This is a genomic window from Curtobacterium sp. PvP017 (genome assembly GCF_054060195.1).
Genome location: NZ_JBSSCY010000010.1, coordinates 1 through 57,671, shown reverse-complemented (window position 1 = coordinate 57,671; position 57,671 = coordinate 1). Strand labels below are relative to the sequence as shown.

Annotated in this window: 48 protein-coding genes and 1 tRNA gene; 22 read left to right on the top strand and 27 right to left on the bottom strand. The window is 71.0% G+C overall.

Annotated features, from left to right (window positions below; translation table 11 throughout):
- Positions 1–61: 61 nt before the first annotated feature.
- The 3 genes from ACVKXF_RS16365 to ACVKXF_RS16355 form a co-directional block, all read right to left on the bottom strand.
- Positions 62–138, bottom strand: a tRNA-Met gene (locus tag ACVKXF_RS16365).
- A 63-nt stretch (positions 139–201) separates the two neighbouring features.
- Entirely contained in the window at positions 202–3,183 is a 2,982-nt protein-coding gene (locus tag ACVKXF_RS16360; protein WP_456796361.1) for a UPF0182 family membrane protein, read from the bottom strand.
- Positions 3,184–3,348: 165 nt separating this feature from the next.
- On the bottom strand, positions 3,349–4,458 hold the full coding sequence (locus ACVKXF_RS16355; RefSeq protein WP_340197376.1) for a YlbL family protein: 1,110 nt from the start codon (positions 4,456–4,458) through the stop codon (positions 3,349–3,351).
- A 152-nt stretch (positions 4,459–4,610) separates the two neighbouring features.
- Here ACVKXF_RS16355 and ACVKXF_RS16350 point away from each other — a divergent pair, with 152 nt between their 5' ends.
- Both ACVKXF_RS16350 and ACVKXF_RS16345 read left to right on the top strand, forming a co-directional pair.
- Positions 4,611–6,068: a zinc-dependent metalloprotease gene (locus ACVKXF_RS16350; protein ID WP_456796360.1), complete on the top strand. Its 1,458-nt coding sequence runs from the start codon at positions 4,611–4,613 to the stop codon at positions 6,066–6,068.
- 75 nt (positions 6,069–6,143) lie between these two features.
- Positions 6,144–7,001 carry a hypothetical protein gene (locus ACVKXF_RS16345; protein ID WP_456796359.1) on the top strand — a complete coding sequence of 286 codons (858 nt, stop codon included), beginning with the start codon at positions 6,144–6,146 and terminating at the stop codon, positions 6,999–7,001.
- On the opposite strand, the gene ACVKXF_RS16340 is transcribed toward ACVKXF_RS16345, so the two are convergent.
- A complete protein-coding gene (locus ACVKXF_RS16340; protein ID WP_456796358.1) occupies positions 6,892–8,706 on the bottom strand; it encodes an ATP-dependent helicase in 1,815 nt (604 codons plus the stop codon). The two genes, ACVKXF_RS16345 and ACVKXF_RS16340, sit on opposite strands and share 110 nt — an antisense overlap.
- Positions 8,703–9,638 carry an NAD(+) diphosphatase gene (gene nudC / locus ACVKXF_RS16335; protein ID WP_123313352.1) on the bottom strand — a complete coding sequence of 312 codons (936 nt, stop codon included), beginning with the start codon at positions 9,636–9,638 and terminating at the stop codon, positions 8,703–8,705. The genes ACVKXF_RS16340 and nudC overlap by 4 nt, the downstream gene beginning before the upstream one ends.
- A 117-nt stretch (positions 9,639–9,755) precedes the next feature.
- Between nudC and ACVKXF_RS16330 the strand changes: the two genes are divergently transcribed.
- Positions 9,756–10,754 (top strand): phosphotransferase, encoded by a 999-nt coding sequence (locus ACVKXF_RS16330; protein WP_123313351.1) that lies wholly within the window; start codon positions 9,756–9,758, stop codon positions 10,752–10,754.
- Between the two features lie 155 nt (positions 10,755–10,909).
- On the opposite strand, the gene ACVKXF_RS16325 is transcribed toward ACVKXF_RS16330, so the two are convergent.
- Together ACVKXF_RS16325 and ACVKXF_RS16320 are read right to left on the bottom strand one after the other, a co-directional pair.
- Positions 10,910–14,173, bottom strand: a complete 3,264-nt coding sequence (locus tag ACVKXF_RS16325; protein WP_456796357.1) for a UvrD-helicase domain-containing protein — start codon at positions 14,171–14,173, stop codon at positions 10,910–10,912.
- On the bottom strand, positions 14,170–17,325 hold the full coding sequence (locus ACVKXF_RS16320) for a PD-(D/E)XK nuclease family protein (protein WP_456796356.1): 3,156 nt from the start codon (positions 17,323–17,325) through the stop codon (positions 14,170–14,172). The genes ACVKXF_RS16325 and ACVKXF_RS16320 overlap by 4 nt, the downstream gene beginning before the upstream one ends.
- A 127-nt stretch (positions 17,326–17,452) precedes the next feature.
- On the opposite strand from ACVKXF_RS16320, the gene ACVKXF_RS16315 reads away from it, so the two are divergent.
- Positions 17,453–17,677: a DUF3107 domain-containing protein gene (locus ACVKXF_RS16315; RefSeq protein ID WP_111084998.1), complete on the top strand. Its 225-nt coding sequence runs from the start codon at positions 17,453–17,455 to the stop codon at positions 17,675–17,677.
- Between the two features lie 4 nt (positions 17,678–17,681).
- Complete coding sequence (locus tag ACVKXF_RS16310; protein WP_123313349.1) at positions 17,682–17,978, top strand: hypothetical protein; 297 nt, start codon at positions 17,682–17,684, stop codon at positions 17,976–17,978.
- Here the strand turns inward: ACVKXF_RS16310 and ACVKXF_RS16305 are convergent.
- Complete coding sequence (locus ACVKXF_RS16305) at positions 17,975–18,688, bottom strand: ferritin-like domain-containing protein (protein WP_260233092.1); 714 nt, start codon at positions 18,686–18,688, stop codon at positions 17,975–17,977. The genes ACVKXF_RS16310 and ACVKXF_RS16305 overlap by 4 nt on opposite strands.
- Before the next feature lie 93 nt (positions 18,689–18,781).
- Between ACVKXF_RS16305 and ACVKXF_RS16300 the strand changes: the two genes are divergently transcribed.
- Positions 18,782–20,284, top strand: a complete 1,503-nt coding sequence (locus ACVKXF_RS16300; RefSeq protein ID WP_456796355.1) for a DEAD/DEAH box helicase — start codon at positions 18,782–18,784, stop codon at positions 20,282–20,284.
- Positions 20,285–20,473: 189 nt separating this feature from the next.
- Here the strand turns inward: ACVKXF_RS16300 and ACVKXF_RS16295 are convergent, their stop codons facing one another.
- On the bottom strand, positions 20,474–21,346 hold the full coding sequence (locus tag ACVKXF_RS16295) for a PHP domain-containing protein (RefSeq protein WP_456796354.1): 873 nt from the start codon (positions 21,344–21,346) through the stop codon (positions 20,474–20,476).
- Positions 21,347–21,415: 69 nt separating this feature from the next.
- Here ACVKXF_RS16295 and ACVKXF_RS16290 point away from each other — a divergent pair, with 69 nt between their 5' ends.
- Together ACVKXF_RS16290 and ACVKXF_RS16285 are read left to right on the top strand one after the other, a co-directional pair.
- Positions 21,416–22,900, top strand: coding sequence for an aminopeptidase P family protein (locus ACVKXF_RS16290; protein ID WP_456796353.1), 1,485 nt, complete (start codon positions 21,416–21,418; stop codon positions 22,898–22,900).
- 9 nt (positions 22,901–22,909) lie between these two features.
- A complete protein-coding gene (locus ACVKXF_RS16285) occupies positions 22,910–23,398 on the top strand; it encodes a GNAT family N-acetyltransferase (protein ID WP_123313345.1) in 489 nt (162 codons plus the stop codon).
- 32 nt (positions 23,399–23,430) lie between these two features.
- On the opposite strand, the gene ACVKXF_RS16280 is transcribed toward ACVKXF_RS16285, so the two are convergent.
- Positions 23,431–24,321 (bottom strand): general stress protein, encoded by an 891-nt coding sequence (locus ACVKXF_RS16280; RefSeq protein WP_456796352.1) that lies wholly within the window; start codon positions 24,319–24,321, stop codon positions 23,431–23,433.
- Positions 24,322–24,405: 84 nt separating this feature from the next.
- Between ACVKXF_RS16280 and ACVKXF_RS16275 the strand changes: the two genes are divergently transcribed.
- The 5 genes from ACVKXF_RS16275 (at position 24,406) to ACVKXF_RS16255 (ending at position 29,733) form a co-directional block, all read left to right on the top strand.
- A complete protein-coding gene (locus tag ACVKXF_RS16275; RefSeq protein WP_123313343.1) occupies positions 24,406–25,725 on the top strand; it encodes a magnesium transporter MgtE N-terminal domain-containing protein in 1,320 nt (439 codons plus the stop codon).
- Positions 25,726–25,777: 52 nt separating this feature from the next.
- A complete protein-coding gene (locus ACVKXF_RS16270; protein WP_111085044.1) occupies positions 25,778–26,278 on the top strand; it encodes a DUF1003 domain-containing protein in 501 nt (166 codons plus the stop codon).
- Positions 26,271–27,431: an Mrp/NBP35 family ATP-binding protein gene (locus ACVKXF_RS16265; protein WP_456796351.1), complete on the top strand. Its 1,161-nt coding sequence runs from the start codon at positions 26,271–26,273 to the stop codon at positions 27,429–27,431. The genes ACVKXF_RS16270 and ACVKXF_RS16265 overlap by 8 nt, the downstream gene beginning before the upstream one ends.
- 10 nt (positions 27,432–27,441) lie before the next feature.
- Positions 27,442–28,290 (top strand): class I SAM-dependent methyltransferase, encoded by an 849-nt coding sequence (locus tag ACVKXF_RS16260; RefSeq protein ID WP_456796350.1) that lies wholly within the window; start codon positions 27,442–27,444, stop codon positions 28,288–28,290.
- Positions 28,291–28,446: 156 nt separating this feature from the next.
- On the top strand, positions 28,447–29,733 hold the full coding sequence (locus tag ACVKXF_RS16255) for a carbohydrate-binding protein (RefSeq protein WP_456796349.1): 1,287 nt from the start codon (positions 28,447–28,449) through the stop codon (positions 29,731–29,733).
- A 94-nt stretch (positions 29,734–29,827) separates the two neighbouring features.
- Here the strand turns inward: ACVKXF_RS16255 and ACVKXF_RS16250 are convergent, their stop codons facing one another.
- Complete coding sequence (locus tag ACVKXF_RS16250) at positions 29,828–30,202, bottom strand: Sec-independent protein translocase family protein (RefSeq protein ID WP_123313339.1); 375 nt, start codon at positions 30,200–30,202, stop codon at positions 29,828–29,830.
- A 64-nt stretch (positions 30,203–30,266) separates the two neighbouring features.
- Between ACVKXF_RS16250 and ACVKXF_RS16245 the strand changes: the two genes are divergently transcribed.
- Complete coding sequence (locus ACVKXF_RS16245; RefSeq protein ID WP_123294100.1) at positions 30,267–30,899, top strand: O-methyltransferase; 633 nt, start codon at positions 30,267–30,269, stop codon at positions 30,897–30,899.
- A gap of 27 nt (positions 30,900–30,926) precedes the next feature.
- Here the strand turns inward: ACVKXF_RS16245 and ACVKXF_RS16240 are convergent, their stop codons facing one another.
- Positions 30,927–31,655, bottom strand: coding sequence for an AAA family ATPase (locus tag ACVKXF_RS16240; protein ID WP_340197364.1), 729 nt, complete (start codon positions 31,653–31,655; stop codon positions 30,927–30,929).
- A gap of 77 nt (positions 31,656–31,732) precedes the next feature.
- Positions 31,733–31,903 (bottom strand): DUF3117 domain-containing protein, encoded by a 171-nt coding sequence (locus tag ACVKXF_RS16235; protein WP_017887054.1) that lies wholly within the window; start codon positions 31,901–31,903, stop codon positions 31,733–31,735.
- Between the two features lie 127 nt (positions 31,904–32,030).
- On the opposite strand from ACVKXF_RS16235, the gene ACVKXF_RS16230 reads away from it, so the two are divergent.
- Positions 32,031–33,257 (top strand): AI-2E family transporter, encoded by a 1,227-nt coding sequence (locus tag ACVKXF_RS16230; protein ID WP_396290426.1) that lies wholly within the window; start codon positions 32,031–32,033, stop codon positions 33,255–33,257.
- On the opposite strand, the gene ACVKXF_RS16225 is transcribed toward ACVKXF_RS16230, so the two are convergent.
- Positions 33,236–34,480 (bottom strand): hypothetical protein, encoded by a 1,245-nt coding sequence (locus tag ACVKXF_RS16225; protein ID WP_456796348.1) that lies wholly within the window; start codon positions 34,478–34,480, stop codon positions 33,236–33,238. The two genes, ACVKXF_RS16230 and ACVKXF_RS16225, sit on opposite strands and share 22 nt — an antisense overlap.
- Entirely contained in the window at positions 34,465–35,547 is a 1,083-nt protein-coding gene (dapE, locus tag ACVKXF_RS16220; protein ID WP_123313337.1) for a succinyl-diaminopimelate desuccinylase, read from the bottom strand. The genes ACVKXF_RS16225 and dapE overlap by 16 nt, the downstream gene beginning before the upstream one ends.
- A 132-nt stretch (positions 35,548–35,679) precedes the next feature.
- On the opposite strand from dapE, the gene dapD reads away from it, so the two are divergent.
- A complete protein-coding gene (gene dapD, locus ACVKXF_RS16215) occupies positions 35,680–36,663 on the top strand; it encodes a 2,3,4,5-tetrahydropyridine-2,6-dicarboxylate N-succinyltransferase (RefSeq protein ID WP_456796347.1) in 984 nt (327 codons plus the stop codon).
- Between the two features lie 75 nt (positions 36,664–36,738).
- Here the strand turns inward: dapD and ACVKXF_RS16210 are convergent, their stop codons facing one another.
- The 7 genes from ACVKXF_RS16210 to typA all read right to left on the bottom strand — a co-directional run bounded on the left by ACVKXF_RS16210 (position 36,739) and on the right by typA (position 44,819).
- Positions 36,739–38,037 carry a citrate synthase gene (locus ACVKXF_RS16210; protein ID WP_123313623.1) on the bottom strand — a complete coding sequence of 433 codons (1,299 nt, stop codon included), beginning with the start codon at positions 38,035–38,037 and terminating at the stop codon, positions 36,739–36,741.
- A 107-nt stretch (positions 38,038–38,144) separates the two neighbouring features.
- Entirely contained in the window at positions 38,145–39,299 is a 1,155-nt protein-coding gene (gene dapC, locus ACVKXF_RS16205; protein WP_456796346.1) for a succinyldiaminopimelate transaminase, read from the bottom strand.
- 13 nt (positions 39,300–39,312) lie between these two features.
- Complete coding sequence (gene fdxA, locus ACVKXF_RS16200; RefSeq protein WP_123313334.1) at positions 39,313–39,630, bottom strand: ferredoxin; 318 nt, start codon at positions 39,628–39,630, stop codon at positions 39,313–39,315.
- A 35-nt stretch (positions 39,631–39,665) separates the two neighbouring features.
- Positions 39,666–40,856: a PIG-L family deacetylase gene (locus tag ACVKXF_RS16195; protein ID WP_456796345.1), complete on the bottom strand. Its 1,191-nt coding sequence runs from the start codon at positions 40,854–40,856 to the stop codon at positions 39,666–39,668.
- A gap of 19 nt (positions 40,857–40,875) precedes the next feature.
- A complete protein-coding gene (locus ACVKXF_RS16190; protein ID WP_456796344.1) occupies positions 40,876–41,418 on the bottom strand; it encodes a hypothetical protein in 543 nt (180 codons plus the stop codon).
- Positions 41,419–41,636: 218 nt separating this feature from the next.
- Positions 41,637–42,830 (bottom strand): amidohydrolase, encoded by a 1,194-nt coding sequence (locus tag ACVKXF_RS16185; protein WP_456796343.1) that lies wholly within the window; start codon positions 42,828–42,830, stop codon positions 41,637–41,639.
- 66 nt (positions 42,831–42,896) lie between these two features.
- Positions 42,897–44,819 carry a translational GTPase TypA gene (typA, locus tag ACVKXF_RS16180; RefSeq protein WP_222659974.1) on the bottom strand — a complete coding sequence of 641 codons (1,923 nt, stop codon included), beginning with the start codon at positions 44,817–44,819 and terminating at the stop codon, positions 42,897–42,899.
- A 121-nt stretch (positions 44,820–44,940) separates the two neighbouring features.
- Here typA and ACVKXF_RS16175 point away from each other — a divergent pair, with 121 nt between their 5' ends.
- From ACVKXF_RS16175 to ACVKXF_RS16165, 3 genes are all read left to right on the top strand, one after another.
- A complete protein-coding gene (locus ACVKXF_RS16175) occupies positions 44,941–45,690 on the top strand; it encodes a CPBP family intramembrane glutamic endopeptidase (RefSeq protein ID WP_222659972.1) in 750 nt (249 codons plus the stop codon).
- A 21-nt stretch (positions 45,691–45,711) separates the two neighbouring features.
- On the top strand, positions 45,712–46,191 hold the full coding sequence (locus ACVKXF_RS16170) for a peroxiredoxin (RefSeq protein WP_456796342.1): 480 nt from the start codon (positions 45,712–45,714) through the stop codon (positions 46,189–46,191).
- A gap of 216 nt (positions 46,192–46,407) precedes the next feature.
- On the top strand, positions 46,408–46,959 hold the full coding sequence (locus ACVKXF_RS16165) for a hypothetical protein (protein WP_456796341.1): 552 nt from the start codon (positions 46,408–46,410) through the stop codon (positions 46,957–46,959).
- A gap of 91 nt (positions 46,960–47,050) precedes the next feature.
- Here the strand turns inward: ACVKXF_RS16165 and ACVKXF_RS16160 are convergent, their stop codons facing one another.
- Complete coding sequence (locus ACVKXF_RS16160; RefSeq protein ID WP_340197353.1) at positions 47,051–48,769, bottom strand: ABC transporter family substrate-binding protein; 1,719 nt, start codon at positions 48,767–48,769, stop codon at positions 47,051–47,053.
- Positions 48,770–49,025: 256 nt separating this feature from the next.
- On the opposite strand from ACVKXF_RS16160, the gene ACVKXF_RS16155 reads away from it, so the two are divergent.
- Genes ACVKXF_RS16155 through ACVKXF_RS16145 form a run of 3 tightly spaced genes read left to right on the top strand, consistent with a single transcriptional unit; the run spans position 49,026 to position 53,112 of the window.
- Positions 49,026–50,006, top strand: a complete 981-nt coding sequence (locus tag ACVKXF_RS16155) for an ABC transporter permease (protein ID WP_456796340.1) — start codon at positions 49,026–49,028, stop codon at positions 50,004–50,006.
- A gap of 3 nt (positions 50,007–50,009) precedes the next feature.
- On the top strand, positions 50,010–50,948 hold the full coding sequence (locus tag ACVKXF_RS16150; RefSeq protein ID WP_111084973.1) for an ABC transporter permease: 939 nt from the start codon (positions 50,010–50,012) through the stop codon (positions 50,946–50,948).
- Positions 50,941–53,112 (top strand): dipeptide ABC transporter ATP-binding protein, encoded by a 2,172-nt coding sequence (locus tag ACVKXF_RS16145; protein ID WP_340197352.1) that lies wholly within the window; start codon positions 50,941–50,943, stop codon positions 53,110–53,112. Before ACVKXF_RS16150 ends, ACVKXF_RS16145 begins: the two co-directional genes overlap by 8 nt.
- Positions 53,113–53,216: 104 nt before the next feature.
- Here the strand turns inward: ACVKXF_RS16145 and ACVKXF_RS16140 are convergent, their stop codons facing one another.
- The 4 genes from ACVKXF_RS16140 to ACVKXF_RS16125 all read right to left on the bottom strand — a co-directional run bounded on the left by ACVKXF_RS16140 (position 53,217) and on the right by ACVKXF_RS16125 (position 57,397).
- Positions 53,217–53,723 carry a PH domain-containing protein gene (locus ACVKXF_RS16140; RefSeq protein ID WP_456796339.1) on the bottom strand — a complete coding sequence of 169 codons (507 nt, stop codon included), beginning with the start codon at positions 53,721–53,723 and terminating at the stop codon, positions 53,217–53,219.
- Positions 53,724–53,788: 65 nt separating this feature from the next.
- On the bottom strand, positions 53,789–55,531 hold the full coding sequence (locus tag ACVKXF_RS16135) for a dipeptide ABC transporter ATP-binding protein (RefSeq protein ID WP_123313323.1): 1,743 nt from the start codon (positions 55,529–55,531) through the stop codon (positions 53,789–53,791).
- Positions 55,528–56,478 carry an ABC transporter permease gene (locus tag ACVKXF_RS16130; protein WP_111084969.1) on the bottom strand — a complete coding sequence of 317 codons (951 nt, stop codon included), beginning with the start codon at positions 56,476–56,478 and terminating at the stop codon, positions 55,528–55,530. Before ACVKXF_RS16130 ends, ACVKXF_RS16135 begins: the two co-directional genes overlap by 4 nt.
- Positions 56,468–57,397, bottom strand: coding sequence for an ABC transporter permease (locus ACVKXF_RS16125; protein ID WP_456796338.1), 930 nt, complete (start codon positions 57,395–57,397; stop codon positions 56,468–56,470). The genes ACVKXF_RS16130 and ACVKXF_RS16125 overlap by 11 nt, the downstream gene beginning before the upstream one ends.
- Positions 57,398–57,671: the final 274 nt, after the last annotated feature.

Below are 57,671 nucleotides of genomic sequence, written 5' to 3'. Positions count from 1 at the left end.
GCACGAGTCCGGGAACGAGGAAAGCCCCGGTCCTTTCGGACCGGGGCTTTCATGTGACGCTTGGTTGCGGGGGCAGGATTTGAACCTACGACCTCTGGGTTATGAGCCCAGCGAGCTACCGAACTGCTCCACCCCGCGGCACGTTGAATAGCCTACACACGGTCGTGGCGGGGCACAAATCGTGTGCCCCGCCACGGCGTGTCAGCTGCCGTCTTCGGCTGCGGTCGCGGCCTCGATCGCCTCTTGCAGGCGCTTGTCGGCCTCGGCCGCGGCGACCAGGTCGTTGTCGGCGTAGGCCTGCTGGCGGTCCTGCAGGGCGTCGTTCGCGTCGGACAGCGCCTGCTGCAGCGCGTCGTTGCCCGTGGCACCCGATCCGCTCGTACCGCCCGTCGAACCGGACCCCGTGTCGGAGTCGGAGCCGGAGCCGGACGAACCCGAATCCGAATCCGACGAACCGGAGCCACTCCCCGAGCCGCTGGCATCGGAATCGCCGGCAGCAGCACCGGAGTCACCGCCGAACAGCGAGTTGAGCGCCTCGTCGAGGGTGTCCTCGAACGCGATCTTGTCGCCGAACGCGACCAGCACCTTCTGCAGCAGCGGGTACGAGCCGCTCGACGTCGACTGGACGTACACGGGCTGCACGTACAGGAAGCCGCCGCCGACCGGCAGCGTGAGCAGGTTGCCCTGCTTCACCGTCGAGTTGCCGCGCTTCAGGATGTTCAGCTCCTGCGACACCGTGGTGTCCGAGTTGAACAGGTTCTGCACCTGCGCCGGGCCCGGGATGTTGTCGGTCTTCGGCATCGTCAACAACGTGAGCTTGCCGTAGCCCGACGCCTTCTTGCCCTTGCCCGCACCTCCCGCGTCGGAGTCGGCCGCCAGGTACCCCGTCAGGACGTTGCGGTTGTTCGCGCCGGCGGACTGCTGCGGGATGTAGGTCGTGTACAGGTTGTACGCGGTCTCCTGCCCCGGCACCTTCATCGTCAGGTAGTACGGGTCCTGCAGGTTCGCCTTGCTCGCTGTCGTCGTCGTCTGCGCGCCCAGGGCGTTCGTGGTCGTCGATGTGTCCGCCGCGCTCGCGTCGCTGTCCGTCCCGCCGGTCGTGGTGGGCTCCTGCGGCGTGTTCCACGCGTCGTCACCCGAGTAGAACGAGTTCGCGTTCGTCACGTGGTACGTGCCGAGGATCGACCGCTGCACCTTGAAGAGGTCCGTCGGGTACCGGACGTGGTCCAGCAGCTCGGCGCTCATGCTCGACACCGACTTGACCGACGTCGGGAAGATCTTCTCCCAGGTCTTCAGCACCGGGTCCTTGGTGTCCCACGCGTAGAGGGTCACCTTGCCCGTGTAGGCGTCGACCGTGGCCTTCACCGAGTTGCGGATGTAGTTCACCTGGTCGGTGCGGTACGCCGAGGACTCCGAACCGGCGATGCTGTCCGACAGGCTCTGGCTCTGCGAGTACGGGTAGGCGTCGCTCGTCGTGTAGCCGTCCACGACCCACTGGATGCGGTGGTCGACGATCGCCGGGTAGGCGTCGCTGTCGACCGTCAGGTACGGAGCCACCTTCTGCACACGCGTGATCGGATCGCGGTCGTAGAGGATCTGGGAGTCCTTGTTGACGGCGTCCGACAGCAGGACCTGCTCCGACTGGAACTTCGCCGCGTAGACGAGTCGGTTGAAGAAGTTGCCCACACTCGGTCCGCCGTCGCCGGAGTACGTCGTGGTGGCGTTCCCGCCGTTGTCGTCGTCGGACCCGGAGGGGTAGTCGAGCTCGACGTCCTTCGAGCCCTTCGGGGCGCCGACGATCGAGTACGCCGGCGAGGTCTCACCGAAGTACACGCGCTGCTGGAAGTCCCCCAGCGCACCGTTCGACGGGATGCCCGACTCGAGGAACACCGGCTTGCCGTCGCTCGCGCGCTGGTTGCCGAAGGCCGCGGTCACGCCGTAGCCGTGGGTGTACACGAACGCCCGGTTGTACTGGGTGTTCGCAGCAGAGCTCAGCCCGTCGAGGTCGATGTCGCGCACCGCGATGACGGTGTCCTCGGTCTCGCCCTTGACGTCGTAACGGTCGACGTCGAGCTCGTCCGGGAACTGGTAGTACTGCCGGTACTGCTGCAGCTGGCTGAAGGTGTCGGAGACGATCTTCGGGTCGATGAGGCGGATGTTCGCCGTCGTCTGGGCGTCCTGCGCGAGGGCGCCGGAGCTGGCCTCGGTCGTGGCGTCGTAGTTCTGTTCCTTGACGTCGGAGACACCGTAGGCGTCACGCGTCGCCTTGATGTTCCGCTCGATGTAGGCGGACTCGTACGTGCGCTCCGAGGGCTTGACCTGCAGGCGCTGGACGATCCAGGGGTAGATGCCCCCGATGACGATCGCGGCGACGAGCAGCAGCCCGGTCCCGACGATCGAGATGCGCCAGCGGCCGATGACCGCCGTGACGATGAACAGGATCGCGACGATCGCGGCGATGCCCGCCATGATCTCGCGGCCCGGGATGACCGCGTTCACCTCGGTGTACTGGGCACCGGTGATGAGCGAGTTCGACTTCGTGAGCGCCGCGTACTGGTCGAGCCAGAGGCTCACGGCCTGCAGCGCGATGTAGAGCGCTGCGGTGACGGCGAGCTGGATGCGCGCGGCACGCGAGATGCGGACTTCACGTCCCCCGAAGCGCAGCGCGCCGTACAGGTAGCAGGCAGCGAGGGCGGCGAGGCCGGCGATCAGCACCACGGCCGACGAGTACGCCACGATCGAGCGCCAGAACGGCAGCTCGAAGACGTAGAAGCCGATGTCGAGGCCGAACTGCGGGTCCGTCTTGCCGAACGGCGTCCGGTTGAAGTACTCGAGCACCATGCTCCAGCGCCCCGAGGTCGACAACCCGGCGAAGATGCCGAGCACCACCGGGATGCCGATCATGACGGCGCGACGCAGCGGCTCGATGACCTGCTGGTACCGGTCCAGCTGCGAGTTGAGCTTCGCGTAGACCGGGCGGTACCGGAAGGCCAGCCCGATGCTCAGGAAGACCGGCACCGCCATGCCCAGGAAGCCCGCCAGGAACATCAGGGTCCCTGCGATCCACCGCGTCGTGAGGACCTGCTGGAACCCGAGCTGCGCGAACCACGCGTAGTCCGTGTACAGGCTGGCGAAGATGAAGAAGCCGATCACCAGTGCGGCCAGCACGATGATCGTGACCACGATCGGGACCCGCGGCGAACGCCGCCCCGAGGTGGACGAGGTTGTCGTCACTTGATGTGCTCCAGACGTGTCGGACCGGCGGGCCCGGCTCGCGGCGGGCCGTCAGTGCACTGATCCTATTGGACCGGGCGGAGTGTGAAACTGTGCGAGGACTCAGGAACCCGGTCAGGAACCGCAGCGGGCGAGCTTCGCGGTGCTCTTCCCGTCGGCGATGGTCTGCAGATCGGTGACGGCCTGGTCGAGCGTCGACACCTTGTAGACGTCGAGCCCGTCCGGCACGTGCCCGACGACCTCGTCGCAGTTGTCAGCCGGGGCGAGGAACACCGTCGCGCCCGCCTCCCGTGCCCCGTAGAGCTTCTGCCGGATGCCGCCGATGGCCCCGACCTCGCCGTCTGCGGTGATCGTGCCCGTGCCCGCGACGTGCTTGCCGCCGTTGAGCTTGCCGGGCGTGATCTCGTCGATGATCCCGAGCGCGAACATCATGCCGGCCGAGGGGCCGCCGACGTCCTGCAGCGTGATCGAGACGTCGAACGGGAAGTCGTACTTCTCCGTGACGCCGACGCCCAGGAGCGCGGTGCCCTGCTCGTCGCGCGGCGTCACCCGGACGTCCTTCGTCGCACCGTCGCGCTCGATGGTGACGGTCGCCGGGGTCGACGTGCCGTGCTTCGCGACGAGTTCGCGCAGCGAGGTGGCGTCGGCGTTCGTCGTGAGCGAGGTGCCGTCGAAGGCCGTGATGACGTCGCCCTTCTCGATCGGACCGTCAGCAGCCGAGCCGGGCTGCACGGTGCCGACCTCGAGTTCGGTCGGCAGGTCGTTCCCCTGCTGGATCAGCGCCGCGGCCACGGCGGACTGCTGCGACGCCTGCATGTCGGCGGAGTCCTGCTGGTTGACCTGCTCGGTCGTGGTGCCGGTCGGGTAGATCGCCTCGACCGGGATCACGGCCTCGGACTTCGTGAAGATCGCTCGGACGACGCTGGTCCACGACGGACGGTTCGTCGCGTCGCCCTGGATGCCGACCGTCAGCATGTCGAGCGCCCCGGCGGTGGGGTAGGTCTCGTGCCCGGAGACCTGGATCAGCTTGACGTCCTTCGCGTCCTTGCCCGTCCCCTGCTTCTGCGTCCCGATGGTGTTGTAGACCGGTCCGGGGACCTCGATCAGGTACGGACTCGGCAGCACGCTCGCGAGGATGCCCAGCACCACTGCCCCGATCACGAACGCCCACCCGACGGTCCTGGCACGCGAACGACGACGGGGCGCGGGGGCGAAGAGGGTCACGCGGGGTCCTTCCAGGGGCGGTCGCCGGGCCTGGCGGCGGGGCGGTCGTCCTCGCCGTACGGCGGGACTGTTCGCCCTCGGCGCAGCGGTTCGGGCGTTCCCACGGGGGCATCCCAGGTGCGGCCCCGTGAGCAGCGATTAGCGTAGTCGGCATGCCTGATGAACCACAGCCGGGGCCGGACGACGACTTCCAGGAGATGCTGCGCAAGCTGCTCTCGGGCGAGGGCCAGATCGACCCGTCGCAGCTCGCCGGGGCGGCCGGCCTGCCGAACGACCCGGCCTTCGTCGCGAACCTCATGAGCCAGCTGCAGCGTGCCGCGCAGTCCGGCGGGGACGGCATCGACTTCTCCGCGACCGCCGAGCGCGCGACCGCGATCGCCCGCGAGGGCGGCCACGCCGTCGACCCGGTGGCCTCGCAGGCGGCCGACCAGGCGTTCCAGGTCGCGGCGCTCTGGCTGGACGAGGTCACGACGGTCGCCGAGCTCACCGCCACCCCGAGCCTCTACACGCGTGAGCAGTGGGCGAAGGCGACGGTGCCGGTGTGGACCCAGATCGCCGAGCCCGTGGCGTTCAGCATCGCCGACGCACTGACCGAGGCCATCGACCAGCGGGCTCCCGAAGAGCTCAAGGCGATGCTCGGCGACGTCTCGAAGGCGATGCGCGGCGTCGGCGGTGCGCTGTTCGCCATCCAGCTGGGCCAGGTCGTCGGCCAGCTGTCGAAGGAGGTCGTCTCCGGCGGCGACGTCGGCGTGCCCCTGCTGGACGAGCAGGTCGCCGCGCTCCTGCCGCAGAACGTGGCGGAGTTCGCCGAGGGACTCGACGTCTCCGAGGACGAGGTCCGCATCTACCTGGCGGTCCGGGAACTCGCCCACGCGCGGCTCTTCCGCTCCGCGCGGTGGCTGCGTCTGCACATCATCTCGTCGATCACGGACTACGCGCGGGGCATCCACATCCCGTTCGACCGCGTCGAGGAGCTCGCGGCGGACATCGACCCGACCAACCAGGAGCAGCTGCGGGACGCGCTCGCCTCCGGTGCGCTCATCCCGCCGAGGACGCCCGAGCAGGACGCCGCGCTGGCACGACTCGAGACCATGCTCGCCCTCGTCGAGGGCTGGGTCGACACGGTGACCGCCGCCGCCACCGTCCGGCTGCCGAAGAGCGGCGCCATCGCCGAGATGGTCCGCCGTCGCCGGGCGGCCGGCGGACCCGCCGAGTCGGCCTTCGCGACGCTCGTCGGCCTCGAACTGCGCCCCCGCCGTCTGCGCGAGGCCGCCGCGATGTGGCAGCGGGTCACGGACGAGCTCGGCGCCGAGCAGCGCGATGCCCTCTGGTCGCACTTCGACCTGGTGCCCACGTCCGACGACGTCGACGCACCGGACGCCCTGGTCGCCCGGTTGCGGAACCCCGCGCAGACGGAAGAGGACGACGCGTTCGACAAGGCGCTCGAGGACCTGCTCAACGACGCCACCGGTTCCCGCCCGCACGAGGACGAGTCCGGTCGGATCGACGACGGCGCCCCGGGCACCGACGACAGCGGGACGGGCACCGACGAGTCCGGTACCGACGAGACCGGCACCGACGGGGACCACCCCGGCGACCAGCCCCGCTGACGCCGCCACCGACGAGTTCTCCACAGATCCACCTCATGACCCCACGCCTGCCCCCGAGTCGGGCAGCGTGGGGTCATGGGCATCCGCATCGATCCGACACTCGAGTTCGTCTGGCGCGACCCAGCCACGGTGCAGCTCGGGGTCGATCCGCCCCGTGCCGTCGTCGCCGTCCCGACCACGGGCGAAGAGCGGTTCCTCAGCGCCCTCCGGCGTGAGACGGGGCGCGAGGCCCTGAGCGGCCTCGCCGTCACGTCGGGCTGCCCACCGGACGTCGCCGCGCGGGTGCTCGGTGCGGCGTCCCCAGCGGTGATCGACGTCCTGCCCGAACCGCTCGAACGGATCGAGGTGCACGGGTCCGGCAGGCTCGCGGACACGATCGCGGCCCACCTGTGCGGTGAGGGCGTGACCGTCGCCCGGACGTCGTCCCCGCGGGGCGGCCCGGTCGTCCTGCCGGAGCACGAGCCCCGGCTCGCCGTGGTGGTCGCCGACCACGTCGTCGACCCGGCGCTCCGCGCCGCCTGGACCCGCAGGGGCGTGCCGCACCTGGCGGTCGTGGTGGGCGACGGACGCATCCGCCTCGGGCCGTTCGTCGTGCCGGGGGCCGGCCCGTGCCTCCAGTGCGCGGAGTTCGCTCGCGTGGACGACGACCCGGCGTGGCCGGCGATCGCGTCGCAGCTGTGGGGACGACCGCCGTCGCCCCTGTCACCCTGGCGGACCGCCGCGGTGGCCGCTGCCACGACCCGACTGCTCGTGCAGCGCCTGCCCCTGCGGACGCAACGCGCCGACCCCGACCAGGTGGTCTTCGACCGCGACGACCTGGCCGTCAGCCGGTGGTCGGTGCCGCTCCATCCGCGGTGCGCGTGCCGAGCGCTGCCAGGAACCGACTCGGAGCACGGGCTCCCCCACGTGTGGAGCCCTGTCGCGACCACGTGATGGTCACGGTTCGCCGGGCACGGGTGAGTCCGACGTAGAACAGGCGTCGTTCCTCGTCGACCTCGGTGTCGGTGGTGGCGTGGGAGATCGGCAGGAGTCCCTCGGCGGCGCCGGCGATCACGACGTTGGGCCACTCCAGGCCCTTCGACGAGTGCAGGGTCGCCAGGGTGACGGCGTCGACCTCGGGCTCGTGGTGGGTCGCCGCACGGTCCACCAGGTCCTGGGTGAACTGCTGCATCGTCGTGCCGGCGGGGGCGTCCTCAGCCAGGCCCATGATCGCCTGCAGGGCTTCCCACTGGTCACGGACGGCGCCCGTGCCCTCGGGCGCGGTCGGCGTCCACCCGCTGACCTGCAGCACGAGACGGACACGGCGGGTCAGTTCGTCGTCGGTCTGCCGGATCGCTTCGCCGCGCATGTGGTGCACCGCGAGCTTCACCTCGGGGCGGTTGAAGAAGCGCGTGCCACCCTGCACGCGGTAGGGGATGCCGTTGCGGCCCAGCGCGGACTCGAGCGCCGCGGACTGCGCGCCGACGCGGAACAGCACCGCGCAGTCGCCGTACTTCGCCCCCGTGGCGACGAGTTCCGCGATCCGCCGGGCGATGGTCTGCGCCTCGTCGCCGTCGTGCACACACGGCACCACGACGGGGTCGGGTCCGGGTTCCTGGGTTTGGGCGACCAGGTCGAGGGCGCCCGGCTGTCCGCGCATCAGCGCGTTGGCGGCGTGCACGACCTCGCGGGTGGAGCGGTAGTTCCGTTCGAGTCGCAGGACCGAGCCGCGCGGGAACTCCGAGCCGAACCCGAGCAGGTAGTCGCTCGAGGCACCGGCGAACGAGTAGATCGTCTGGCTGGCGTCACCGACGACGCACAGGTCGTCGCGGCCGCCGAGCCAGGCGCGCAGCAGGTCGTGCTGCACGGGCGAGACGTCCTGGTACTCGTCGACGACGAAGAACCGGTACTGCTGCCGCACGTACGACGCCACCCGCGGCTCCGACTCCACCATGCCGAGGGTGGCGAGCAGGACGTCCTCGAAGTCGAGCTGTCGGCGGTCGTCCTTGAGGCGTTCGTACGCCTTCATCAGGTCGATCACCCGGCGCGGCGAGGTGTCACGCGGCATGACGCGTTCGGCGGCGGCGGCCTCGTACTCCTCGAGCGAGAGCATCTGCACCTTGCGCCACTCGACCTCGGCGGCCAGGTCGCGCAGCACCGGTGTGTCGACCGACATGCCGACGGTGTCGGCGGCGTGCGCGATCATCCGCCCCTTGGACTCGACGATCTTCGGAGCGTGCCCGCCGACGGTGTCCGGCCAGAAGTAGCTGAGCTGCGCCATCGCCGCGGCGTGGAAGGTGCGGGCCTGCACCGTCCCGGCGCCGAGCGAGCGGAGCCGCGACCGCAGTTCACCGGCGGCGCGGGTGGTGAACGTCAGCGCGAGGACGTGGTTCGGCGCGTAGGTGCCGGTCGCGACCCCGTAGGCGATGCGGTGGGTGATCGCCCGGGTCTTGCCGGTGCCGGCTCCCGCCAGCACCGCGACGGGGCCGAGCAGGGTCCGGGCGACGGTGCGCTGCTCCGCGTCGAGGGCGGCGAGCAGTTCATCGGGTGACGGCGGACGGACCTCGGCGGGAACACCCGGACCGGCCGAACCGGACGGACCGGCCGAACCGGCCGGACCGGCGCCAGCCGACACCGGCCCACGACCAGCGTTGCTCACGGCAGGTCCAGGGGCCCGCCGTACCACTCCTCGATGATGGCGCGGGCGATCGACGTCCGGCCGGGCAGCAGCAGGGTGTCCCCCGCGCGCTCCCGGATGTCCTCGCGCGAGAACCAGCGCACGTCGAGGATCTCGACGCCGTCGGGCCGCGCCGTTGACGGGTCGCCGTCCACCGCGCGGGCGCGGAAGCCGACCATCAGCGACGCGGGGAACGGCCACGGCTGCGAGCCGAGGTACTCGGGCTCCTCGACGTGCACGCCGGACTCCTCGAAGACCTCGCGGCGGACGGCGTCCTCGAGCGACTCGCCCGGTTCGACGAACCCGGCGAGCAGCGAGTAGCGGTTCGCGTCCCACGCCGCGTTCGAGCCGAGCAGGATGCGGTCGTCGGCGTCGACGACCCCGACGATGATGGCGGCGTCGGTGCGCGGGAAGTGCTCGTGCCCCTCGGGGTCGCGGCGGACCCAGCCGCCGGTCACGACGTCGGTCGCCGACCCGGTGCGGGGCGAGAAGCCGTGGACGGCGTGCCAGTTCGCCATCGCCACCGCCTCGACGGCCAGGCCCTGGTCGCGCGGGGAGAGCTCGGTGCCGAACATGCGCAGGCTCTCCCACGCGTCGTCGGACGGCTCGATGGCCGCCGCGGTGCCGTCGTCGACGAGGGCGGCGACGAAGCGGGTGCCGGCGGGAGCGTCGGCAGCATCGGCGACCGCGCGGCCGAGGTACAGGGTCACGGTTCCGGCCGGGACCTCGGACGCGGTGACGAAGCGCAGGGTGCCGTCGGCGTTCCGGAGCATCTCGGACCCGTGCACCGGCAGGTACCGGGTCGCGGGGTCCTCACGCAGGACCCGGTCGAGGTCCGGCGTCGAGCGGAACTCGGCGTCGCGGTCGAGTTCGTTGCGGGACAGCGGGAGCCGGGAGGCGAACTCGACGGTCACGGCAGAGGGCTCCTCGGTTCAGGTGCAGGGACGGCCTGCGGGCATGGCGTGCTGGGAAGGCTTCGGGAACAGCGTGGCGTGCACCGGTGCAGGCGCCGCGCACCTACCCTGAGGGGCATGGCGGGATCCCAGTTCACTCTAGCCGCGTTGGCGACGACGGCCGTGCCCGGTCTCCTCGTCACGGGCACGCGCACGCTCGGCTCGGCCGCGGCCGGCGACTACGAGTCGGCTCTCCTCCGCGACGCCGACGGCGTCGAGACGGTCATCCGACGTCCCCGGAACCAGCGGGCGGAAGCCCGGCAGTCGGCCGACCTCGTCGCGATCCGTGCGCTGAGCGCCGGGATCCGTACGCGCCTCCCGTTCGGGGTCGCCGAGTACCGCGGACAGGCGCCGATCGGATCGACCCGCGCCATCGTCACGACCCGCCTGCCGGGCGCGCACCCGACGCTCGCGTCGCTCGCCGAGCGGCCGGAGCTCGCCACCAGTGTCGGCCGCGCCGTCGCCGCGATCCACCAGCTGCCCACGAGCTTCGTCTCCGACGCCGGCCTGCCGTCGCTCACCCCGTTCGAGGTGCTGCGTTCCGCCGTGTCCGTGATGGACCGCGCCGTCGCCACCAAGCTCGTGCCCGCCGCGCTGGTCGAACGGTGGGAGGGCGCCGCGCGCGACCAGCAGCTGTGGCAGTTCACCCCCACCGTCGTGCACGGCTCGATCGGCACCGGCGTCCTGCTCGTCGACGGCGATGCCGTCAGCGGCATCCTCGACTGGGGCGAGCTCCGGCTGGGCGACCCGGCGAAGGACCTCGCCTGGGTGCTCGCCGGCCGACGCGACGCCTTCGACACCGTCCTGAGCGCCTACGAGGCGAACGGCGGTGGACGCGACCGCCAGCTCGCCCAGCGAGCTCGTGTGCACCACGAACTCGAGACGGCGCACTGGCTGCTGCACGGCGTGCAGGCGAAGAGCACCGAGGTCGTCGACGACGCGGTCGCGATGATGCACCGACTGGTGGACGCGGTGCACGCGCCGAGCGCGGAGCCGCTGCAGTCGGTGTCCCCCGAGACGATGGAGATCGGCGAGGTCGAGCAGCTGCTGTCGTCGACCGAACGCCGCCACGGCTGACGCCGCCCGCGCGCAGAGCGGTCCACGCCGGTCGCGTGGGTCGCGGTGCACGCAACCGTCTGGAGGCCCGGTGCCGATCCGGCGGACCCGCTCCGGGCCTCCGGTGCGTCGCCGGACGGGCGCGGGGCGCTCCGCCGAACGGTCACGTCCGCCGGTCAGCTGATCGCGGCCGTCCAGGCCCGCTCGAGTCCGGCGCGGTCCAGCAGCTCGGTCGGACGCACCTCGAGGTCGTCCGCGACGAAGTAGAACACCGCGTCGACCTGGTCGAGCGGCCGTCCGGTGAACTCGGCGTACGCCACCCGGTACAGGGCGAGCTGCAGGGTCCGGCGGGCCAGGTCGTCGGCACCGGACGGCGCCTTGCCCGTCTTCCAGTCCACGACCTCGGCCCGCCCGTCGATCTCGTAGACGGCGTCGAGCTTGCAGACGACGCTGTGCCCGAGGAACGGGATGTGGATCTCCCGCTCGACCTCCACCGGTGTGCGACCGGCCCACCGGGAGCGCGCGAAGGTCGCCTGGAAGTCGGCCAGCCGTCGGGCGTCGTCGTCCGTGACCACGGCGTCGGGCGAGGCATCCACCAGGTCGTCGGCGTCGAGGTCGAGCTCGTCGCCCCACACGTCGAGGGTCTCGAGCGACCCGCCCGTCCGGGCGCGCTGCTCGACCCACTGGTGGAACAGCGTGCCGAGCCGGGTCGCGCGGTACGGACGCTCCGGCATCGGCCGACGCAGGCGCTCGGCCACCTTGTCCGGCTCGGTCAGGTAGTCCTTGAAGCCGGAGGCCGGCACACGGTGCGGGACCACGACCGCGTGCTTCGCGTTCCGGGTCGCGCGTCGTTCGGCGAGCAGCAGGTCGATGTCGGCGGCGTACCGGCCGGAGGCGCCGGGGTTGGCGTTCCGCACCCGCTCGGCCGCCGCGAGCACCCGGGGCGCCCGCTGGCCGAACGGCACGTGCGGCCAGAGCTGCGTCGCACCGTCCTCGCCGAGGGGGTTCTCGTCGTGCACGGTGGTCTCCGGGATGGCGGTATCGTCGACGACCCCGGCCTCGACCAGGTCGTGCAGGTACCGGCTCGGCTCCGTGGGGCGCACGCCGCCGGCCCAGAACGAGCCGGACACGAGCAGGTCGTGGCGGGCACGCGTCAGCGCGACGTACGTGAGTCGGCGTTCCTCGTCCTCGTTGCGGGCCTTCACCTGCTCCTTGAAGGCGTCGATCGCGGTCGTGACGTCCTTCTGGGTCTCCTGCCCGCGCCACGCCAGGTTCGGCAGCTCGGCGCCGTCCCCCCGGAACTCGTACGGCAGACGGCCGAAGCCGAGCCACCCGGACGAGCCTTCCTGCGGCCGTGCGGGCAGCCCGCCCTCGACCATGCGCGGCACCGCGACGGCGTCCCACTCGAGGCCCTTCGATCCGTGGATCGTCAGGATCTGGACCGTGCCCGCTTCGGGTTCCTCGGAGCGCGGGCCCATGTCGTCACGACGGGCCGCGGCGTCGATCCACCCCAGGAAGGACCCGAGGTCGGCGCGGTCGTCGGTGGACACGAACCCGGCGAGTTCGTCGATGAAGGCGTCGAGGTACGCCCCGCTGCCCTGCTCGTGCGCCGCGACCTCGATGTCGAGCCGCATCTCCTGCACCACGAGCGTCACGAAGTCGACCAGGTCGCTGCCGGCCCGCGAGCGCAGCATCGCGAGCTGCGCGCCGAGCGACCGCATCCGGCTGCGACCGGCGGGCGTGATGCCCTCGAGCGCACCGTGGTCGTCCGGCGCCGTCGCCACGAAGTCCAGGGCGTCGACGATCGAGCCGTGCTCCCCCACAGCGACCGAGGCGCGGAAGGCCGCCGTCAGTTCGTCGTCGAGGCGCTGCTGGGTGTGGTCGCGCTGGAACAGCCAGCGCGCGAGGTGGTGCAGGGCGACGACGTCCGCCGCGCCCACCCGCCACCGGGCGCCCGCGAGCAACCGGATGAGGTCGTTGCCGGCGGCCGGGTCGTGCAGCACCCGCAGGCAAGCGACGAGGTCCACGATCTCGGGGCGCTGCAGCAGGCCGCCGGTCCCGAGCACGTGGAAGGGCACAGCGCGCGCACCGAGTGCAGCGGTGAACGACGCCAGGTCCTTGCGGGCACGGAGCAGCAGGGCCATCGACCCGGTCGGGTTCCGCTTCCGGTGGTCCTGGAACCACGCGGCGACCTCGTCGGCCTCTTCCGGCAGGGTCTCCGGGAACACCGCACGGACCGTCCCGGTGTCGGCGCCGGGTCGCGGTGACAGGCGCTCGACGTCGACCTCGGACGCTTCGGACAGCGGCGCCACGATCGCGTTCGCCCCCGCGAGGACGTCGACCGGGTTCCGCCAGCTCGTCGACAGCGCGAACGTGACGGGCCGCGCCGCGTCCGGCTCGGTCCCCCCGAAGTCGCGTGGGAAGCGGGCGAGGTTCGCGGCGCTCGCACCGCGGAACCCGTAGATCGACTGGTGCGGATCGCCCACTGCCATCACCGAGTGCCCGCGGAACAGCCGGGCGAGGAACCGGGTCTGCACCACCGAGGTGTCCTGGTACTCGTCGAGCAGCACGACGCCGAACCGCTGCCGCAGGTCCGTGACCACGCGCGGCGCGGACTCGGCCGCGGCGAGCGCCAGCGCGATCTGGTCGGAGAACTCGACGAAGCCCCGGTCGACCTTCTGCCGCCGGAACTCCGCGACCAGGTCGGCGAGGGGTTCGAGTGCACCGATCGCGGCGACGGCGTCGGTGATCGCCTTGTACGGCTTGCCCCGGTTGCCGGGCAGCTCGAGCAGGTCGGAGAACTCGACGGCGAAACGACGGAGGTCCTCGGGTTCGACGAGGTGCTCGGACGTCGCACCGGCGAGCGCCACCACGGCCGCGGTGAGGGTGTCGACGTCGCGGTCGAGTCCGGCCAGCCGGTCGTCACGCGCGGCCACCACGACGCGGCGGGCCAGCTGCCAGGCGGAGGGCTCGGTCAGGACCTGGGACTCGCCGTCGCGGCCGACGAGCAGGGCGTTCTCGCGGAAGACGGCGTTCGCGAACGCGTTGTAGGTCGACACCGTCGGCGCTTCGAAGGCGTCGCCCGGGGTGATCAGGCCGACGTCCTCGAGCGCACGGATGCGGTCGTTGATGCGGACCGAGAGCTCGCCGGCGGCCTTGCGGGTGAACGTCAGGCCGAGGACCTCGTCGGGGCGGACGAGGCCGTTCGCCAGGAGCCAGACCACGCGCGACGCCATCGTCTCGGTCTTGCCGCTGCCGGCGCCGGCGACGACCAGGGCGGGGGCGAGCGGGGACTCGATGACGGCGCGCTGCTGCGCGGTCGGGCGAGGACGGCCGAGGGCGTCGGCGATGGCGTCGGCGCCGTGCCGGATCGCGGGCGCGAGAGTCCCTGCCGTGTCGGTCACGTCGGTCGTGTCGGTCGTGTCGGTCGTGTCGGTCACCAGGTCACCTCCGCGACCACGTGGATGCGGCACTCGACGCCGGTCCGGGCCTTCTCGCAGTGGTCGTCCACGTTCGCCAGGAACGTGCGCCCGGCCATGCCGCGCGCGACCCCGTGCAGGCGCTCCCGGTAGGCGTCGCGCGCCTCGGCGTCGAATGCGTGCTGGGTCCGCTCCGAGTAGGCGTGCCCACCGCGCGGGTTCTGCACGAACACCAGTCGGGCGTCCGTCATCACCGAGCCGGCCGGCACCCCCTCGACCGCGCCGTCCTCGACCGCCAGTTGGTAGGCGCCGAGCTGCGGGTGCTCCGGCATGTCGCTCTTCTCGCTCGGCATCGACCGGCCGGTCTTCAGGTCCACCACGCTGACGCGGCCCTCGGGGTCGACCTCGATGCGGTCGATGCTGCCGCGCATCCGGGCGGGGCCGGTGACCAGGGCGAACGAGGTCTCGGCGCCGAGCAGTCGGCGGCCGGCCCCGGCGAAGGTCCGCAGGTAGTCGCTGAGTCCCTCGATCATCCGCCGGGTGCGCGCGCGTTCACGGTCGGCGACCCACGGCGACTCGAAGGTCAGTTCGTCCCACCGGGCCTCGACCCGCTCCCACAGCGACTCGACGTCGATCTCGGTCGCGTGCTCCATGGCCTCGTGCACGATCGTGCCGATCCCCATGGCCGGGCTCGGTGCGCCGCCGCCGAAGGTCTGCACGAACCAGTGCACGGGGCACTCCTCGAACGTGCCGATGCGCGACGGCGAGACGGACACGGTCGGCGCGACGGGTTCGCCGCCCTCGACCTCGGGGGCCGGATCGGCGTCGAGGTCGACCAGGGGCTCGTCGGTGGTCGGTTCGGCGAGGCCGTACCAGTCGTCCGGTGCGGCGCCGGGGACCTCGGCCTCGGCGAGGCGGGCCAGTGCCGAGGCGGCCTCGTGGTCGCCGGACAGCACCACCCGTCGGCGCAGTGAGCCGGCCAGCCCCCGCAGGGACAGTGGGTGCACGGTCGGCTGCCGGTCCGGCGGCACCGGCACCAGCCGGACGAACGGCGACGGGGACTCGTCGTCGTTGGCGACGGTGCCGATCATGACCTGTGTGGTGGCGCGGGAGACGGCACGGGCGAACAGGCGGAGTTCGTCGGCGACGACCGCAGCCCGATCGTCGATCGGCGAGCGCTCGACGCCCGATGCCGCGCGGACCAGCCCGTCGGGGTCGAGCAGGCTGCCGCGCACCCGGGTGTTCGGCCACACGCCGTCCTGCAGGCCGAGCACCACGACGACGTCGCACTCGAGGCCGATCGTCGCCGAGGGGGTGAGCACCCGGACGCGACCGGCCGTGCGGTCGGGGCCGATGGAGTCCTCGGGCAGGTCGGCGCCGAGCAGGTCGTCGACGAACACCCGGGCCGGGGCGTCCGGGGTGCGTTCGACGAACCGCTTGGCGGCGGTGAACAGGCCGACGACGGCGTCGAGGTGCCGGTCCGCCTCGCCCGCTCCGACCCCGCCGGCCGCGGACTGCCCACCCCACGACTTCGCGAGGCCGCTGCGCTCCCAGAGCCCCCAGAGGATCTCCTCGATGCTCGACCCGGCCTCGGCGTCGGCGTGCGCCTGCACCAGGCTGCGCGCGAGTCGGGTCGCCCGCCTGGCGAAGCCGGCGTCGAGGGTGGCCAGACGTTCCGGGGCGCCGAGCGCGTCGATCAGGAGCTCGTCGGCGGTGCGGGTGCCGTCCCCGGCGAGTTCCTCGCGCCGCAGGGCGAGTCGGAGCCGACGCATCGCCAGGGTGTCCAGGCCACCGAGCGGGCCGGTGGCGAACGCCGTGGCCAGGGCGGCGTCGAGCGGCAGCACCCCGAGGGCGACCGCCGCGGCGTCGAGCATCGCGCGCGCTGCCGAGTCGTCACGCGGACGGACGGGCGCGGCGCCGGCGGTCGCCGGGACCTCGGCCACCGAGAGGGCACGCACGAGCTCGGGGATGGCGGCGCCGCTGCGGGTGACGACCGCCATCCGGTGCCACGGCACACCGTCGAGCAGGCGGTGCTCGCGGAGCCGTCGGGCGATGGCGACGAGCAGCGCCGACCGGCTCGCGGCCTCGAGGTGCACGACGGCGTCGGCTCGGGCGTCCTCGTCGCTCGCCGTCGCCGCGCGCTGCCGACCGGCCGCCGCCGTGCCGATGCGCCCCGTGATCCCCGAGACCAGCGACCGGATCGGCGCGGGGTACCGGTGCACGGTGCCCAGGACGAGTTCGTCGACCCGGTCCACGCCGAGTCGGACCGCCAAGCGTCCGAGCACGTCCGGTTCGGCGCCGCGGAACGCCGAGGCGGCGATGTCCGGGTCACCGAACGCGACGACCTGCACGCCGGACCGGGCGAGCGCGCCGAGCAGCGCCACCTCGCCCTCGACGAGTTCCTGGGTGTCGTCGACCACGATCAGCCCGAGGGCCGCGATGCTCGCCGGCAGCTCCCCCCGCAGCACGGCGGCGGTGGCGAACGCGACGAGCTCACCGGAGTCGAGGCTGGTCGCACGGAACGCCGTGACCGACGCCCGGTACTCGTCGACGAAGTCGCCGACGGCCCGCCACTCGGGTCGACCGCCCTCGTCGGCGAGCTCGCGCATGTCCTCGGGTTCGACACCCGCCGCCACCGCACGCATCATGACGTCGCGCAGCGCGGTCCGGAACCCGGCGCGCTCGCGCACCACCGCGGTGATCGGCTCGGGCCAGTCCGGACCGGTACGGTCCAGCTCGTGGCCGGCGAGCAGGTCGGCGATGATGCGGTCCTGCTCACCACCGGTGAGCAGCGTCGGCGCCTCCTGCCCCTGGACGGCGGCGGCGTGCGCGACGATCTGGAAGGCCAGCGAGTTCACGGTCCGGGCGAGCGCACCCGGCACGACGCGGTCGACGACGGCCGCGAGTCGGTCACGCAGCGCGGTGGCAGCGGTCCGCGCCGAGGTCAGCGCGAGCACCGTGGCGTGCCCGTCGGGACTGATCGCGTCCGGTCGGTGCAACCGGTCGGCGACGAGCCGGGCGAGCGTCGTCGTCTTGCCCGTGCCGGGCGCCCCGATGACCGCCGCGTGTCGACCGTCCGTCAACGCGAGCACGGCCGCCTGGGACGGGTCGTCGACCAGGGCACGTGCGACGCCGGCGTCTGCGGGAGCTGGCGTCAGCGTGGTCTGCGGCACGCTCGTACGGTACCCACGACCGCCGACACCACCCGGTCGGACGCGGGCGCGGCGTGCACCCCGGCCGTCGAGTGCGCCCGCGGCGAACGTCCGATGTCCTCCGGGACGGCTCGGATACGCTGTGCTCGTGGACATCAAGATCGGCATCATCAACAGCCCGCGCGAGATCGCGTTCGAGACCGCCCAGACCGCCGACGAGATCGAGAAGGCCGTGTCGGAGGCCCTCGCGTCGAAGGCGACGCACCTGTCGCTCCAGGACGAGAAGGGCCGCCGCTTCATCGTGCCGGTCGCCGCCCTGGCGTACGTCGAGGTCGGCGCGGAAGAGGCACGCCGCATCGGCTTCGTCGCCTGACGACGTGGAACTGCTCTTCGCCGTCCTCGGCGGCCTGATCATCGGCGGGATCGCGCACGTGGTCCTGCCGTGGCGCGCCAGTCGTGGCGTCCTGATCGGGCCCGCCGTGGGCGGCATCGCCGCTGCCGTCCTGTGGGAGGCACTGACCTGGGCCGGCTGGCAGTACGACGCCACCTGGATCTGGGTGGTGGCCCTGGTCGGTGCGGGCGTCGTCGCCCTCGTCGTCGAGTGGCTGCTCGGGACGCGCCGCGACAAGAGCGACGTCGAGTACTACGAACGACTCAAGGCCCGCGGGGCCTAGGCCGTCAGGCCGAGCGCGTCCATCCGGCGTGTGTGCGCGGCGATGAGCTCCGTCCAGACCGGCTCCAGCCGCTCCTGGTCCTCACGCGCGTGCGACGCCAGGGCCGACCGCGCCACCAGCAGGGTGTCCCCGACGAGCCGTCGGCCCCACATCGCCAGGCGCGAACCGACCTCGGGGTCGTCCTCGATCCGGGCGGTCAGTTCCTCGACGACCGCGGGTTCCTCACGCGCGTCGAACACGGAGCGCAGCCGCTGCCGCACGTCGTTCGGCAGCGAGCGCAGCAGGTTGCCGAACAGGTCGTTCAGGATGCCGGCAGTGACGTAGCCGGTCAGCATGGACTCGTACCAGTCGGCACCGCTCGTGCGTTCGAGGAACCGGTCGATCGCCTCGCGGTGCGGCGCCATCAGTGCCGCCGGGTCCGAACCGTTGCGCTCGATCTCGGCGACGATGGTGCGGTGCCGGTCGAGGGCCGTCGTCGCGAGCACGCCGGTCACCAGGCGACCGGACAGCGTCGGCGCCGAGGCACCGGCGCGACCCATCGTCTCGTAGACGGAGAGCTGCAGGTACGCGGCCTGGCCGAGGTACACGTCCAGCTCCGGGGTGACGTCGTCGAGCGCCAGGCGCTTGACCTGGGCTGCGCCTCGCGGGTTCCGCGACGCGAGCCACGCTGCTGCGAGCTGCGCCGCGCGCTTCCGGTTCCACCACGACACCACCCGGAGAGCATAGCGGGAACCGCCTCGCGCCCCGCTCCACCCGCCCATCGGTAGACTGGCCGGGACTTCCACCAGAACTAAGGTGATTCTTTGACTTTCGCAGACCTCTCCATCGAGCAGGACATCGTCGACGCGCTCGCGGGCAAGGGCATCCTCGAGCCCTTCCCGATCCAGCAGCAGACGATCCCGCTCGCCCTCACCGGCCAGGACATCATCGGCCAGGCCAAGACCGGTACCGGCAAGACCTTCGGGTTCGGCCTCCCCCTCATCCAGCGTCTCGGGGCCGACCCGGCACCCGGCGTCAAGGCACTCGTCGTCGTCCCGACCCGCGAGCTCGCGGTCCAGGTGACCGAGGACCTCGAGGTCGCCACCTCGAACCGCCCGACCACCATCGCGGCGATCTACGGCGGCAAGGCGTACGAGGGCCAGATCGAGCAGCTCAAGGCCGGCGCCCAGATCGTCGTCGGCACGCCCGGGCGACTCATCGACCTGCAGCGCCAGCGACTCCTCGACCTGTCCCACGTGCAGGAAGTCGTCCTCGACGAGGCCGACCGCATGCTCGACCTGGGCTTCCTGTCGGACATCGAGCGCATCTTCCAGGCCATCCCCGAGGTGCGGCACACGATGCTGTTCTCGGCGACGATGCCCGCGCCGATCGTCGCGCTCGCCCGCCGGTTCATGAGCCGTCCGGTGCACATCCGGGCGACCGACCCGGACGAGGGCCTCATGCAGGCCAACATCAAGCACCTCATCTACCGCGCGCACTCCCTGGACAAGGACGAGGTCATCGCCCGCATCCTCCAGGCCGAGGGCCGCGGCAAGACCGTGATCTTCACCCGCACCAAGCGTGCGGCGGCGAAGCTCGTCGAGGAGCTCAAGGACCGCGGGTTCAACGCCGCGGCGGTGCACGGCGACCTCAACCAGGAGCAGCGCGAGCGTGCGATGGCCGCCTTCAAGGCCGGCAAGCGCGACGTGCTCATCGCCACCGACGTCGCCGCCCGCGGCATCGACGTGGACGACGTCACGCACGTCATCAACCACACGATCCCGGACGACCCGGACACGTACCTGCACCGCGCCGGCCGCACCGGCCGTGCGGGCAAGACCGGCATCGCGGTCACGTTCGTCGACTGGGACGACCTGCACAAGTGGACGCTGATCGACAAGGCCCTCGAGTTCGGCATCCCCGAGCCCGTCGAGACCTACTCGTCGTCGCCGCACCTGTTCGAGGAGCTCGACATCCCGAAGGGCACCAAGGGCCGTCTGGCCGGTGCCTCGTCGTACGCAGCGTCGGCGGGTGCCCCTGCCGAGAAGCGCAGCAGCGACCGTCCGGCCTCCGGTCCGCGTGACGCCTCGCGTTCGCGGTCGCGCAGCCGCACCCGCTCAGGAGGCGCGGAGCAGCCCGCCTCGCAGGCCTCTGCCTCCGAGTCCGCGGCTCCGACCTCCGCGCCCACCGACGACACGTCGGCCACCGAGGGTGGGACCACCGACGGCGCCGCGAAGCGTCGTCGCCGTCGCCGCCGTCGCGGTGCCGGCACCGGCGATGCCTCGGCGACCGCCTCGGCACCGCAGGGTTCGTCGGACGGCGAGTAGCGCCTCAAGACCGAAGGGTCCGTCGCTGACGCGACGGGCCCTTCGTCGTCTCCACCCGCCGACTGCGCCCGCGAAAGCGACAGATCGCCGCGAACCGTCGGCGGGAATCTGTCGCTTTCGCGGATCGGTCAGGCCGCGCCGTGCGAGATCTGTCGCTTTGGTGAGACGGCGCGACGGGTCAGGACTGCGTCAGGGCAGGCGTGAGCCGGGGCCGACCACGGGTGCGCTGCCGGTGGCCTCGGACAGGATGGTGTCGAACGCGGCCCGAGCGGTGCGGTGCTCGCCGAGCCGGTTCGGCTTGCCGGTGCCGTGGTAGTCGCTCGAGCCCGTGACGAACAGGCCGTAGCGCGACGCCCAGTCGAGCAGGGTGCGCTTGCCGTGCGCGAGGTTCTCGCGGTGGTCGACCTCGAGCCCGCCGAGCCCCGCGTCGACGAGGTCGCGGAGCATCGGCTCGTCGATGACGATCCCCCGCGACGACGCCGCCGGGTGCGCGATGACCGGCACGCCCCCGGCCTGTCGGATGAGTTCGACACCGCGCAGGGGCGACGGTGCCTCGTGCGGTTCGTAGTAGCCGGACGCCGGGTGCAGGATGCCGCGGAACGCCGCGCTCCGGTCGGACTCGAGGCCCCGGGCGACGAGCGCGTCGGCGATGTGCGGGCGGCCGATGGTGGCCCCGGGACTCGCCTGCGCCAGCACGTCGGCCCAGGTGATCGGGTGGTCCTCACCGATGCGGTCGACCATGCGGTGTGCACGCGAGAGGCGGCCGTCGCGGATGCGGTCGGTCTCCTCGACCAGGCCGGGGTCCTGCGGATCGACCAGGTAGCCGAGGACGTGCACGCTGCGGAAGCCGATGCGCGTGCTCAGCTCGAGACCCGGCAGGAGCGTCAGCGGCAGCGCACGTGCGGACTCCGACGCGTCGGCCCAGCCGGCGGTCGTGTCGTGGTCGGTCAGCGCGACGGCGTCCAGGCCGGCGGCCGCGGCCGCTCGGACGAGCTCCGCGGGTCGCTCGGTGCCGTCGGAGACACTCGAGTGCGCGTGCAGGTCGATGAACGGGTCGGGCACGTCGACAATGCTATCCACAGGTGCGGGGCCGCAGAGGACGCCGGGGCAGCGCGGTGCGATGATGGAGCCATGGCCGACACGACTCCCCGCGCGACGAGCAACCGTTCCACGACCCCCGGGTCCTCGACCTTCAAGGACTTCATCGGGTCCCAGTGGGCCGACCGCGAGCAGACGATCCCCGCGCCCCGCGAGCAGGCCGCCTTCGCCGCCGAGCGTCGTGCGCGCATCTCCGAGCTGCACCCGGGCCGCACGATCGTGGTCCCCGCCGGCCAGGCCAAGGTCCGCTCGAACGACTGCGACTACCCGTTCCGCCCGCACTCCACGTTCGCCCACCTGACCGGGTGGGGCACCGACACGGTCGTCAGTTCCGTCCTCGTGATGACGCCGAACGGTTCCGGGCACGACGCCACGCTCTACTTCCGCGCCACGGCCGGTCGTGACTCCGAGGAGTTCTACGCGAACCCGGAGATCGGCGAGTTCTGGGTCGGCCCGCGTCCCTCGCTCGACGCCGTCGCCGCCGACCTCGGGCTGGCCACGGCCGACCTCGGTGCCTTCCCGGCCGTCGCCGACGGGCTCGACGCCTCGGCGCTGCTGGTGCGCGAGGCCGACGACGACCTGACCCGCACCCTCGACGCACGACTCGGCAGCGCCGTCGGCGGCGCGCCGGAGACCGACAACGCACCGGCCACCGACGACGTCCTCGCCCGTGACCTGTCCGAGCAGCGCCTGGTGAAGGACGCGTACGAGATCAACGAGCTCCGCAAGGCCGTCGACGCCACGAAGCACGGCTTCGACGACGTCATCGCCGACTTCGACGCCGTCCTCGCGCATCCTCGCGGTGAACGCATCGTCGAGGGCACCTTCAACCGCCGGGCCCGCGCCGACGGCAACACGGTCGGCTACGACACCATCGCCGCCTCGGGCCACCACGCCTGCATCCTGCACTGGACCCGGAACGACGGCGCCGTCCAGCCGGGTGACCTGATCCTCATCGACGCCGGGGTCGAGGTCGACTCGTTCTACACGGCCGACATCACCCGCACCCTGCCGGTCAGCGGCACGTTCTCCCCCGTCCAGCGCATGGTCTACGACGCCGTGCTCGAGGCGGCGGACGCCGCGTTCGCCATCGTCAAGCCGGGCATCACGTTCCGCCAGGTGCACGCCACCGCGATGGAGGTCATCGCCCGCAAGACCGCCGAGTGGGGCTTCCTGCCCGTCTCGGCAGAAGCATCCCTCGAGCCGGACAACCAGTTCCACCGCCGCTACATGGTGCACGGCACGAGCCACCACCTCGGCCTCGACGTGCACGACTGCGCGAAGGCCCGTCGCGAGATGTACATCGACGGCGTCGTGCAGCCCGGCATGGTGTTCACGATCGAGCCCGGCCTGTACTTCCAGCAGGACGACCTGACCGTGCCCGAGGAGTTCCGCGGCATCGGCGTCCGGATCGAGGACGACATCCTGGTCACCGAGGACGGCGCCGAGAACCTGTCGGTCGGCATCCCCCGGACCCCCTCGGAAGTGGAGGGGTGGATCGCTCGCTCCGGCCGCTAGCCTGAGCGGGTGACGACGCCCGACGCCTCCACCGACGCCCGCACGCCGCAGTTCTCGATCGAGGTCGAGCACTTCGACTCCCCGGACGCGCAACGACTCCGTGCCGCGCAGCGTCTGGAGATCGACCGCGCCTACGGGGGCGACACCGAACCCGGCGAGAAGCCGACGGCCGACTCCATCGCGGTGTTCTTCGTGGCGCGCGACGAGGCGGGCACCCCTCTGGCGTGCGGCGGTCTCCGGGTCGTCGCCGACGGCATCACCGAGATCAAGCGGATGTACGTCCGGCCGGAGTCCCGCGGCTCCGGCGTGGCAGCCGCGCTGCTGCGCCGGCTCGAAGAGGCCGCGCTCGACCTCGGGTCACCCGCGCTCGTGCTCGAGACGGGGAACGAGCAGAAGCGCGCCGTCGGGTTCTACGAGCGCGAGGGCTTCACGCGCATCGCCAACTTCGGCCCGTACGTCGGTGCCCCGCTGTCGATCTGCTACTCGAAGGTCTTGTAGGACCCAGCCGGCAGACCCGGAGGTCGCAGGGGTCAGGCGCGCTCGTCGTCCTTCGGGGACGACGCGGACGACGGGGACGACGGCGTCGCACCGGGCACCCGCTCGCCGTACTGCGGCGGGTCCTGCGGACGACGCTCGGGGATCGCCGGACCGCCCGAGGTGGGTCGGTCGGCGGGGGCGGCAGCTGCCGGGTCCGCGTTCTCCCCGTACCGGGGCCCGTCGTTCGTGCCGTACCGCGGCGGGGCGGTGGGCGCATCCGGCTGCCCGCCAGGGGCCGACGTGCCGGACTGCTGCGGGCCTCCCGGCTGCTGGTGGGGTGTGGCGTGTCCGCCGTACGGCGACTGCTGCGGCGGGGCGGGACGCCACGGCTGCTGTCCCTGCACGGGCGCACCGGGAGCGCCCTGCTGGGGCTGCTCGTTCCAGTGCGTGGACGGCGTCGCGCCGTGCTCGCCGAGGATCCGCTGCGCCTGGCCGGTCAGCTGCGGGTTGACGACGATCTGGTAGTTCGTGGCGAGCACCTGGTGGACGCTCGTGAAGTCGCGCTGCCGCTTCGTGATCGCGAACGAGACGATGCCGTAGAGCATGCCGAACGCGGCGCCGATGATCGCTGCAGCGAGGATGAGGCCGCCGGCGCTCGGCGAGAACAGGGTGAGCACGATGCCGAAGAAGATGCCGAGCCAGAGCCCGGACAGCGCTCCGGCGATCGCCGCGCGGCCGTAGGTCATCTTGCCGGTGACACGCTCGACGGTCTTCAGGTCGTTGCCCACGATCGAGAGCTGGTTGACCGGGAAGTCGGCGTCGGCGAGCTTCGCCACGACGCGCTGAGCGTCGGGGTAGCTGTCGTACGTGCCGAGGACGTCGCCCTTGGGCAGCGTCGGGAAGGCCTGGGCGGTCCTGCCGGCGAAGGGACTCTGATTGCTCACACAGCCATCATTCACCGCACACCTTGCGATCGCACGTGCACCGCCGGGGAAGCGCCACCACGCACACCGACTACGCTGGGTCGGGTGAGCGCCACGAAGGTCTTCGTCGCCCGCCTCGCCGGGTGCTCCGTCTTCGACCCCGCGGGCGACCGCGTGGGCAAGGTCCGGGACGTCCTGGTGGTCTACCGCCGGGCCGATCCCCCGCACGTCGTGGGGTTGATCGTCGAGGTGCCGGGCAAGCGCCGCATCTTCGTCAGCGTCGGGCGCATCACCTCGATCGGTGCCGGCCAGGTGATCACCACCGGGCTCGTCAACATGCGCCGCTTCGAGCAGCGCGGCGGCGAGGTCCGGGTGATCGCCGAGATGCTCGGCCGCAAGGTGCTCATCAAGAACCAGCGGATCCGCGCCACCATCGAGGACGTCGCGATCGAGGACCGCGGGCAGGGCGACTGGGAGGTCGCGCAGCTCTTCCTCCGCAAGCCGAAGACCACGCCGTCGCCGTTCGGCAAGGGCCCGACGACGTTCGCGACGTGGAACGAGGTCACCGAGGACGAGCTCCCCGGCGAGGCCCAGTCCGCCGAGCACGTCATCGCCGCGTACTCCGACCTCGTGCCCGCCGACCTGGCGAGCACCCTGCTCGACCTGCCGGAGGAACGCCGGTTCGAGGTTGCCGAGGAACTCCCGGACGACCGGCTCGCCGACGTGCTCGAGGAGATGCCCGACCAGGAGCGCGTCGAGATCCTGTCGCGGCTCGAGGACGCCCGCGCGGCGGACGTGCTCGACCAGATGCAGCCCGACGACGCCGCCGACGTGCTCGCGCAGTTCTCCGACGAACGGAGCGAGGCGCTCCTGCAGCTCATGGAGCCGGAGGAGGCGCAGGACGTCCGCATGCTCCTGGAGTACGAGCCGGACACCGCCGGTGGTCTGATGACCACCGAGCCCGTCATCGTCTCCGCCGACGCGACCGTCGCCGAGGGACTCGCGCTCGTCCGCCGCCACGACCTCGCCCCGGTGCTCGGTGCCGCGGTGTGCGTCACGCTGCCGCCGTACGAGCCGCCGACCGGCCGGTTCCTCGGGCTGGTGCACTTCCAGCGCATGCTCCGCTACCCGCCGAACGAACGGCTCGGCACGCTCATCGACCAGCAGACCGAACCGGTCCGGGTCGACGCGAGCGCCGCCGAGGTCACCCGCGTGATGGCGACCTACAACCTGCTGTCCGTCCCCGTGGTCGACGACGCCCACCGCCTCGTCGGGGTGGTGACGATCGACGATGTCCTCGACCACGTCCTGCCGGACGACTGGCGAAGTCAGGGCGAGGGGGAACCCTCACCGCTTCCACGCCAACGCCCGCGCAAGACACCCGTGACGACGGGAAGGAGGACCACCCGTGGCCCGAACGGATGAGAACCGTCGCGATCGCGAGCGCTCCGACGTCCGCCTCGACTCCCCCAAGGGCATGCGCACGCGCGTGCTCCCGACCCGCCGTCGCGGCGGACGCGGCGACACGTTCGGTCGCGCGACCGAGGGCATCGCACGTGGCATGGGCACGCCGTGGTTCCTCATCGGCCTCACCCTGTTCTGCGTGGTCTGGATGGGCTACAACACCCTCGCGCCGAAGCCGTGGCAGTTCGACTCGGCAGCGATCGGCTTCACCGCGCTGACCCTGGTGCTGTCGCTCCAGGCCTCGTACGCCGCGCCGCTCATCCTGCTCGCGCAGAACCGGCAGGACGACCGCGACCGCGTGCAGTTCGAGCAGGACCGGCAGCGCGCCGAGCGGAACCTGGCGGACACCGAGTACCTGGCGCGCGAGGTCGTCGCGCTCCGGCTGGCGATGCGCGACATGGCGTCCAAGGACTTCATCCGCGCCGAACTCCGGTCGCTGCTCGAGGAACTCGACCGGCGCGACGCCGACGACGCCGGGTACGCGAACGAGCCCGGCAGCTCCACCCGTGGCTGACGCGGCTCCCGCGGACGAGCAGCTGGGCACGGCGGTCCTCGCTGCGCTCGGCCGCGTGATCGACCCCGAGATCCGTCGGCCGGTCACGGAGCTCGACATGATCCGCGGGGTGGACGTGCAGCCGGGAGGCGCGGTGCGCGTCGACCTGCAGCTCACGATCGTGGGGTGCCCCGCCGCCGACACCATCGAGCGCGACGTGCGCGTCGCCGCCGGCTCCGTGGACGGGGTGTCGTCGGTCGAGGTCGACGTCTCGGTGATGGCCCCCGCGACGCGTGCCGCGCTCACCGAGCGCCTGCGCGCCGGACGGCCGAACGGCATCCAGTTCACGGCGGACTCGCTCACCCGGGTCATCGCCGTGACGAGCGGCAAGGGCGGTGTCGGCAAGTCGACGGTCACCGCCAACCTCGCCGTCGCGCTCGCCCGACGCGGCCTGCGGGTCGGGATCGTCGACGTCGACGTGCACGGCTTCAGCATCCCCGGGCTGATGGGGCTCACCGACGAGCACGGTGTCGCGCCACGTCCGACCCGCGTGGACAGCATGATCCTGCCGCCCGTCGCCCACGACGTGAAGGTCGTGTCGATCGGCATGTTCGTCGACGACGTCTCCACCGCGGTGTCCTGGCGCGGCCCGATGCTGCACCGCACCGTGAACCAGTTCCTGACCGACGTGTTCTTCGGTGACCTGGACGTCCTCCTGCTCGACCTGCCGCCCGGCACCGGCGACGTCGCGATCTCGGTCGGCCAGCTGCTCCCGCACGCCGAGGTCCTCGTCGTCACGACTCCCCAGGCCGCCGCAGCCGACGTCGCCGAGCGCAGCGGGATCGTCGCACGCCAGACGGGCCAGCGGGTGATCGGGGTCATCGAGAACATGGCCGGGCTCGTGCAGCCCGACGGCTCGGTCCTGCACCTGTTCGGCGAGGGCGGCGGCGCCGAGACCGCGGCCCGGCTGTCCCGTGGCCAGGACGCCCCCGTCCCGGTGCTCGGCAGTGTGCCGCTGTCCGTGCCGCTGCGCGAGGGCGGAGACACCGGCCTGCCCGTGGTGCTCGGCGAGCCGGAGGACCCCGCGGCCGTCGCACTCGCCGCGATCGCCGACGGCATCACGACCATGGGGCGCGGCCTGGCCGGACGGAAGCTCGGCCTGTCGCTGTCCTAGGCTCGTCAGCATGAGCATGGATCACGTCAGCGTCGACTGGGACCGCGCCCGCGACACGAACCGGGCGAACTGGGACGACCGGGTCCCCATCCACGAGGGTGCCTACGCGATCGACGAGCTGTCCGACCCGACGCGCCGCTCCGACGTCGTGCGCGACGACCTGCCGGCGCTGACACCCTGGCTGCCGAACGGATCGCTCGCCGGCCTCGACGTCTGCCACCTGCAGTGCCACATCGGCACCGACACCGTCTCGCTCGCCCGAGAGGGCGCCCGACTCACCGGTGTCGACTTCTCCCCCGCGGCACTCGCGTCCGCCGCCGGCCTCGCGACGCGGCTCGGCCTCGACGTCACCTGGGTGGAGACCGACGTGCTCGACGCCCGTGCCGCGGTCACCGGCGACTTCGACGTCGTCTACACGAGCATCGGGACGATCACCTGGCTCCCCGACCTCGACCGCTGGGCCGCGCAGGTCGCCGGCCTGCTGCGCCCGGGCGGGGTGTTCTTCATCCGCGACGGCCACCCCGCGCTCTACGCCCTCGAGGAGACCGCCGACGAACTCGTCACCCGGTACCGGTACTTCCCGGACGGCACCGCGCAGCAGTGGGACGACGCCGGGACCTACGCCGGCGACGGCACCGTCGCGAACACCCGGACGTTCGAGTGGCCGCACCCGCTGTCCGAGATCGTGAACGCCCTGCTCGGCGCCGGTCTCCGACTCCGGCGCCTGGACGAAGGGCGCACCCTGCCCTGGCGCTTCAGTCCCCGCATGGAGGACACCGGCGACGGTTCGTGGGCGTGGCCGGACGTCGATCGCGACCGGATCCCGGCGACCTACACGATCGTCGCCACCCGCGACTGACGACTCGGGCATCAGCCCGTCCACCTGACGCACGCCTGTACGTTCGTTCATGGACAGGTCGTTCCACCCCGGAGCATTATGCAAGGGCATTGCACAATGCCCTTGCGGAATGTGACCGTCAGGGCTCCACCCGTCGGACGAGGACAGGAGAACCGTGTGAACCAGAACACCCGCGTGCGATCGGGCCTCGTGGCCACCATCGCCGCCGTCATCGTCGCCGGAGGCTCGCTCGCAGCAGCGCCAGCCCTCGCCGCGACGACCTGCGCCACCGCCTGGAGCGCCGGCACCGCCTACAACGGCGGAGCCACCGTCAGCGAGAACGGAACGAACTACACCGCGAACTGGTGGACGCAGGGCGACGACCCGGCGACCCACTCGGGGGCGACGGGCAGCGGCCAGCCGTGGGCCTCCGCCGGGGCCTGCACCGGTTCCGGCGGCGGCACCACGCCTCCCGGCGGGGGAACGACGACCCCGGGCACGGGCGGGAGCGGCGGCACCGCCAAGGGACTGGTGTTCAGCCCGTACAAGGACATCACCGTGAACCTCGACTGGAACACGAACGTCATGAACACCGCCGTCACCGGCACCCGCATCCCGGTCGTCGGCTCGAGCAACAGCCTCGTGTCCACCCGCGAGCCCGGTCTCAAGGCGATCACCCTCGCCTTCGCGACCGGCACGTGCGGCAGCGAGAACTGGGGCGGTGTCGCGGCGGATGCCTTCGCGAACGCCAACATCCCGAAGCTCGACGCCGCCGGCGTGGACTACATCGTGAGCACGGGTGGCGCAGCCGGCTCCTTCACGTGTTCGGGCGCGGCACTGCAGAGCTTCATCGCCCGGTACGCGACCCCGCACATGATCGGCGTCGACTTCGACATCGAGAGCGGCCAGTCCGCCTCGGACGTCCAGAACCTGGTGAGCGCCGCTGCCCTCGCCCAGGCGAAGTACCCGGGCATGCGCTTCTCGTTCACGCTCGCGACCCTGGCCGCCAGCGACGGCTCGTACGGCGGGCTGAACAGCACCGGCGACGCCACCGTGAAGGCGATCAAGGCGTCGACCCTGACGAACTACACGATCAACCTCATGACGATGGACTTCGGCCGCGCGACCGCCGCGAACTGCGTGCTCTCCGGCTCCACCTGCCAGATGGGCAAGTCGGCGATCCAGGCCGTCACGAACCTGCAGCACACGTACGGCATCGCGTCGTCGAAGATCGAGGTCACCCCGATGATCGGCGTCAACGACACCACCGACGAGGTCTTCACCCTCGCCGACGTCGACACCCTGTCCGCCTACGCGAAGGCGAACGGCCTCGCCGGGATCCACTCCTGGTCGCTCGACCGGGACACGCCCTGCGCCTCGACCACGGCGTCGCCGACCTGCAGCTCCGTCCCGAGCGCACCGGCGCTCGCCTGGACGGACCGGTTCCTCGCCGACCTGCGGTAGCGGACATGCAGTAGTCGTCACCACACGGACGACGGGAGGCCCGGTGCCAGCTGGCGCCGGGCCTCCCGTCCGCCGTGTGGTCACGTGACGGGCGTCAGGTCGCTTCCGCGTCGAAGGGTGGCGCTTCCCCCACGGCCAGTGGCACGACGGGAGCCGTCGCGCGCACCTTGGACGCGGTCACCTGCGCGGTCTGGACCGCTGCGGCGCTGCTGGCGCCGCCGGAGTCGAGGAGTGCATCGCGGATGATCCGGCGGGGGTCGTACTGTCGCGGGTCGAGCTTCTGCCACTCGATGTCGTCGAACTCGGGGCCCATCTCGTCGCGCATCCGCTCCTTCGCGGTGTCGGCGAACCGGCGGACGGCCTTCACGAACTCGGCCAGTTTCTGGGCGTACATCGGCAGGCGCTGGGGCCCGAGCAAGAGCACGGCAATGATCCCGATGATCAGGATCTTGTCGAGCGGGATGTTCACGTGAGCGAGCCTAACCCGTGCGGCTCGGATGCACCCCTAGAGTTGTCATCCGAACGGAGTGTGCGTGTCAGAGAAAGAGTCGAACTGGAAGTTCGCCGAGGACATCGTCTCGGAGTCCGAGGCGATCGCCCGTGCTCGTGAGCACTCCCTGGAGCTCGGTGTCGAGGCGATCTCGCCCGCGATCGGCGCACAGATCGGCGTCATCGCCGCAGCGTCCCGAGCCACGAGCATCATCGAGATCGGGACGGGCCTGGGAGTCTCCGGGCTGTACCTGCTCGGCGGCGCGCCGGACGCGACCCTGACCACGATCGACGTCGAGGTCGACCACCAGCAGTTCGCCCGTGACGCCTACATCAGCGCCGGCACCGCCCCCGCCCGGATCCGGCTCATCCCGGGCCGCGCGAACCAGGTGCTCCCCCGGATGAACGAGGCGTCGTACGACGTCGTCCTGGTCGACGCCGACCCCGAGCACGTCATCGAGTACGTCGAACACGGACTGCGGCTCGCGCGCCTCGGCGGGACCGTCCTGGTGCCGCACGCGCTGTGGCGCGGACGCGTGGCCGATCCCGTCAAGCGGGACCGGGCGACCACCGACTTCCGGCTGCTGCTCACCGAGGTGTCGACGTCGGGCGCGGTGCGGAGTGCGCTCTCGCCGGCGGGCGACGGTCTGCTGCAGCTGACGAAGGTCACCGCGTAGCGCACGCTGCGTCATCCTGACCGTCGGTCACTCGAGGTGCCGGAGGTACCGCTCGGGTGATTCGAGGAACGAGCGCTGGTTGCGCACCAGGTCGAGGTCTTCCCACTCGGTCCGCCGGAACCCCCACTCGCCGACCTCGTGGATCGTCGCGCCCGGGAACGCCGCCAGCACCGGCGAGTGCGTCGAGAGCACGACCTGTCCCACCCCGCTGTCGACGATCGACCGCAACAGCGCGATGAGCGTCAGGCACCCGGAGAAGGACAACGCCGACTCGGGCTCGTCGAGGATCCAGAGCCCCGGCCACTGCGCGCGGTCGATGACGAAGTCGAGGAACGCCTCCCCGTGGCTGCGTTCGTGGAACACCGGCTCCGGGCGGGAGTGGTTCGGGTGGTCCTCGAGGTAGGTGAAGAAGCCGTGCATGGTCTCGGCGCGCAGGAAGAAGCCACCGCGGGGCGCACCGAAGTCACGGCGGAGGACGATGTGCTCCCACAGGTCCGACTCGGACGGGCGCGTCGAGTGGTTCGCCAGGGTGGAGCCGCCCTCCGGGGACATCCCGAAACGGAGCGCGATGGCCTCGATCAGGGTCGACTTGCCGACACCGTTGTCGCCGACGAACACCGTCACGGGGTCGAGGTCGAGCCCCTCGTCGAGCAGCTGCCGCACCGGGGGCAGCGTCGCCGGCCAGACGTCGCGCGGCATCGGGTCCGGGTCGCGGTACTCCTCGACGCGGCGGATCGGCATGTGGGTCCTCGACACGAGGCCATCCTGCCGGACGCAGACGACGGGCCCGGCGCGTACACGCTCCGGGCCCGTCGTTCTGGTGCTTTCGACTACTAGGCCGAGACGACCTCAGCGAGTGCGTCATGGAGTTCCTTGGCCTCGGCATCGTTGACCGAGACGACCAGGCGGCCTCCTCCTTCGAGCGGAACCCGCACGATGATGAGTCGACCCTCCTTAACAGCCTCCATCGGCCCGTCACCGGTCCTCGGCTTCATGGCTGCCATCAGATGTCCCCTTTCGTGCAGTACATGCCCGCTCATTATCTCGTATTGATGGGGCAACTGCGAAACCGCCCAGGTTGGGGGTGTCGGATCGGCGGATCTTCGCGGGTTGCGTTCGTAACCTTGGCGGATGCCGAACATCCGCTCCACGCGCCGTCAGTCCCCCAGCGGACGACCCGAGCGGACCGCGCGGTCCGACGACGCCGTGCCCGCCGGCCTGCGGATCGGCGCGGCGTTCACCTGGCGCATCCTCGTCGTGGGTGCCGGGCTCGCGGTCCTCGTGGCCCTGGTCGTGCTGCTGCAGGACATCGTGGTGCCGTTCCTCATCGCGCTGCTGGTCTGCGCGCTGCTCATGCCGATGTCGTCGTTCCTGCAGCGGCACCGGTGGCCGAAGTGGACGGCGGTGCTGTCGAGCCTGGTGGCCCTGGTGCTGGCACTCGGCGGGCTCGCGCTGCTCGTCACCGAGCAGGTGCGGTCCGACCTGCCGTCCCTCGAACGCCGACTCCACCACAGCGTGCAGTCGCTTCGGACCCTGCTCGACAGTGAGCCGTTCGGGATCACGGCGAAGGACGTCGACGGATGGGTGTCGAACGGCTTCGACTACCTGCAGGCGCACGCCTCGACGATCCTGTCCGGGTTCCAGGCCGCCGGCACCGGCGCCGTGCACGTGCTCGAGGGGCTGTTCATCATCGTGTTCACGACGCTGTTCGTGCTCATCGACGGTCCGCGCATCTGGGGCTGGGTCGTCCGGCTCTTCCCGCGCCGTGCCCGCGCGCGCATCGACGTCGCCGGGCATGCCGGATGGAAGACCCTGACGAGCTTCATCCGTGTCCAGCTGGTGGTCGCCGTCACCGACGCCCTCGGCGTGACCATCGGCGCGCTCGCCCTGCAGATCCCCCTGGCGATCCCGATCGGCGTCGTCGTGTTCTTCGGTGCGTTCGTCCCCGTCGTCGGCGCGATCGTCGCCGGTGCGGTCGCGGTGCTCATCGCCCTGGTGTTCAACGGGTGGGTGCCGGCGCTCGTGATGCTCGGGATCGTGGTCGTGGTGCAGCAGCTCGAGAGCCACGTGCTGCACCCGTTCCTGACCGGTACCGCAGTGAAGGTGCACCCGCTCGGGGTCGTCCTCGGGGTGACCGCGGGCACGACGATCGCCGGGGTCGTCGGCGCGTTCTTCGCCGTGCCGTTCATCGCCACCGTCAACGCGATGGTCGTGGCGGCGGCGAACTGGCGGCCGGGTGACCCCGAACCGATGTCAGCGACGGTGCCGAAGCGCGAGCGGAGCGGCCCCGCTGCACGACTCCTGGCCCGCGCCCAGGCCCGGGAGCGCCGCGCCGATCACGGCGGGGTCCAGTCGTAGCCGTCGATCCACCAGCAGGAGTAGAGCCAGACCCACTGCAGCCCGACGAACGCCACCACGACGGCCACCCGGTACACGCGTGACCGCGGCAGCGCCACGATGCCGAGCAGCGGCGCGATCGGCACCAGGATGCGCCACGTGCTCGACTGCGGGAAGAACACGGCGAGCAGGTACACGACGTAGGCGATGCCCCAGAGCCGCAGCTCGATCCCGATCCGACATGCCGCGGGCATGCAGACGAACGCCGCGAAGCCGACGACCACGACGGCCAGCAGGATCCCGCCGGCCGGCTGGTGGAACCACCAGCCGAAGCCCTGGATCCACGGCGCGAACGGCACGAGTTCCTGCCACCCGACGTACGACGACCGCCAGGCGAGCTCGGTGTCGGTGTACGCCTTCGGGACCCCCGTGACGGCCCAGGCGATCGCCGGCCACGCCAGGCCCACCAACCCGGACACCACCGCGACCACGGCGGGCGGCACGAGCCGGCGCAGGGTGAGCGGCTCCGACGACCGCACCCACGCGGGCCGGATCGCCCATGCGCCGACGAACAGGACGACGAGCAACGAGAAGGCGAGCCCGGTCGGCCGGGTCATGCCGAGCAGCAGCACGACGGGCAGCATCGTCCACCACCGCCGGTCGACCATGAGCAGGAGCGCGACGAGCAACAGGAACAGCCCCATCGACTCGGCGTACGCCACCTGGAACATCGCCGACACGGGCGCGACGCAGAACAGCACGGTGGCGAAGGTCGCCCGTGCCGGGTCGAGGAAGCGCCCCATCAGGCGGCGGAACACGAGCGCAGCGCCGAGTCCGGCGAGCAACGACACCGACACCGCGACGAGTTCGAACGACGCTCCGGTCAGCAGCATGAGGCCGCGCACCAGGAACGGGTACGCCGGCATGAACGCCCACGCGTTTTCGGTCACGTGCCCCGCGGCGTCCACCGGCAGGGTCGACGGGTAGCCACCGGTCGCGATCACGCGGTACCAGGCGCCGTCCCAGACGGACGCGAACGACAGGTACGCCGGGTGCTGGACGGTGAACGAGTTCGCCGCCTGCACGCTCGCGAACGCCTGCATCATCAGTCCGGTGACGAACCGGGCGAGCACGTAGACGACGGTGATGCGGACCCACCACGGCACGACCCGGTACCGGGCGCGCCAGCGGGTGCGCGCAGGGGTCGGCCGGGAGACCCCGGCCGTCGTCAGGCCGTCAGCCACCGACGGAGGCCGGCCTCGACCGCAGTGATCTGCGCGACCGGGACCTGCTCGTCGTCGTGGTGGGCGAAGACGGGTTCACCCGGGCCGTAGTTGACCGCGGGCACCCCGAGCGCCGAGAAACGCGCGACGTCCGTCCAGCCGTACTTCGGACGGGGCTCCGGGCCACCGACCGCGGCCACGAAGTCCTGCGCGAGCGGGGCGTCGAGGCCCGGTCGGGCCCCGGCGGCCAGGTCGACGATCGTGACCTCGTACCCGTCGAAGAGTTCGCGGATGTGTGCGACGGCCTCGTCGGCGGAGCGCGAGGGCGCGAAGCGGTAGTTCACGTGCACCATCGCTTCGTCCGGGATGATGTTGCCCGCGATGCCGCCGCTGATGCCGACGGCGTTCAGGCCCTCGCGGTACTCGAGCCCGTCGACCGTGACGGTGCGGGGCTCGTAGGCGGCCAGGGTCGCCAGGATCGGCGCCGTCTTGTGGATCGCGTTGTCGCCGATCCAGCTGCGGGCGCTGTGCGAGCGCTTGCCGAACGTGCGGATCTCGGCGCGGAGGTTGCCGTTGCAGCCACCCTCGATCTGCGCGCCGGACGGCTCCCCCAGGATCGCGAAGTCGGCGGCCAGCAGCTCCGGACGGGTCCGGGCCAGACGACCGAGGCCGTTCAGCAGGTCGCTGACCTCCTCGTGGTCGTACCAGACCCACGTGACGTCGACGGAGGGCGCAACCAGGTCGTACGCGAGCTTGAGCTGGACCGCGCAGCCGGCCTTCATGTCCACGGTGCCGCGACCCCAGAGGATCTCGGTGCCGTCCTCGGCGGTGCGGAACTCGGTCGGCAGGTTGTCGTTGAGCGGCACGGTGTCGATGTGCCCGGCGATCACGACGCGGCGGTCGCGCCCGAGGTTCGTGCGTGCCACGATCGCGTCACCGTCGCGGATCACCTCGAGGTGCGACAGCGGCGTGAGCACCGCCTCGATCGCGTCGGCGAGGGCCTGCTCGTTCCCCGACACCGATTCGATGTCGCAGATGGCACGGGTGATGTCGATGGACGAGGCGGTGAGGTCGAGCTGCTCCGGCATGCGGTCACCTTATCGGCCGCCGCTTGCGTCGCGCTGGCCGACGGCACGGCGGTCCGGGAGGCACGGTGCCGGTCCGCAGCGTCCGTCCGGTCGGTCCGGTGCTCCCGTCCAGGGCGTCGGTACCCTGGTGCGGTGACCGACACGACCGCTGCCACCGACCCGACCGCCGCCGACCGCCCGACGCACGCCTGGGGCCACGGCCTCGCGACGATCGCCGCCGACGGCACGACGCTCGACACCTGGTACCCGGAGACGCACCTCGGCGCGCTGCCGACCGACGCGGAGTTCCCCGCCGAACTGCAGGTGCACGTGGGCGACGACCCCCGCCGCGAGGTCCGGATCGAGGCCGTCACCACCGAGGTCACCATCGACGCCGCACCGACCAGCACCGAGGACGCGTACCTGCGCCTGCACCTGCTCAGCCACCTGCACGTGCGTCCGAACACCATCAACCTCGACGGGGTCTTCGGGTACCTGCCGATCGTCGCGTGGACGAACGCCGGACCGGTGCACCCGGAGACCCTGACCCGCCTGCGCCCGTCGCTGCAGCGCGCGGGCATCGCCGTGCACGCCATCGACAAGTTCCCCCGCCTGCTGGACTACGTCGTGCCCGACCGCGTCCGCATCGGCGACGCCAACCGCGTCCGCCTCGGCGCGCACCTGGCACCGGGCACGACCGTCATGCACGAGGGCTTCGTGAACTTCAACGCCGGCACCCTCGGCGACGCCATGATCGAGGGCCGTGTCTCGCAGGGCGTCGTCGTCGGACACGGCACCGACATCGGCGGCGGGGCGTCCATCATGGGCACGCTCTCCGGCGGTGGCACGCACCGGGTCTCCCTCGGCGACCGCGCACTGCTCGGCGCGAACGCGGGCCTCGGCATCTCGCTCGGCGACGACTCCGTGATCGAGGCCGGCCTGTACGTCACGGCCGGCACGAAGGTCGTCCTGGTCGGCGCCGCCCCGAACCCGGACGGCACGCCGAAGACCGTCAAGGCGGCGGAGCTCTCCGGCGCCCCGAACGTCCTGTTCCGCCGCAACAGCATGTCCGGTGCGGTCGAGGCCCTGCAGCGCGCGGGCGAGGGCATCCAGCTCAACACCGCGCTGCACGCGTAGGACTCCACCGCGAAAGCGACAGGACCCCGCGAACCGTTCGCGGGGTCCTGTCGCTCTCGCGGAGTGGAGCGTGCGTCAGCGCGCGGGGAGGTCCCGCTTCGGGGCACCCACGTAGAGCTGCTGCGGGCGACCGATCTTGTTGAGCGGGTCGTTGTTCAGCTCGCGCCACTGCGCGATCCAGCCGGGCAGGCGGCCGATCGCGAACAGCACCGTGAACATGCGCGGCGGGAAGCCCATCGCCTTGTAGATGATGCCGGTGTAGAAGTCGACGTTCGGGTAGAGCTTGCGGTCGATGAAGTACTGGTCACTCAGCGCGATCTGCTCGAGCTCCTTCGCGATGTCGAGCAGGTCGTCCTGCACGCCGAGGGACTCGAGGACCTCGTCCGCCGACTCCTTGACGAGCTTCGCGCGGGGGTCGTAGTTCTTGTAGACGCGGTGTCCGAAGCCCATGAGCTTCACGCCGCGCTCCTTGTTCTTCACCCGCTCGACGAAGCGCTGCACGGGCTCGCCGGAGTCCTTGATCTGCTGCAGCATCTCGAGCACGGCCTCGTTCGCGCCGCCGTGCAGCGGGCCGTACAGGGCGTTGATGCCGGCGGAGATCGACGCGAACATGTTCGCCTTCGTCGAGCCGACCATGCGCACCGTCGCCGTGGAGGCGTTCTGCTCGTGGTCCTCGTGCAGTATGAGGAGCCGGTCGAGGGCCTTCGACAGCACCGGGTTCGGCTGGTACGTCTCGGCCATGGTGCCGAAGTTCAGGCGCAGGAAGTTGTCGACGAACGACAGGCCGTTGTCCGGGTACAGGAACGCCTGGCCGATGGACTTCTTGTGCGCGTAGGCGGCGATCACCGGCAGCTTCGCGAGCAGCCGCACGGTCTGCAGCTCGACCTTCTCCGGGTCGTCGACGTCCATGTCGTCCTCGTAGTACGTCGACAGGGCGCTGACGGCGCTGGACAGCACGGACATCGGGTGCGCCGAGTGCGGGAGGGCGTCGAACAGGCGACGGAGGTCCTCGTGCAGCAGGGTGTGACGACGGATGCGGGCGTCGAAGTCGGCGAGCTCGGACTCGCTGGGCAGCTCGCCGTAGATCAGGAGCCACGCGACCTCGAGGAACGTGCAGTTCGACGCGACCTGGTCGATCGGGTAGCCGCGGTACCGCAGGATCCCCTGGTCGCCGTCGATGTAGGTGATGGCGCTCTTGGTGGACCCGGTGTTCACGAACCCGTAGTCGAGCGTGTTCATGCCGGTCTGCTTCTTGAACGTCGAGATGTCCATCGTGGACGCGCCGTCGACGCTCGGCAGGATCGGGAACTCCGCGCTGCCGCCCGGGTACGTCAGCGTCGCGGTCTCGCCCGTCTGTTCGGCGGCGGGACTCACGGGCACGGGCGTCGTGGGCGGTGTGGCCGTCTTCTGAGCGTCGTTGGCAGTGTCAGTCACGATGACAGCCTAATCGCGGCGTCTGTCGCTCGTGCACACCTCGGAGGTCACGACTTGGTGGGAACCACCGATTGCGCTCCGGGCTGGGCGGTGCCGAGCCGTCGGCTGCTGGCGAGCCGCTGTGCCGCAGCTGCGATGCGCTCGTCGGTCGCCGTCAGGGCCACCCGGACGTGCTCTCCCCCGGCCACACCGTAGAACGTGCCCGGCGCGACGAGGATCCCGCGGTCGGCCAACCACGACACGGTGTCGAGCGCGGGTTCGCCGCGGGTCGCCCACAGGTACAGCCCGGCCTCGCTGTGGTCGATGCGGAAGCCGGCGCCCTCGAGTGCCCGTCGGAGCATGTTCCTGCGCGCACGGTAGCGGGCCTTCTGCTGCTGCACGTGGGTCTGGTCCGCGAGCGCCACGATCATGGCTTCCTGCACGGGCAGGGGCGGCATGAGCCCGGCGTGCTTCCGGACGGCGAGCACGTCGGCCAGGATCTCGGCGTCACCGGCGACGAAGGCCGCGCGGTACCCGGCCAGGTTCGACTGCTTCGACAGCGAGTACACGCTGAGCACGCCGTCGACCGAGTCGCCGACGACACGGGGATCGAGGATCGTCGGCGTCGGGGTGGTCGCGTACTCCGGGTCCCATCCGAGCTCGGCGTAGCACTCGTCGCCGACGATCACGGCGCCGAGCTCGCGGGCCCGGGCGACCGCGACGCGCAGGTCGTCGATCGAGAGCACGCGGCCGTCGGGGTTGCCGGGCGAGTTCAGCCACACCAGCTTCGTCGTCGACGGCCACGCCGCCGGGTCGTCCGAGGCGAGCGCGTCCGCGCCGACCAGGGCGGCCCCGAGTTCGTAGGTCGGGTAGGCGGCCGCCGGGAACACCACGGTGTCGCCGGTGCCGATGCCGAGCCAGAGCGCCAGACCGGCGATGAACTCCTTCGAGCCGATCGTCGGCAGCGTGTGCGCCTCGGTCAGGGTCACCCCGTGCCGGCGGCCGTACCAGTCGGCGATGGCCTGCCGCAGGGCCGGGGTGCCGGCGACCTGCGGGTAGGCGTGCGCGTCGGTGGCATCGGCGAGTGCCCGTCGGACGATCTCGGGCGTCGGGTCGACGGGCGAACCGACGCTCAGGTCGACGATGCCGCCCTCGTACTCCGCCGCTCGCTGCTTGAACGGGACGAGCTGGTCCCAGGGGAAGTCGGGCAGGTCGAGCGCCACGTGCGTGTCCGGCTCAGCCGCGGGGCGGTTCGGCCATGATGACCGGGTGGTCCTTGTGGATCACACCGACCTTCGCGGCACCACCGGGCGAGCCGACCTCTTGGAAGAACTCGACGTTGGCCTTGTAGTAGTCGGCCCACTCGTCGGGCAGGTCGTCCTCGTAGTAGATCGCCTCGACCGGGCAGACCGGCTCGCACGCACCACAGTCGACGCACTCGTCGGGGTGGATGTACAGCGACCGGTCGCCCTCGTAGATGCAGTCGACGGGGCATTCGTCGATGCAGGCGCGGTCCTTGACGTCGACACAGGGCTGGGCGATCACGTAGGTCACGGTTCGGGTGCTCCCTTCGACGAGCGGGTTCGAGTCTACTCGCGGCCCGGGGCCGTCCGGGACCGCAGCCCCGACAGGTCCGGCCACGCGAGCACCAGGGCGGCGATGACGGCGGGTGCGAACGTCCAGACGTACCCGGCGGCGTTCGCCAGCACGAGCGGCGAGCCCTGCCCACCGACCGAGACGAGCACCTGCGTGGCGACGAGGATGCCGATGCCGATCGCGGCGACCATGGCCCGCGACCGGTACAGCAGCCGGATGCCCACCGTGAGCCCGACCACGAGCAGCGTGGTGATCACCATGCCGATCGGGAACGCGGCGGCACCGATGGTCTGCTGGTGCGTCACCGTGCCGAGTCCACCGGTGACGAGCCCGAGCACGAGCGCGACGGCGACCGCCGCGACCTTGCCCTGGCCGGACATCTCGGCGTAGGTCTGCGGTGCCGGGGGCTGCGGGTCGGCGTCGTGCCGGAAGGCCTCGACCGCAGGGGCGTGCTGGCGGACGCCGTGCGGCATCACCCACGACAGCGCCGTCGGGTCGGCGGGGTCCACCGGGTCGACCGTCACCTGCGAGCGGTACTGCTCGACGGCGGCGCGCACCTTCGCCCGCACCGGCAGGACGTCGACGGTGACGTCGACGTCTCCGTCGTCCGGGGCGACGATCATCGAGAACGCGACCTCTTCCGCCCGGGCCGCGTACCGGGCCGCGTGGTGCACGCGCACGTGGTCGGGGTGGCCGTACCCGCCGTCGTCGGCGTAGCTCACGACCGCGTCCGCCCCGGTGGAGCGGATCGCGGCACGGACGTCGTCGACGACCTCGCCGAGGTCGGCGGCGGTCAGCGAGTCGGCGGGGGCGTCGTCGGCGGCGGTCGCCCGGCCGTCCGGTCCCCACTGCATGCCGGAGTCGACGTACCGGCGTTCCGGCAGGTCGGTCGGACGCGCCCCGCGACCGCCGAGCCACAGGTGCACGGGGCCGCCGAGGGCCGCGAGCGCCGCGTCGATCTCGGTCTCGCGGTGCGCGGCGACGCGCTGCGCGTCACCGGCGAGGGGCGCGAGCCGCTCGGTGAGCATCTCGCCGCGCTCACCACGGGTCGCCGTCAACACGGTGACCTCGGCGCCGAGCTCGAGCAGGGTGGCGATCGTCCCCCCGGACGACAGGGTCTCGTCGTCGGGGTGGGCGTGCACGAACAGGACGCGCTCGGGGCGCGTGACGGAGGCCTTCGACATCGCCCCCAAGGGTACGGGACTAGCGGGCCGTGACGATGTAGGTCGCGGTGACGCCGTCGTCGCCGTCCGAGAACGTGAGCACGACGCGGTACCCGTCGCTGCGGAACATCCCGAACGCACTCGACGAGTCGGCGCGCTTCGCCGACTCGGTGTACCCGGCGTCGGCGAGCTGCTGGGCAGCGGCGGTGAAGTCGTCGACCGACCCGGCACGCACCTGCACGACCCACCCGGAGCCGTTCGGACCCGCTCCCCCGCCGAGCACCGTGCCGTCGACGAGCGGCACGTCGGACGACGGGAAGCCCTCGGGCACCTTGCCGTCGGAGGTCACGTTCGCGCCCTTGAGCGCGGTGTCGAGCGCGCCGTCGATCCCGCCCGCGACCGAGGACATGCCGTCCTGGATCGCCTTGCCGTCGATGCCGGCGACGCCGTCCGCGACCGTCGAGGCGACCGAGGACCCGAGGTCCGTCGCCTGCTCGACGGCGTCGGACGAGCAACCGGTGAGTCCGGCCAGGGCGATGCCGGCGGCGACGGCGGCGATCAGCGGGGTACGGAGGGAACGCATGCGCCGACGGTAACGGGTGAGCCGGGAGGCACGGCGCGAGTTGGCTGTGAACGTCCTGTCCCCGGGACGGTCACCCGCGCGGCGGGGCCGCCCCGCGCCTCCCGTCCGCCCTTCGCGCCCGTCGCGCGTACTTGGCCGGAACGGGCGTACCTGGTCCTTCGTTTCGACCAGGTACGCCCGTTCCCGCTTCCTACTGCCCGCGCAATGGGAAGGAAGCGTCAGGCGACGTAGGCGCGCGTCGCGGCGACCAGTGCGTCGACGCCCACCGGGATCGCGGTCTCGGCCTGCGGGGCGTAGAACGGCGAGTGGTTGCTCGGGATGTCCTCGCCACGGCGGAACAGCTCCGGGTCGGTGATGCCCGTGAACCAGTACACGAGCGGGACGCCCGCCGCCGTCGCGAGCTGACCGACGTCCTCCGACGCCATCGCCAGGCCGATCTCGAGCTCGCGCGCTCCCGGCACGGCAGCGCTCACGGCCGCGAGCACCCGAGCGGCGGATTCGGCGTCGTTCACCGTCACCTCGGCACCCGGCGACCGCACGATCGTCGGCTCGGGGAGGCCACCAGCGTCGCTCTCCGCCCGGACGATCCGCTCGATCGACGCGATGATCCGAGCGCGGGTCTCCTCGTTGCGGGCACGCGTCGAGATCTCGATGACGGCCTGGTCGGGGATGATGTTGGCGCGGGTGCCGGCGTGGAAGCTGCCGACGGTGACGACCCCGGCGTCGCTCGGCGAGACCTCGCGCGACACGACGGTCTGCAGCCGGACGACGGCGGACGCGGCGGTGACGACCGGGTCGAGGGACGCCTGCGGTGCGGAACCGTGGGCCCCGCGGCCGTTGAACGTGACCGTCAGTCGGTCGCTCGACGCCATCACCGGACCGGAACCGATCGCGACGATGCTGACGGGCGCCGGAGCCGAGTGCTGACCGAGCACCACGTCGGGCTTCGGGAACCGGTCGACCAAGCCGTCCTCGACCATCGCGCGGGCGCCGGAGATGACCTCCTCCGCCGGCTGGAAGACCGCCACGACCGTGCCGTGCCAGTCGTCCGTGGTCGCCGCCAGGCGCTCGAGCGTGCCGAGCAGCCAGGTGACGTGGATGTCGTGGCCGCAGGCGTGCATCGTCGGGACGTCGTTGCCGTCCTCGTCGGTACCGCGGTGCTGGCTGGCGTAGGGCAGACCCGTGCGCTCCTGGACCGGCAGGCCGTCCATGTCGGCGCGGAGCCACACCACCGGGCCCTCGCCGTTCGCCAGCACGCCGACGACCCCGGTGCCGCCGACGCCGGTGGTCACCTCGATGCCACCGATCTCGGCGAGCCGGTCGGCCACGATGCCCGCGGTGCGGTGCTCCTGGAAACCGAGCTCGGGGTGGGCGTGCAGGTCCTGGTACAGCGAGAGGAGGTCGAGAGTCACGGCATCCACCGTAACCCCCGACCTCCTCAGGTCGTGCTCTTGCTGACGCGACGCGTCGCTTGCTGCTTACGCGTCCTGACGCTTCAGGCGGGCGTACGAGCGCTGGCGGGCCTGCGCGTCGAGCTCGACCTTGCGGATGCGGACGACGGCCGGGGTGACCTCGACGCACTCGTCCTCGCGTGCGAACTCCAGGCACTCCTCGAGGGAGAGCTGGCGCGACGGCGTCATCGACTCGAAGGAGTCGGCGTTCGCCGAACGCATGTTCGTGAGCTTCTTCTCCTTCGTGATGTTGACGTCCATGTCGTCGGCGCGCGAGTTCTCACCGATGACCATGCCCTCGTAGACCTCTTCGGTGGGGTTGACGAAGAACGTCATCCGCTCCTGCAGGTTCGTGATGGCGAACGGCGTGACGACACCCGAGCGGTCGGACACGATCGAGCCGTTGATGCGGGTCTGGATCGGGCCGGCCCACTCGTCGTAGCCGTGCGAGATCGCGTTGGCGATACCGGTGCCGCGGGTCTCGGTCAGGAACGACGTGCGGAAGCCGATCAGGCCACGCGACGGGACGATGAACTCCATGCGCACCCAGCCGGTGCCGTGGTTCGTCATGTTCTCCATGCGGCCCTTGCGCGCCGCCATGAGCTGCGTGATCGCGCCGAGGTACTCCTCCGGCGTGTCGATCGTCATGTGCTCGTACGGCTCCTGCAGCTTGCCGTTCTCGTCACGCTTCGTGACGACCTGCGGCTTGCCGACGGTGAGCTCGAAGCCCTCACGACGCATCTGCTCGACCAGGATGGCGAGCGCGAGCTCACCACGGCCCTGGACCTCCCAGGCATCGGGGCGACCGATGTCGAGGACCTTGAGCGAGACGTTGCCGATGAGCTCGCGGTCGAGGCGCTCCTTGACCATGCGGGCGGTCAGCTTGTGGCCCTTGACCTTGCCGACGAGCGGGCTGGTGTTCGTGCCGATCGTCATCGAGATCGCCGGGTCGTCGACCGTGATGGTCGGCAGCGGACGGACGTCCTCGGGGTCGGTCAGCGTCTCACCGATGGTGATCGTGTCGAAGCCGGCGACGGCGACGATGTCACCGGGGCCCGCCGACTCGGCGGGGTAGCGCTCGAGCGCCTTGGTGATGAGGAGCTCGGTGATGCGGGCGTTCGCGACGGTGCCGTCGTGCTTGACCCACGCGACCGTCTGGCCCTTCTTCATCGTGCCGTGGAAGATGCGCAGCAGCGCGAGGCGACCGAGGAACGGCGACGCGTCGAGGTTGGTGACGTGGGCCTGCAGCGGGTGCTGGTCGTCGTACTTCGGCGCGGGGACGTGCTGCAGGATCGCCTCGAACAGCGGCTCGAGGTCGTCGTTGTCGGGCAGCGAACCGTCGGCCGGCTTGTTGCGCGACGCGGCACCGGCACGGCCCGAGGCGTAGACCACGGGGACGTCGAGGATCGCGTCGAGGTCGAGGTCGTCGACCTCGTCCGACAGGTCGGACGCCAGGCCGAGGAGCAGGTCCTGCGACTCGGAGACGACCTCGTCGATGCGGGAGTCGGGGCGGTCCGTCTTGTTGACGAGCAGGATCACCGGGAGCTTGGCGGCGAGCGCCTTGCGGAGCACGAAGCGCGTCTGGGGCAGCGGGCCCTCGGACGCGTCGACCAGCAGCACGACGCCGTCGACCATGGACAGGCCGCGCTCGACCTCGCCACCGAAGTCGGCGTGACCCGGGGTGTCGATCACGTTGATGGTGATGGGGCCGTCCGCGCCGAACTCGGTCGCGTGCTTGCCGTTGTAGAGCACCGACGTGTTCTTCGCGAGGATCGTGATGCCCTTCTCGCGCTCGAGGTCGTTCGAGTCCATCATGCGGTCTTCGCCCTCGAAGTGGGCGTCGAACGAGTTGGTCTGCGTGAGCATCGCGTCGACGAGGGTGGTCTTGCCGTGGTCGACGTGTGCCACGATGGCGACGTTGCGCAGGTCGGACCGGGTGGCGAGCGCCATACAGGACATCCTTCAATTTCTGGGAGAGTGTCGGGCCAGTGATTTGACAGCACCGCACCCGTGGGCAGAACGCCCGACACGCCAGTCTACCGGTAGTTCGCAACCGACAGGAGTACTCCGCATGAGCCGACGGCGAACGTGGGTCGAGATCACGATCGTGCTGCTCCTGTCGCTCGGTGCCAGCGCGCTGTACTCGATCCTGCAGATCATCGACGACCTGTCGCAGACGACCCCGCTCGGTGAGCAGTCGACGGCGCTCAACACGTCGTCGACGACGGTGCAGTACGTCGACCTGGCCCGGCAGTTGCTCGGCATCGCGGTGGACCTGGCGCCGGTCGCGCTCGTCTGCTTCCTGCTGTGGAGCACCTCGCGGCCGCACCTGGCCCGGCTCGGCATCGACCGCTTCCGCGTGAAGCCCGACCTGGGCGGCCCGGCGCTCATCGCACTCTGCATCGGGATCCCGGGGCTCGCCCTCTACTTCGCCGGGCGCGCCCTCGGCATCACGGTGGACGTCGACCCGGCCGCCCTGAACTCCTACTGGTGGACGGTGCCGGTCCTGCTGCTGTCGGCGATCCGCTCCGGCCTGCAGGAAGAGGTGATCGTGATCGGGTACCTCTACGCCCGGCTCGGTGACCTCGGGTGGGGCCGGTGGCAGGTGATCCTGTCGACGGCACTGCTGCGCGGCAGCTACCACCTGTACCAGGGCTTCGGTGCGTTCGTCGGCAACGCCGTGATGGGCATCGTGTTCGGCTGGATCTACACGAAGTGGGGCCGGCTGATGCCCCTGATCGTCACGCACTGCCTGCTCGACGCCGCGGTGTTCATCGGCTACCCCTGGGTCGCGAACGCGTTCCCCCAGCTGTTCTCCTAGACGCACCCCTACCGTGAGCACATGAGCATCCCCGAGGTCGGCGAGTCCGCGCCGACGTTCACCCTGCCGGGCATGATCGTCCGCGACGGGGTACGGACCGACGACGAGTACGACCTGTCGTCGGAGATCGGCCGGACCGTGGTGCTCGCCTTCTACCCCGGCGACGCGACGGCCGTGTGCACCGCGCAGCTCTGCAGCTACCAGGCCGAGCTCGACGAGTTCGACGACCTCGGCGCCGTGGTGTGGGGCATCAGCCCGCAGGCCCTCGACTCGCACGAGACGTTCGCGCGCGGTTCCTCGCTCACGTTCCCCCTGCTGAGCGACACCGCCGGCTCGGTGATCCGCGACTACGGCGTGCGTGCGCTGGGGATCGGACTGCGCCGGTCGGTGTTCGTGATCGGCCCGGACGGGGTCGTGCGCTGGCGGCACGTCGGCCTGGTCGGCCTCCGGTTCCCGAAGGCCGAGACGATCCGCGAACAGATCGAACTGCTCGTCTCGTGACCGGATCCCGCGACTGACGCTGTTCCCGGCGTGGGGGTTTCCCGAATCCGTCGCCATGGGGTATTGACACCCGAACTGGGGGCGACGACCATTGTCCGCACGAGAGGTCCGAACAGGATCTGCCTCCCCGGGGAATCGGGTCGTCCGGAGATACGCGCTGGTGTGTCACACCCGCTCCCCGGGCGTTCCCGGGGAGGCATCTCGTAACCTCGTCCGGTGCACACCACCATCGTCGCCCCGGGTCTTCGCCGCCTCGCCCTCGTCCTCTGGGTCGTCGCGGTGGCGCTCGTCCCCCTGGCGCTGCTCGGTGGCAGCAACCCCTGGCTCGTGCCGGTCCCGAGCATCTGCATCGCGTTCGTGGCGTGGGCCGCGCTCTGGCGTCCGCGCATCGAGCTGACGCCCGATCACCTGCGGATCGTGGACGTCCGCCGCACCAGCACCTACACGTGGTCGCGCGTCACCGAGGTGCGCACCAAGTACGGCATCGAGGTCGTCTCGAGCGAGGGCGTCCGCCGCGTGTGGATCGCGACCCGCCCGACCGCGCGGCTCACCGCGCAGGTCCAGGGCCGACCGGGAGGCCCGGATCACCTCGACGTCGACGCTGCGGCCGCGCTGGTGCTGGCCCCCGTGCCCGCACCGGCACCGCAGGACGGCCCGCCTCCGGCGACCGTCGTCGCGGCGCCGATCACCCACCGGGTGCACGGTCGGACGATCCTGGCGTTCGTCGTGCTCGGGATCGCGGCGTCGCTCGCGGCGGCCCGGCTGTAGATCCCGACGTCCACTCCCCCGCCGACGCAGAACGACACCCCCGACGTCGTGCGACGTCGGGGGTGTCGTTGCGGGTCGTGCGACCGCGGGACTACTTGGTGTAGCCCACGTCCTGCCACTTGACCGAGTACTGCTGGAACTGCGCGGGACCGTAGTTCACGAGGTCCTTGCGGACACCCCAGGCGTACGGCTCGGCGAACAGCGGGATGGTGCCGGCGACGGCGACGATCTTCTTGTCGATCGCCTGCGCGTCCTTGATGCGGGCATCGGGGTCGAGCTCGGCGTTCGCCTTGTCCCATGCCGCGCCGAGCGAGTCGTCCGTCACACCGGTGTAGTTCTGGCCGGCGTCGGCGGGGTAGTAGATCGACTTGAGCGACGAGATCGGGAACGGCGTGCCCTGCCACGCGAAGTACGTGGCGTCGAAGTCACGGCCGTCGGTGGTGATGTACTTCGTGAAGAAGTCGTCCGAGGGCACGGTGTCGATCGTGACCTTGAAGCCGGCGAGCTTCGTCTGCTGCTGCACGAGCTGCGCGACGTTCGCCGAGTTCGGGTTGTCCGACGGGATCACGAAGCGGACGTCGAGTTCCTTGCCGCCCTTGGTCGCGTAGCCGTCCGAACCGACCTTCCAGCCGGCGTCCTCGAGCTTCGACTTCGCCTTGTCGGTGCTGTAGCCGTAGACGCTCGACACGTCGTCCTGGTAGCCCTCCTGGCCAGGCAGGTACGTCAGGTTGTTGAGCACGTCACCCGGGCTCTTCACCGGCGACAGGATCGCCTGGGCGAGGACCTTGCGGTTGATGGCCTGCGCGAACGCCTGGCGCACGTCCTGGTCCTTGAAGACGTCGGAGGTGCCGTTCAGCGTGATCTGCCGCTGCGTGGTGCCGAGGGAGCGCTCGATCTTCGAGTCCGAACGAGAGTTCGCCGTCTTCAGGTTGTCGGCGCTGCCGTTCAGGTTGAACGCGTCGAGTTCCTTGTTGCCGTACGCCTGCGCGACACCGTCACGCGAGACCGTCTTGAAGACGATGGTGTCGAGCTTGCCCTCGTCGCCCCACCACTTCGGGTTCTTCTCGAAGGTGAGGACGCCGCCGTTGGCGTCGAAGGACTTCACGATGTACGGGCCACCGGAGACGTAGGTCTTGCCGTCAGCGGCGTACGGACCCTTGGCCCAGGCCGTGTTGAAGTGCTCGGGGGTGTCGACGGCCCAGTACGGGTAGATGGTGCCGAGGACGCTCGCCCAGTCGGCGTTCGTCTTCGAGAACGTCATGATGACGTCGCGCTCGTCCGAGCCCTGCTTGACCGAGTCGACGTCCTCCCACACGTTGGTGGCGAGGGGCGCGAAGGCCTTGTTCGTGCCGTTCAGCGCCTTCCAGTTGGCGATGACGTCCTTCGCGCTGATCGGGGTGCCGTCGGACCACACGGCCTTCGGGTTGATCTTGATCTCGACGGTCTGGGGCGAGTCCTTGGTCAGCTCGACCGAGGTCGCGAAGTCCTTGTTCGCCTCCCACTCACCGTTCTCCTTGAACTGGATGAAGCTCGGCAGGTAGGTCCCGGAGATCGCCTGGTCGTCGACGGTCCCGGAGTCGAGGTTGTTGATCTGGAAGTTCGCCGGTGCGGTGTCGATCGGCAGGGTGATCGACCCGCCGTCCTTGACGTCCGCGCGGTCCGCGACGGTCCAGCCGGTCGACTTCAGCGACGACTCGGCGACTGCGGAGCTGCTGTTGCCCGCCTGTCCACCGCCGGAGCAGCCGGCCAGCACGACGGCCGCAGCCGCAGCGGTGGCCAGCACGGCGATGCCCTTGATCCTCTTTCGCATGGCGAGGATTCCCTTTCGTTGTGGTTCGCGCTCTTCGCGCTGGAACGCGACGACCCCCGCCGCCACGCCTGTTGGTTGAGAACCCTAGTCACATCCGAAGGCTCCACAAGGGTTGATGTGGGGAATCGAAACATGCTCGTAACGAATGTTGCATAGCGTCACTTCCGATGTCCCACCCGCCCGCCGCGAACGGCTAACCTGTCGCCACCGACAACGCCGTCCGGACGGATGGCCGCACCCCACGAGGTCCCAGTACATGCTTGCCTTCATCGCAAAGCGGATCGTCAACTACATCGTCCTGACGATCGTGGCGACGACCCTCGGTTACATCCTCGCCAGCACCACGCTGAACCCGGCTGCCCGGTTCCTGGGCCGCAACCCGGCCGTACCGCAGGGCACGATCGACGCGTCCCTGCGGAAGCTCGGCGCGGATCCGGACACCCCGCTGATCGTCCGGACGTGGACCTGGTGGTCGAACCTCGTCACGCACGGGTCGCTCGGCATGAGCACGCGCGGCACCGAGGTCACGGCCGACATCGTCGCCCGCTCCGGGACGAGCCTGCGTTTGCTGGTCATCGGCACCCTGCTCGGCGCGATCCTCGGGGTGCTGCTCGGCGTGTGGAACGCCGTCCGCCAGTACCGCACGTCGGACCAGGTCTCGACGTACCTGTCGTTCGCGGTGCTCGCCACCCCGACCTTCGTCATCGCCGTCGTCCTGATGATCCTGGCGACCGCGATGAACCAGGGCCTCGGCACCCAGGTGATCCGGTTCACGGGTGAGTACACGCCGGGCGTGAACGGGTTCTTCCCGGTGCTCGGCGACCGGCTGATCCACCTGCTGTTACCCACGATCTCGCTGACCATCGGCGCCGTCGCCACGTACTCGCGGTACCAGCGCTCCGCGATGCTCGACGTGCTGTCGAACGACTTCATCCGCACCGCGCGCTCGAAGGGCCGGACGCGCGGATCGGCCATCTTGCGCCACGGCGTCCGCGTCGCCCTCATCCCGATGTCGACGTTCTTCGCGTACTCGTTCGGGCTCATCCTGACCGGCGCGAGCATCACCGAGCTGGTCTTCAGCTGGCACGGCATGGGCGAGTACTTCGTCCAGGGCATCACCAACAACGACATCAACGCGGCATCGGGCACGATCCTCTTCACGGCGATCCTCGTGCTCATCGCAGGAACCCTCGCGGACCTGCTCTACGCCGCGCTCGACCCGCGAGTGAGGGTGTGACCCGTGTCTGTTCTCGACCCGACAACCACGACCACCGCCGGTGACCCCGGTGACGGCAACGCCGGTGTCCCGGCGCACGTCATCGAGGTCAAGGGCGGCCGCACGCCGCTCTGGCGCAAGGTGTTCGGCACCTGGCGCGCCCGCATCGGTGGTGGCGCGCTGCTGCTCATCCTGCTGTGGGCCTTCGTCGGCCCGCACCTGTACCACTGGAACGCCGTCGACTCCGACGGTCTGGCGTTCGGCATGCCGCCGAGCGCGGCGCACTGGTTCGGCACGAACGACATCGGCCAGGACATCTACGCGCAGACGCTCGTCGGCCTGCAGAAGTCGCTGCTCATCGGCCTCATCGCCGGTCCGGCCGCGACGCTGATCGCCGGCATCGTGGGTGCGATCGCCGGCTACTTCGGCGGCACGGTCGACCGCGTGCTCGTGTGGGTCATCGACCTGCTGCTCGTGATCCCGTCGTTCTACGCGCTCGTCCTCCTCAGCCCGGTGTTCAAGAACCTGACGTGGGTGGCGCTCATCGTGGGCCTCGCGGTGTTCAGCTGGATGGTCATGGCCCGGGTCATCCGCGGCCAGACGATGTCCCTGCGCGAACGCGACTACGTCAAGGCTGCCCGGTTCATGGGCGTGCCGGCGTTCACGATCATCCGACGGCACATCCTGCCGAACGTGGCGTCCCTGCTCATCATCGACGCGACGCTCGGCGTCGGGGCCGCGATCCTGGCGGAGAGCTCGCTGAGCTTCTTCGGCTTCGGCATCCAGATCCCCGACGTCTCGCTCGGCACCCTGCTCGCCGCGGGCAGCCAGTCCGCCGTCACCCGCCCGTGGCTGTTCGTCCTGCCCGCCGCGACCCTCGTCGCGACCGTGCTCTCGACCAGCCTGCTCGGCGACGCCCTGCGCGACGCCATCGACCCCACCTCCGGAGCCAACCGTGACTGAGCCGCTGCTGACCGTGTCCGACCTGTCGGTCACGTTCAACCCGAAGACCAAGCCCGTCTACGCCGTCCGCGGGGTCGACTACACGGTGGCCCCCGGCGAGTTCCTCGGGATCGTCGGCGAGTCGGGCTCGGGCAAGTCGGTGTCCTCGATGGCCGTGATGGGCCTGCTCCCGTCGTCGGCCCAGGTCGAGGGCAGCATCCGCTTCGACGGTCAGGAGCTCCTCGGCAAGAACGACCGTGAGATGTCCCGCCTGCGCGGCGGCGACATCGCGATGGTGTTCCAGGACCCGCTGTCCGCCCTGACGCCCGTGTACACGATCGGCCAGCAGATCGTCGAGGGACTGCGACTGCACGACCGCTCCCTCACCCAGCACGCCGCCCGCACCCGCGCCGAGGAACTCCTGCGCGTCGTCGGCATCCCGAACCCCGCACGACGCCTCGACGCGTTCCCGCACGAGTTCTCCGGCGGCATGCGCCAACGCGCGATGATCGCCATCGCCATCGCGAACGACCCGAAGCTGATCATCGCCGACGAGCCGACCACCGCGCTCGACGTCACGATCCAGGCGCAGATCCTCGACGTGCTGCAGACGGCGAAGGACATGACCGGCGCAGCCGTCGTGCTCATCACGCACGACCTCGGGGTCGTCGCCGGCAACGCCGACCGCGTCGCCGTGATGTACGCGGGCCGCATCGTCGAGACGGCACCGGTCGAGCCGCTCTTCCGCGAGCCGGTCATGCCGTACACGATCGGGCTCCTCCGGTCGATGCCGAACATGACCGCGGCCCGCACCGAACGGCTCGTCCCGCTCGAGGGCCGCCCGCCCCTGCTCACGCAGAAGCCGACCGGCTGCCCGTTCGCCGACCGCTGCCCCGCCGTGATCGACGCCTGCCGCGACGGCGAACCGGCGCTCATCGCGCCGACCATCACGCAGGCCGGTGCCGGCGCCATCACGAACGCCGGCGGTGACACGGTCGCCGACATCGCCACCGGCGCCGCGGTCTCCGCGCCCGCCGTGCTCGTCGACCACACCGCCGCGTGCATCCGTCGCGACGAGATCGCCGCGGGCACCCTCGAACGGTCGGAGATCTTCCCCCGGCCCGACGACGTCCCCGAGGCGACGATCGACCACGGCGACGACGTCGTCCTCGAGCTCACCGACGTCGTCAAGACGTTCCCGCTCACCAAGGGCGCGCTCTTCCGTCGGCAGATCGGCGAGGTGCACGCGGTCGACGGCATCTCGTTGACGCTCAAGCGCGGGCAGGTGCTCGGGCTGGTCGGCGAGTCCGGCTGCGGCAAGACCACCACGATCATGGAGATCCTCGAGCTCGCCGGCGCCCAGCAGGGCACCATCCGGGTGAACGGCGTCGACACCGCGTCGCTGTCGAAGAAGGACCGCCTGGCGATCCGCCGCGACATCCAGGTCGTGTTCCAGGACCCGATGGCGTCGATCGACCCCCGGCTCGACATCGGTTCGGTGATCGGTGAGCCGCTGACGGTGCACGGCGTCGCGAAGGACGAGATCCGGCGACGGGTCCGCGAGGTCCTCGAACTCGTCGGGCTCGAGCCGAGCTACATCGACCGGTACCCGCACGAGTTCTCCGGTGGCCAGCGGCAGCGCATCGGCATCGCCCGCGCGCTCATCGTCGAGCCGAAGATCCTGGTGCTCGACGAGCCGGTGTCCGCGCTCGATGTCTCGGTGCAGGCGGGTGTCATCAACCTGCTCGAGGACCTGAAGCACCGCCTCGGCCTGTCGTACCTGTTCGTCGCGCACGACCTGTCCGTCGTCCGGCACATCGCCGACGACGTCGCGGTCATGTACCTCGGGCGCATCGTCGAGTACGGCGACGGCGACAAGGTGTTCTCCGACCCGCAGCACCCCTACACGCGGGCCCTGCTGTCGGCCGTGCCGGTGCCGGACCCGTCCGCCGAGGCCGCCCGCGGTCGGATCCTGCTCGACGGCGACCTGCCCTCCCCCACCGAGCGCATCGACGGCTGCCGGTTCCGCACCCGCTGCCCGCTCTACCAGCTGCTCGACGAGGGCCGGCAGGAGCAGTGCCGCACGGTGGACCCGCGCCTGCAGGACGTACACGGTCGCGGCGTCGCCTGCATCCAGACCGACCAGGAGCACCTGCTCACCGAGCGGGTCGGCGCGGTCGTCTGAGGACGCTGGTCACGTGGTGGACGTGACCAGCAGACGGACGGGAGGCCCGGTACCAGCTGGTACCGGGCCTCCCGTCCGTCGTGTCGTCGCGATCGCGAGCCGCGTCAGGCTCCCAGCCACAGGCTGAGCAGCGAGACCACGAGGAGCGCCAGGGCGACCGCCCCGACGAGCACGGCGGGGCGGTCCCAGCCACGCACGACGTCGCCGCCCGCGGGGTCGTCACGCCGCTCCGCCCAGCGGTCGAGCAGCACGACCATCTCGTCCGGCTGGCGCAGCACCGCACGCTCACCGCGCCGGGCCGGTTTCGGCCGGGGCAGTGACGGGCCGCCCCAGCACTGCAGGCGACGGCCGGCGACCGTCTCGATGACGATCTGCCAGCGGAGCGTGACGTCCGCGACCGCGTGCCACGGCACCACCGTGCGGCGGAGCGGGTTGACGACGGTGACGGCCGTGTCGTCGATGCGGATGCACGGCCGGTAGGTGAGCACCCACAGGACCCAGACCAGGCCGGCGATCGGACCGACGGCGTCGAGCACGACGATCCAGCTGCCGCGTACCGCAGCGTCGACCAGCAGGAAGAGGCCCAGGACGGCGACGAGGCCGGCCGCCACGGCGCCTCCGCGACCAGCGCGGAGGACGACGGGACGACCGGCCTCGTTCGTGGTGTCCAGCAGGATCAGCGTCCGAACTCGAACCCGGCGCCCGGGATGGCAGCCAGGAGGTCCTTCGTGTACTGCTCCTTCGGGGCGGCGAAGACCTCGTCGGTCGTCGCCTTCTCGACGATCTTGCCCTGGCGCATGACGCACACGTTGTCCGCGACCAGGCGGACGACCGCGAGGTCGTGCGTGATGAACAGGTACGTCAGGCCGAGTTCGGTCTGCAGCTCCGTCAGCAGGTCGAGGATCTGCCCCTGCACGAGCACGTCGAGCGCGGAGACGGCCTCGTCGAGGACGATGACCTCCGGCTTGAGTGCGAGCGCGCGGGCGACGGCGATGCGCTGCCGCTGCCCACCGGAGAGCTCGTTCGGGTAGCGGTTGACCATCGACTTCGGCAGCGCGACCTGGTCGAGCAGCTCGAGCACGCGGGCCCGACGCGATGCCTTGTCGCCCACCTTGTGCGTGGAGAGCGGCTCGGCGATCGTGTTCCCGACGTTGTACATCGGGTCCAGGGAGCCGTACGGGTCCTGGAACACCGGCTGCACGCGGCGGCGGAAGTCGAAGAGGTCCTTGCCCTTCAGCGCGCCGATGTCGATGCCGTCGAACTGCACGGTGCCGCTCGTGATGCTCTCGAGCTGCAGCACCAGCTTGGCGACGGTCGACTTGCCCGAACCGGACTCGCCGACGAGCGCCGTGGTGGTGCCCTTCGGGATCGCGAAGGACACGTCGTCGACGGCCTTGAGCTCGCGGGTGGCGAGGCTCTTGCCGCGCAGCTTGTAGACCTTCTCGAGGTTCTTCACCACGATGAGGTCCTCGGCGGGACGGTGCTCGCGCTCCTGCGCCCGGGCGATGAGCTCGGCGTCGTCGCTGCCGGCGTCGGCGATCTCGACCCGCTCGTGCTGCACCTTCGACTGGATGCGGCGGCTCGCGAGCGAGGGCGCCGCGGCGACGAGGCGCTGCGTGTACGGGTGCTGCGGGTTCGCCAGGATCTCCTTGGAGGGACCGGCCTCGACGACCTGGCCCTTGTACATCACGACGAGCTTCTCGGCCCGCTCGGCGGCGAGGCCGAGGTCGTGCGTGATGAACAGCACCGAGGTGCCGAAGTCGCGGGTCAGGCTCTCGAGGTGGTCGAGGATGACCCGCTGGACGGTGACGTCGAGCGCACTCGTCGGCTCGTCCGCGATGAGCAGCTGCGGGCGGCTCGACAGACCGATGCCGATGAGCACGCGCTGCCGCATGCCGCCGGAGAACTCGTGCGGGTACTGCTTGAGACGGTTCGAGGCGTCGCCGAGGCCCGCCTCCTTCAGGACCTCGATCGCACGGTCGCGGACGGCCTTCTTGCCGGTGGCCATGCCGTTCGCACGGATCGCCTCCTCGACCTGGAAGCCGATCGACCACAGCGGGTTGAGGTTCGACATCGGGTCCTGCGGGACGTAGCCGATCTCCTTCCCGCGGATCTCGGACATCTCCTTGTCACTCAGCCCGACGAGCTCACGCCCGTTGAACTTGATCGACCCGCCGGTGACCTGGCCGGTGCCGGGCAGCAGCTTGATGATCGCCTGGGCGCTCGTCGACTTGCCGGAGCCCGACTCGCCGACGATCGCGAGGCGCTCGCCCTGCTCGAGGGTGAGGTCCACGCTCCGCACGGCCTGCACGAGACCGGACTGCGTCTTGAACCCGACCTGCAGGTCGCGGATCTCGAGCAGCGGGGCACCGCCGGCGTTGGTGCGTCGGCCGGTGGGGTTGGTCAGCGTCTCGCTCATCGGCGGGCCCTCGCCTTCGGGTCGAGCGCGTCGCGCACCACGTCACCGAGGAGCAGGAACGCGAGCACGGTGATGGACAGCGCGGCCGACGGCCAGAAGATCGTCGACGGGTTGGTGCGGATCGACGTCTGCGCCGTTCCGATGTCGAGACCCCAGCTGAGGGCCGACGGCGGCAGTCCGATGCCGAGGAACGACAGGGTCGCCTCCGCCACGATGAACGTGCCGAGCGACACGGTCGCGACCACGATGACCGGGGCCAGCGAGTTCGGGATGACGTGGCGCACGAGCGTCTTGAACCGGCTGACGCCGAGGGCCGCCGACGCCATGACGTAGTCGGCCTGCTTGGCGCTCAGCACGGCGCCACGCATGATGCGGGCGATCTGCGGCCATGCGAACGCCGCGAGCACGAGCGCGACGGTGATCGCGTTCCGCGCGGGGATGACCGACATGATCACGATCGCACCGAGCACGGTGGGGATCGAGAAGAAGATGTCACCGATGCGGGACACGATCGTGTCGAGCCAGCCGCCGTAGAAGCCGGCCAGCGCGCCGATCACGATGCCGACGAGCGACACCAGGACCGTCGCGACGATGCCGACGATGAGCGAGTTCTGGGCACCCCAGATCACGCGGGCGTACACGTCGGAGCCCTGACGCGTGAAGCCGAGGATGTGCCCGGCCTCGGGTCCGCCGTCGCTGTTGTCGAGGTTCGACGCACGCGGGTCGACGTGGGCGAAGAGGCCCGGGAAGACCGCGACGACGATGATCAGCAGGATCAGGATCGAGGAGATCCAGAACGTCGGGCGGGTCCGCATGGACTCCCAGGCGTCGGTCCAGAGGGAACGGGTCTTCTCGTCCTCGTTGACCTGGTCGATCGCCTGCAGGGGCGTTTCCTCGAGCGGGGCGACGAAGTGCGTCGCCGAGCGGGGTGCGGCGTTACTTGGCATAGCGGATCCTCGGGTCCAGGACGGCGTAGAGCAGGTCCACCAGGAGGTTGGCGAGCATGAAGATGATGACCATCACGGCGACGAAGGAGACCACCGTCGGGCCCTCGCCGAGCTTGACGGCGCGGAACACCGTGCCGCCGACACCGTTGATGTTGAAGATGCCCTCGGTCACGATCGCGCCGACCATCAGGTTGCCGATGTCGACACCCAGGTAGGTCACCACGGGGATGAGCGAGTTCCGGAAGATGTGCGCGCCGACGACACGACGACGGGGCAGGCCCTTCGCGGTCGCGGTGCGCACGAAGTCCGCCGTGGTGTTCTCGGCCACGCTCGCACGGGTGAGCCGCACGATGTAGGCGAAGGACACCGACGCGAGCACGATCGCCGGCAGCACGAGCTCGTCCCACGGCGCTTGTCCGGACACCGTGACCCGGAACAACCCGAGCTTGATGCCGAACACGTACTGCAGCACGAACCCGACGACGAAGGTCGGCACCGAGATGAGCAGCAGCGACACGACGAGCGCGGTGGCGTCGAACAGCTTGCCCTTGCGCAGACCCGCGATGACGCCGACGACGATGCCGGCGACGGCCTCGAACACGAGCGCGAGGATCGCCAGGCGCGCGGTGATCGGGAACGCCGAGGCGAGCTGCTGGCTGACCGGCAGGCCCGAGTAGGTCACGCCGAGGTCGCCGCGGAACACGCCGCCGATCCAGAGCAGGTACTGGACGATGAACGGCTTGTCCAGGTTGTACTGCTGGCGCAGGGTCTCGATGACCTGCGGCGACGGCTGGCGGTCGCCGAACAGCGCTGCGATGGGGTCGCCGGGCAGCGAGAACACCATGAAGTAGATGAGGAACGTGGCCCCGAAGAACACGGGGATGAGTTGCAGGAGGCGCTTGCCGAGGTACCAGAGCATCAGATCCCTGCCCGGTCCGGAGCGATGTCGATCAGGTTCATTGTGGTGAGGGGTGGACGTTCCGAGGGTCGGCACGGATGTCCGGCACGGGCGGCGGCGCCCGATGTGGTGGGGGAAGGTGTTGCCGCCGAGGTACGGGGGTGGGGGGGGCCGGGGGGGGGCCCCCCCCCCCCCCCCGGGGGGGGGGGGGGGGGGCGGGGGGGGGGGCGGGGGGGGGGGGGGGCGCGCCCCCGGGGGGGGGGGGCGGCGGGGGGTTCGACGCCCCCCGCTTGCA

Excerpts from the sequence above, each read along its gene's own strand:
- ACVKXF_RS16350 (WP_456796360.1), top strand. The coding sequence starts at position 4,611 with ATGCCTGATGAACCACAGCCGGGGCCGGACGACGACTTCCAGGAGATG.
- ACVKXF_RS16345 (WP_456796359.1), top strand. The coding sequence starts at position 6,144 with ATGGGCATCCGCATCGATCCGACACTCGAGTTCGTCTGGCGCGACCCA.
- ACVKXF_RS16330 (WP_123313351.1), top strand. The coding sequence starts at position 9,756 with ATGGCGGGATCCCAGTTCACTCTAGCCGCGTTGGCGACGACGGCCGTG.
- ACVKXF_RS16290 (WP_456796353.1), top strand. The coding sequence starts at position 21,416 with ATGGCCGACACGACTCCCCGCGCGACGAGCAACCGTTCCACGACCCCC.
- ACVKXF_RS16270 (WP_111085044.1), top strand. The coding sequence starts at position 25,778 with ATGCGCACGCGCGTGCTCCCGACCCGCCGTCGCGGCGGACGCGGCGAC.
- ACVKXF_RS16260 (WP_456796350.1), top strand. The coding sequence starts at position 27,442 with ATGAGCATGGATCACGTCAGCGTCGACTGGGACCGCGCCCGCGACACG.
- ACVKXF_RS16235 (WP_017887054.1), bottom strand. The coding sequence starts at position 31,903 with ATGGCAGCCATGAAGCCGAGGACCGGTGACGGGCCGATGGAGGCTGTT.
- ACVKXF_RS16230 (WP_396290426.1), top strand. The coding sequence starts at position 32,031 with ATGCCGAACATCCGCTCCACGCGCCGTCAGTCCCCCAGCGGACGACCC.
- dapE (WP_123313337.1), bottom strand. The coding sequence starts at position 35,547 with ATGCCGGAGCAGCTCGACCTCACCGCCTCGTCCATCGACATCACCCGT.
- ACVKXF_RS16195 (WP_456796345.1), bottom strand. The coding sequence starts at position 40,856 with ATGTCGAAGGCCTCCGTCACGCGCCCCGAGCGCGTCCTGTTCGTGCAC.
- ACVKXF_RS16190 (WP_456796344.1), bottom strand. The coding sequence starts at position 41,418 with ATGCGTTCCCTCCGTACCCCGCTGATCGCCGCCGTCGCCGCCGGCATC.
- typA (WP_222659974.1), bottom strand. The coding sequence starts at position 44,819 with ATGGCGCTCGCCACCCGGTCCGACCTGCGCAACGTCGCCATCGTGGCA.
- ACVKXF_RS16175 (WP_222659972.1), top strand. The coding sequence starts at position 44,941 with ATGAGCCGACGGCGAACGTGGGTCGAGATCACGATCGTGCTGCTCCTG.
- ACVKXF_RS16170 (WP_456796342.1), top strand. The coding sequence starts at position 45,712 with ATGAGCATCCCCGAGGTCGGCGAGTCCGCGCCGACGTTCACCCTGCCG.
- ACVKXF_RS16160 (WP_340197353.1), bottom strand. The coding sequence starts at position 48,769 with ATGCGAAAGAGGATCAAGGGCATCGCCGTGCTGGCCACCGCTGCGGCT.
- ACVKXF_RS16155 (WP_456796340.1), top strand. The coding sequence starts at position 49,026 with ATGCTTGCCTTCATCGCAAAGCGGATCGTCAACTACATCGTCCTGACG.
- ACVKXF_RS16135 (WP_123313323.1), bottom strand. The coding sequence starts at position 55,531 with ATGAGCGAGACGCTGACCAACCCCACCGGCCGACGCACCAACGCCGGC.
- ACVKXF_RS16130 (WP_111084969.1), bottom strand. The coding sequence starts at position 56,478 with ATGCCAAGTAACGCCGCACCCCGCTCGGCGACGCACTTCGTCGCCCCG.
- ACVKXF_RS16125 (WP_456796338.1), bottom strand. The coding sequence starts at position 57,397 with ATGCTCTGGTACCTCGGCAAGCGCCTCCTGCAACTCATCCCCGTGTTC.